The 55,998-nt window shown below is 68.4% G+C and carries 59 protein-coding genes and 1 tRNA gene (1 of these 60 only partly in view); 39 read left to right on the top strand and 21 right to left on the bottom strand.

The features are described from left to right. Positions 1-166 precede the first annotated feature (166 nt). Entirely contained in the window at positions 167-565 is a 399-nt protein-coding gene (locus C8258_RS26920; protein WP_106957555.1) for a VOC family protein, read from the bottom strand. 89 nt (positions 566-654) lie between these two features. On the opposite strand from C8258_RS26920, the gene C8258_RS26925 reads away from it, so the two are divergent. Then, positions 655-1,587, top strand: a complete 933-nt coding sequence (locus tag C8258_RS26925) for a YafY family protein (protein WP_106957556.1) — start codon at positions 655-657, stop codon at positions 1,585-1,587. Positions 1,588-1,596: 9 nt separating this feature from the next. Here the strand turns inward: C8258_RS26925 and C8258_RS26930 are convergent, their stop codons facing one another. Continuing rightward, positions 1,597-2,388, bottom strand: coding sequence for an SDR family NAD(P)-dependent oxidoreductase (locus C8258_RS26930; RefSeq protein ID WP_233225364.1), 792 nt, complete (start codon positions 2,386-2,388; stop codon positions 1,597-1,599). Between the two features lie 174 nt (positions 2,389-2,562). On the opposite strand from C8258_RS26930, the gene C8258_RS26935 reads away from it, so the two are divergent. Further along, positions 2,563-3,351: an HAD family hydrolase gene (locus tag C8258_RS26935; protein ID WP_233225365.1), complete on the top strand. Its 789-nt coding sequence runs from the start codon at positions 2,563-2,565 to the stop codon at positions 3,349-3,351. Between the two features lie 46 nt (positions 3,352-3,397). Here the strand turns inward: C8258_RS26935 and C8258_RS26940 are convergent, their stop codons facing one another. The 7 genes from C8258_RS26940 to C8258_RS26965 form a co-directional block, all read right to left on the bottom strand. After that, entirely contained in the window at positions 3,398-4,234 is an 837-nt protein-coding gene (locus C8258_RS26940; RefSeq protein WP_106957558.1) for a sirohydrochlorin chelatase, read from the bottom strand. Between the two features lies 1 nt (position 4,235). Then, entirely contained in the window at positions 4,236-5,525 is a 1,290-nt protein-coding gene (locus tag C8258_RS26945; protein WP_106957559.1) for a sulfate adenylyltransferase subunit 1, read from the bottom strand. After that, positions 5,525-6,457 (bottom strand): sulfate adenylyltransferase subunit CysD, encoded by a 933-nt coding sequence (gene cysD, locus C8258_RS26950; RefSeq protein WP_086007204.1) that lies wholly within the window; start codon positions 6,455-6,457, stop codon positions 5,525-5,527. The genes C8258_RS26945 and cysD overlap by 1 nt, the downstream gene beginning before the upstream one ends. After that, positions 6,436-7,152 (bottom strand): phosphoadenylyl-sulfate reductase, encoded by a 717-nt coding sequence (locus C8258_RS26955; RefSeq protein WP_106957560.1) that lies wholly within the window; start codon positions 7,150-7,152, stop codon positions 6,436-6,438. Before C8258_RS26955 ends, cysD begins: the two co-directional genes overlap by 22 nt. Before the next feature lie 13 nt (positions 7,153-7,165). Beyond that, the gene (locus C8258_RS26960; RefSeq protein WP_106957561.1) at positions 7,166-8,944 is read right to left on the bottom strand and encodes a nitrite/sulfite reductase; all 1,779 of its coding nucleotides are present in this window, start codon (positions 8,942-8,944) and stop codon (positions 7,166-7,168) included. 132 nt (positions 8,945-9,076) lie between these two features. After that, on the bottom strand, positions 9,077-9,169 hold the full coding sequence (locus tag C8258_RS33725; RefSeq protein ID WP_368854180.1) for an Ms4527A family Cys-rich leader peptide: 93 nt from the start codon (positions 9,167-9,169) through the stop codon (positions 9,077-9,079). Between the two features lie 174 nt (positions 9,170-9,343). Further along, the gene (locus C8258_RS26965; RefSeq protein ID WP_106957614.1) at positions 9,344-10,333 is read right to left on the bottom strand and encodes a zinc-binding dehydrogenase; all 990 of its coding nucleotides are present in this window, start codon (positions 10,331-10,333) and stop codon (positions 9,344-9,346) included. A 54-nt stretch (positions 10,334-10,387) separates the two neighbouring features. On the opposite strand from C8258_RS26965, the gene C8258_RS26970 reads away from it, so the two are divergent. The 10 genes from C8258_RS26970 to C8258_RS27015 all read left to right on the top strand — a co-directional run bounded on the left by C8258_RS26970 (position 10,388) and on the right by C8258_RS27015 (position 19,447). After that, positions 10,388-11,197: a helix-turn-helix domain-containing protein gene (locus tag C8258_RS26970; protein ID WP_106957562.1), complete on the top strand. Its 810-nt coding sequence runs from the start codon at positions 10,388-10,390 to the stop codon at positions 11,195-11,197. A gap of 45 nt (positions 11,198-11,242) precedes the next feature. Further along, a complete protein-coding gene (hemW, locus tag C8258_RS26975) occupies positions 11,243-12,445 on the top strand; it encodes a radical SAM family heme chaperone HemW (RefSeq protein WP_106957563.1) in 1,203 nt (400 codons plus the stop codon). 225 nt (positions 12,446-12,670) lie between these two features. After that, positions 12,671-13,240 (top strand): DUF3558 domain-containing protein, encoded by a 570-nt coding sequence (locus tag C8258_RS26980; protein ID WP_106957615.1) that lies wholly within the window; start codon positions 12,671-12,673, stop codon positions 13,238-13,240. Between the two features lie 49 nt (positions 13,241-13,289). Beyond that, positions 13,290-13,808: a hypothetical protein gene (locus C8258_RS26985; RefSeq protein ID WP_106957564.1), complete on the top strand. Its 519-nt coding sequence runs from the start codon at positions 13,290-13,292 to the stop codon at positions 13,806-13,808. Then, complete coding sequence (locus tag C8258_RS26990) at positions 13,808-14,980, top strand: WXG100 family type VII secretion target (RefSeq protein ID WP_106957565.1); 1,173 nt, start codon at positions 13,808-13,810, stop codon at positions 14,978-14,980. The genes C8258_RS26985 and C8258_RS26990 overlap by 1 nt, the downstream gene beginning before the upstream one ends. Positions 14,981-15,092: 112 nt before the next feature. Further along, positions 15,093-15,848, top strand: coding sequence for an ESX secretion-associated protein EspG (locus C8258_RS26995; RefSeq protein WP_106957566.1), 756 nt, complete (start codon positions 15,093-15,095; stop codon positions 15,846-15,848). 96 nt (positions 15,849-15,944) lie between these two features. After that, on the top strand, positions 15,945-16,154 hold the full coding sequence (locus C8258_RS27000) for a hypothetical protein (protein WP_036499694.1): 210 nt from the start codon (positions 15,945-15,947) through the stop codon (positions 16,152-16,154). A 233-nt stretch (positions 16,155-16,387) separates the two neighbouring features. Next, positions 16,388-17,419, top strand: a complete 1,032-nt coding sequence (gene hrcA / locus C8258_RS27005) for a heat-inducible transcriptional repressor HrcA (protein WP_036499751.1) — start codon at positions 16,388-16,390, stop codon at positions 17,417-17,419. Between the two features lie 131 nt (positions 17,420-17,550). Continuing rightward, positions 17,551-18,699, top strand: a complete 1,149-nt coding sequence (dnaJ, locus tag C8258_RS27010) for a molecular chaperone DnaJ (protein WP_036499695.1) — start codon at positions 17,551-17,553, stop codon at positions 18,697-18,699. A gap of 7 nt (positions 18,700-18,706) precedes the next feature. Then, positions 18,707-19,447, top strand: a complete 741-nt coding sequence (locus tag C8258_RS27015; RefSeq protein ID WP_106957567.1) for a 16S rRNA (uracil(1498)-N(3))-methyltransferase — start codon at positions 18,707-18,709, stop codon at positions 19,445-19,447. A gap of 39 nt (positions 19,448-19,486) precedes the next feature. Here the strand turns inward: C8258_RS27015 and C8258_RS27020 are convergent, their stop codons facing one another. Next, positions 19,487-20,761, bottom strand: coding sequence for an MFS transporter (locus tag C8258_RS27020; protein WP_106957568.1), 1,275 nt, complete (start codon positions 20,759-20,761; stop codon positions 19,487-19,489). Positions 20,762-20,862: 101 nt separating this feature from the next. Between C8258_RS27020 and C8258_RS27025 the strand changes: the two genes are divergently transcribed. The 8 genes from C8258_RS27025 to recO all read left to right on the top strand — a co-directional run bounded on the left by C8258_RS27025 (position 20,863) and on the right by recO (position 27,937). Next, a complete protein-coding gene (locus C8258_RS27025; RefSeq protein ID WP_106957569.1) occupies positions 20,863-21,759 on the top strand; it encodes a LysR family transcriptional regulator in 897 nt (298 codons plus the stop codon). Between the two features lie 194 nt (positions 21,760-21,953). After that, positions 21,954-23,030, top strand: a complete 1,077-nt coding sequence (locus C8258_RS27030; protein ID WP_036499755.1) for a PhoH family protein — start codon at positions 21,954-21,956, stop codon at positions 23,028-23,030. Positions 23,031-23,120: 90 nt separating this feature from the next. Next, on the top strand, positions 23,121-23,675 hold the full coding sequence (ybeY, locus tag C8258_RS27035) for an rRNA maturation RNase YbeY (RefSeq protein ID WP_030512859.1): 555 nt from the start codon (positions 23,121-23,123) through the stop codon (positions 23,673-23,675). 43 nt (positions 23,676-23,718) lie between these two features. Beyond that, complete coding sequence (locus C8258_RS27040; RefSeq protein ID WP_106957570.1) at positions 23,719-25,077, top strand: hemolysin family protein; 1,359 nt, start codon at positions 23,719-23,721, stop codon at positions 25,075-25,077. After that, complete coding sequence (locus C8258_RS27045; protein ID WP_106957571.1) at positions 25,058-25,444, top strand: cytidine deaminase; 387 nt, start codon at positions 25,058-25,060, stop codon at positions 25,442-25,444. The genes C8258_RS27040 and C8258_RS27045 overlap by 20 nt, the downstream gene beginning before the upstream one ends. Continuing rightward, a complete protein-coding gene (era, locus tag C8258_RS27050; RefSeq protein ID WP_036499702.1) occupies positions 25,441-26,361 on the top strand; it encodes a GTPase Era in 921 nt (306 codons plus the stop codon). Before C8258_RS27045 ends, era begins: the two co-directional genes overlap by 4 nt. A 253-nt stretch (positions 26,362-26,614) precedes the next feature. Beyond that, the gene (locus C8258_RS27055) at positions 26,615-27,028 is read left to right on the top strand and encodes a hypothetical protein (RefSeq protein WP_143859879.1); all 414 of its coding nucleotides are present in this window, start codon (positions 26,615-26,617) and stop codon (positions 27,026-27,028) included. 135 nt (positions 27,029-27,163) lie between these two features. Continuing rightward, on the top strand, positions 27,164-27,937 hold the full coding sequence (recO, locus tag C8258_RS27060; RefSeq protein ID WP_106957616.1) for a DNA repair protein RecO: 774 nt from the start codon (positions 27,164-27,166) through the stop codon (positions 27,935-27,937). Positions 27,938-27,948: 11 nt separating this feature from the next. Here recO and C8258_RS27065 read toward each other — a convergent pair whose 3' ends face one another. Continuing rightward, entirely contained in the window at positions 27,949-28,824 is an 876-nt protein-coding gene (locus C8258_RS27065; RefSeq protein WP_106957572.1) for an LLM class F420-dependent oxidoreductase, read from the bottom strand. A gap of 156 nt (positions 28,825-28,980) precedes the next feature. Between C8258_RS27065 and C8258_RS27070 the strand changes: the two genes are divergently transcribed. The 3 genes from C8258_RS27070 to C8258_RS27080 all read left to right on the top strand — a co-directional run bounded on the left by C8258_RS27070 (position 28,981) and on the right by C8258_RS27080 (position 31,075). After that, a complete protein-coding gene (locus C8258_RS27070) occupies positions 28,981-29,799 on the top strand; it encodes an SAM-dependent methyltransferase (RefSeq protein ID WP_106957573.1) in 819 nt (272 codons plus the stop codon). An 80-nt stretch (positions 29,800-29,879) separates the two neighbouring features. Then, positions 29,880-30,668 (top strand): isoprenyl transferase, encoded by a 789-nt coding sequence (locus tag C8258_RS27075; protein WP_036499713.1) that lies wholly within the window; start codon positions 29,880-29,882, stop codon positions 30,666-30,668. Positions 30,669-30,676: 8 nt separating this feature from the next. After that, on the top strand, positions 30,677-31,075 hold the full coding sequence (locus C8258_RS27080; RefSeq protein ID WP_369974820.1) for a hypothetical protein: 399 nt from the start codon (positions 30,677-30,679) through the stop codon (positions 31,073-31,075). Between the two features lie 25 nt (positions 31,076-31,100). Here C8258_RS27080 and C8258_RS27085 read toward each other — a convergent pair whose 3' ends face one another. Next, the gene (locus tag C8258_RS27085) at positions 31,101-31,532 is read right to left on the bottom strand and encodes a Fur family transcriptional regulator (protein WP_106957575.1); all 432 of its coding nucleotides are present in this window, start codon (positions 31,530-31,532) and stop codon (positions 31,101-31,103) included. Then, a complete protein-coding gene (locus C8258_RS27090) occupies positions 31,529-31,924 on the bottom strand; it encodes a helix-turn-helix transcriptional regulator (protein ID WP_233225366.1) in 396 nt (131 codons plus the stop codon). Before C8258_RS27090 ends, C8258_RS27085 begins: the two co-directional genes overlap by 4 nt. Positions 31,925-32,218: 294 nt before the next feature. Between C8258_RS27090 and C8258_RS27095 the strand changes: the two genes are divergently transcribed. The 7 genes from C8258_RS27095 (at position 32,219) to C8258_RS27125 (ending at position 39,078) form a co-directional block, all read left to right on the top strand. Next, positions 32,219-33,610, top strand: coding sequence for a glycine--tRNA ligase (locus tag C8258_RS27095; protein ID WP_063008048.1), 1,392 nt, complete (start codon positions 32,219-32,221; stop codon positions 33,608-33,610). 210 nt (positions 33,611-33,820) lie between these two features. Then, positions 33,821-34,741: an NADP-dependent oxidoreductase gene (locus C8258_RS27100; protein ID WP_036499768.1), complete on the top strand. Its 921-nt coding sequence runs from the start codon at positions 33,821-33,823 to the stop codon at positions 34,739-34,741. A 68-nt stretch (positions 34,742-34,809) separates the two neighbouring features. Beyond that, positions 34,810-35,745, top strand: a complete 936-nt coding sequence (locus C8258_RS27105) for an ABC transporter ATP-binding protein (RefSeq protein ID WP_036499718.1) — start codon at positions 34,810-34,812, stop codon at positions 35,743-35,745. Position 35,746: 1 nt separating this feature from the next. Further along, entirely contained in the window at positions 35,747-36,523 is a 777-nt protein-coding gene (locus C8258_RS27110; RefSeq protein WP_106957576.1) for an ABC transporter permease, read from the top strand. Positions 36,524-36,611: 88 nt separating this feature from the next. Beyond that, the gene (locus C8258_RS27115) at positions 36,612-37,805 is read left to right on the top strand and encodes a sensor histidine kinase (protein WP_146161347.1); all 1,194 of its coding nucleotides are present in this window, start codon (positions 36,612-36,614) and stop codon (positions 37,803-37,805) included. A gap of 173 nt (positions 37,806-37,978) precedes the next feature. Then, the gene (locus tag C8258_RS27120; protein ID WP_036499723.1) at positions 37,979-38,584 is read left to right on the top strand and encodes a response regulator transcription factor; all 606 of its coding nucleotides are present in this window, start codon (positions 37,979-37,981) and stop codon (positions 38,582-38,584) included. 35 nt (positions 38,585-38,619) lie between these two features. Next, complete coding sequence (locus C8258_RS27125) at positions 38,620-39,078, top strand: VOC family protein (RefSeq protein ID WP_106957578.1); 459 nt, start codon at positions 38,620-38,622, stop codon at positions 39,076-39,078. 10 nt (positions 39,079-39,088) lie between these two features. Here C8258_RS27125 and C8258_RS27130 read toward each other — a convergent pair whose 3' ends face one another. Further along, complete coding sequence (locus C8258_RS27130; protein WP_106957579.1) at positions 39,089-41,086, bottom strand: TPM domain-containing protein; 1,998 nt, start codon at positions 41,084-41,086, stop codon at positions 39,089-39,091. Positions 41,087-41,150: 64 nt separating this feature from the next. Between C8258_RS27130 and C8258_RS27135 the strand changes: the two genes are divergently transcribed. From C8258_RS27135 to C8258_RS27155, 5 genes are all read left to right on the top strand, one after another. Continuing rightward, the gene (locus tag C8258_RS27135; protein ID WP_106957618.1) at positions 41,151-41,846 is read left to right on the top strand and encodes an MBL fold metallo-hydrolase; all 696 of its coding nucleotides are present in this window, start codon (positions 41,151-41,153) and stop codon (positions 41,844-41,846) included. Positions 41,847-41,924: 78 nt separating this feature from the next. Continuing rightward, positions 41,925-42,617 carry a YdcF family protein gene (locus C8258_RS27140; protein WP_106957619.1) on the top strand — a complete coding sequence of 231 codons (693 nt, stop codon included), beginning with the start codon at positions 41,925-41,927 and terminating at the stop codon, positions 42,615-42,617. Between the two features lie 24 nt (positions 42,618-42,641). Then, positions 42,642-43,904, top strand: a complete 1,263-nt coding sequence (locus tag C8258_RS27145) for a deoxyguanosinetriphosphate triphosphohydrolase (RefSeq protein ID WP_255420466.1) — start codon at positions 42,642-42,644, stop codon at positions 43,902-43,904. A gap of 49 nt (positions 43,905-43,953) precedes the next feature. Further along, on the top strand, positions 43,954-45,864 hold the full coding sequence (gene dnaG, locus C8258_RS27150; RefSeq protein ID WP_106957580.1) for a DNA primase: 1,911 nt from the start codon (positions 43,954-43,956) through the stop codon (positions 45,862-45,864). 14 nt (positions 45,865-45,878) lie between these two features. After that, positions 45,879-46,706 (top strand): alpha/beta fold hydrolase, encoded by an 828-nt coding sequence (locus C8258_RS27155; protein WP_106957581.1) that lies wholly within the window; start codon positions 45,879-45,881, stop codon positions 46,704-46,706. Between the two features lie 54 nt (positions 46,707-46,760). Here the strand turns inward: C8258_RS27155 and C8258_RS27160 are convergent, their stop codons facing one another. The 3 genes from C8258_RS27160 to C8258_RS27170 form a co-directional block, all read right to left on the bottom strand. Then, entirely contained in the window at positions 46,761-47,006 is a 246-nt protein-coding gene (locus C8258_RS27160; RefSeq protein WP_036499775.1) for a hypothetical protein, read from the bottom strand. A gap of 226 nt (positions 47,007-47,232) precedes the next feature. Further along, a tRNA-Asn gene (locus C8258_RS27165) sits at positions 47,233-47,305 on the bottom strand. 203 nt (positions 47,306-47,508) lie between these two features. After that, positions 47,509-48,177 (bottom strand): hypothetical protein, encoded by a 669-nt coding sequence (locus C8258_RS27170; RefSeq protein ID WP_106957582.1) that lies wholly within the window; start codon positions 48,175-48,177, stop codon positions 47,509-47,511. 169 nt (positions 48,178-48,346) lie between these two features. Between C8258_RS27170 and C8258_RS27175 the strand changes: the two genes are divergently transcribed. From C8258_RS27175 to C8258_RS27190, 4 genes are all read left to right on the top strand, one after another. Further along, a complete protein-coding gene (locus C8258_RS27175; RefSeq protein ID WP_036508828.1) occupies positions 48,347-48,592 on the top strand; it encodes a hypothetical protein in 246 nt (81 codons plus the stop codon). 229 nt (positions 48,593-48,821) lie between these two features. After that, positions 48,822-50,891, top strand: a complete 2,070-nt coding sequence (locus C8258_RS27180; protein ID WP_106957583.1) for a catalase — start codon at positions 48,822-48,824, stop codon at positions 50,889-50,891. 370 nt (positions 50,892-51,261) lie between these two features. Beyond that, the gene (locus C8258_RS27185) at positions 51,262-52,473 is read left to right on the top strand and encodes a glycosyltransferase (RefSeq protein WP_106957584.1); all 1,212 of its coding nucleotides are present in this window, start codon (positions 51,262-51,264) and stop codon (positions 52,471-52,473) included. A 150-nt stretch (positions 52,474-52,623) separates the two neighbouring features. Beyond that, positions 52,624-52,812 carry a DUF2795 domain-containing protein gene (locus C8258_RS27190; protein ID WP_106957621.1) on the top strand — a complete coding sequence of 63 codons (189 nt, stop codon included), beginning with the start codon at positions 52,624-52,626 and terminating at the stop codon, positions 52,810-52,812. Between the two features lie 63 nt (positions 52,813-52,875). Here the strand turns inward: C8258_RS27190 and C8258_RS27195 are convergent, their stop codons facing one another. The 4 genes from C8258_RS27195 to modA form a co-directional block, all read right to left on the bottom strand. Further along, a complete protein-coding gene (locus C8258_RS27195) occupies positions 52,876-53,733 on the bottom strand; it encodes an MspA family porin (RefSeq protein WP_158271319.1) in 858 nt (285 codons plus the stop codon). A 237-nt stretch (positions 53,734-53,970) separates the two neighbouring features. Continuing rightward, positions 53,971-55,020 carry an ABC transporter ATP-binding protein gene (locus tag C8258_RS27200; protein WP_106957586.1) on the bottom strand — a complete coding sequence of 350 codons (1,050 nt, stop codon included), beginning with the start codon at positions 55,018-55,020 and terminating at the stop codon, positions 53,971-53,973. Further along, the gene (modB, locus tag C8258_RS27205) at positions 55,017-55,832 is read right to left on the bottom strand and encodes a molybdate ABC transporter permease subunit (RefSeq protein WP_106957587.1); all 816 of its coding nucleotides are present in this window, start codon (positions 55,830-55,832) and stop codon (positions 55,017-55,019) included. Before modB ends, C8258_RS27200 begins: the two co-directional genes overlap by 4 nt. Next, positions 55,829-55,998 carry the 3' end of a molybdate ABC transporter substrate-binding protein gene (gene modA, locus C8258_RS27210; RefSeq protein WP_106957588.1) on the bottom strand. The gene runs 616 nt beyond the window's last position, so 170 of the gene's 786 nt are visible here — the last part of the coding sequence; its start codon lies beyond the right edge, outside the window; it ends in the stop codon at positions 55,829-55,831. Before modA ends, modB begins: the two co-directional genes overlap by 4 nt.

Raw genomic sequence — 55,998 nt, forward strand, 5'->3', positions numbered from 1 at the left:
CCCGACCCGGCATCGTCGCGCCGAGCCACCCCGGCTTGGGCGCCACCCCCGGTGGTGGCTTCCACGGTGGTGGACTGGGCGGTGGGCTCGGCGGTGGTTTCCACGGCGGTTTCGGTCACTGACACCGCTCACCGAGCGGGTTCGGCCACCGATGCCGGGCCTGCGACTACGAGGCCGGGCGCTGATCGAGGACGTCGAGGTAATGCTGGTTGGACATGATGCCGAGCAGATTGCCGAACGGGTCGATCACCGAGGCGGTGACGAAGCCCGGACCGCGTTCGGTGACGGGCTGATGTTCGGCGGCGCCGAGTTCCCGGAGCCGCCGCAGGGACGCGTCCAGATCGTCGACATGCCAGTACAGCAGCGCGCCGCCGGTCCGGTGGGCGAGGTCCGGGCAGTAGCGGCGGTCGACGATGCCGAGTTCCTGCCGGTAGTCGCCGATGCGGAATTCGATATAGCCCGGAACCTCGAAATACGGTGCGGTATCCAGCAATTCGCTGTACCAGTGCTTGGCGGCGTCCAGGTCGTCGGCGTAGTAGGACACGGTCGTCATTCCTCGCAGCATGGGCTTCTCCTCGGTCGTTGCGGTGTCTCATACGATCTTCGCGCTCAAAGTGCTCACCGAATGAGCACTTTTCTGGGCAGAATTGCCGTATGCGCGCCGACCGTCTCATTGCCACGCTGCTCCTGATGCAGGCGAGGGGCCGGGTGACCGCCGCCGAGGTCGCCAGGGAGCTCGAGGTTTCCGTGGCGACCGCGCGCCGCGACCTCGAGGCGCTGTCGTCGGCCGGTGTTCCGGTCTATCCGCAGCCCGGTCGCGGCGGGGGCTGGGCGCTCGTCGGCGGCGCCCGGACCGATCTCAGCGGAATGAAAGCCGACGAGGCGCGGGCGCTGTTCCTGCTGCTCGGTCCGGCCGCCTCGGGCTCGCCGGCCACCCGCTCGGCGCTGCGAAAATTGTTGCGGGCCTTGCCGGAGACGTTTCGCGAGCAGGCGTTGGCCGCCTCGGCGGCGACGCTGATCGATCCGGCCGGCTGGGGCCGGCAGCCGCACGCCGAGCCGGCGGAGGTCGCGCTGTTGCAGCAGGCCGTCACCCGGCGGCGACCTGTCCGCTTCCGCTACGGTCCGGCCGGTCGCGAACGTGTCGTCGAGCCGTGGGGCGTCGTCGACAAGGACGCGGTGTGGTACCTGATAGCCGGAACCGACCGAGGGCGCCGGACCTATCGGGTCGATCGGATGAGCGAGGTGACCGTCGAAGACGGCGTCACCGTCGTCCCGGCGGATTTCGACCTGGCGCGGGCGTGGTCGGAAATCGTCGAACAGATGGAACGCCGCCGCGGCGACGTGTCGGCGATCGTGCACGCCGATGCCGGGATCGTGCCGGTCCTGCGTGATCGGCTGGGCCGGCACTGCGTCGAGGACGGTCCGGTCGACGACGGCCGGGTACGGCTGCGGATCAGCGCCCACCTGCCGCGCGCGATCGCCGAACAGCTCGCCGGATTCGGGGGACGCCTCGAAGTCGTCGCCCCCGAATCGATTCGGCGCGAGCTGGCCGCGCTGGCGGCCGAACTCACCGCGATCTATCGCTGATCCGAGGGCTCAGCGAGCGGTGAAACCACCGTCGACGGCGACCGCCGCGCCGGTGACGAAGCTCGCCTCGTCGGAGAGGAGGTAGGCGCACAGGGACGCGATCTCCTCCGCGCGGGCGATCCGGCCGAGGGGATGCAACGCCGCGACCGCTGCCTCGCCTTCGGGTGTCGCGCCCATCGACGAGCGGAAGGCGGGAGTATCCACCGCGCCCGAGACCAGGGCGTTGACCCGCACGCCCGCGGCGGCTGTCTCCAGCGCCACCGCGCGGGTCAGGCCGACCACGCCGTGTTTGGCCGCGACGTACGGAGCGACCGAGGCCATGCCGACCACGCCGAGGTTGGAGGCGTTGTTGAGAATCGCCCCGCCGCCGGACGCCAGCAGTGCCGGGACCTGGGATCGCAGGCCGAAGTACACGCCGGTGAGATTCAGTTCCAGATCCGCGCGCCAGCCGTTTTCGTCGATGTCCTGCACCGGGCCGAAGGAGTTGACCGCCCCGGCGTTGTTGAATGCCGCGTCCAGCCGCCCGAATTCGTCGATGGCGGTGCAGGTGAGCCGCTCCACGTCCTCGGCAACGGTGACGTCGGTCGGCACGAAGACCGCCCGTCCACCCTCGGAGCGAATGTCCGCGGCGATCCGGTCCCCGGCCTCCTTACCGCGGGAGCCCAGCACCACCGCGGCTCCCTCGGCCGCCACGCGCCGGGCCACGGCCGCACCGACCCCACTGCTTGCACCGGTGATCAGCACGACCTTCGATTCGAACCGGTTGTCCATTGTCGTCTCCATATCTGCTGTCGTCTCCATATCCGTTGTCCGCCACGTGATCTCGCGGCAGATGTCAGTCAAGTCGTGCGGAGCCGGCAAAGCTGGCGGGATTCGGACCTGTAGTTGATACGTCATGCAACGATCGGACCGGATACCGCCGGGTAACGGAGGCGTGGCTGTCAGTGCAGATGCACGATCGGTGACAATGACTCGGTGAACAGTCCTCGACTGATTGCCCTGGATGTGGACGGGACCATCCTGCAGGCGGGCGCCCCCATGAGTCCGCGGGTGCGTGCGGCGGTGCGCGCCGCGGTCGACGCGGGCGCCCACGTGGTGATCACCACCGGCCGCACCCTGCTGGCCACCCGTCTCGTGATGGAGGAGCTGGGACTCGAGGAGGGGCAGGCGCTGTGCTCGAACGGCGCTGTGCACGTCGACATTTCGAACTGGGAGCCGCTGGCTGTGCACACCTTCGATCCGGAACCGGCGGTCGCGACACTGCGTGCACTGCTGCCCGACATGGTGCTGTCGGTGGAGAAGGTGGGTGTGGGCACCTGGGCCACCGGCTACTACCCCGGCAGTTTCCGGCTCGGCGAATTCCGCTTCGTCGACGATGCGGAGTTGAGCCTGGAACCCACCACGCGGCTGAACGGCTGGTGGCCGGGCGGCAGCCTCGACGAAATGATCGACGCCGTCGGCGAACTCGATCTCCCCGGCGCCGGCTGGGTGCACGGCGAGGACGAACCGTGGCTGGTCGCGTCCAAACAGGGTGTGTCCAAAGGCTGGGCGCTGGAACAACTGCGCCTGGCCCTCGACATTCCGCTGGAGGAGACCCTTGCCATCGGCGACGGTTACAACGATATCGAAATGCTCACCTGGGCAGGGCATTCCGTCGCCATGGGGAATGCCGTAGCCCCGGTCCACGAGCTCGCCGACGAGACGACCGCCGATATCAGCGAGGACGGGGCGGCCCTGGTGCTGGAGCGCTGGTTCGGGGGATGAGCCCCGGCGCCCGAAGCCGCGCGACCGACGCGAGGCCGGCCCCGAATCAGGCCGAGAGTTCCAGGGACAGCCGCCCGGCGGCGTGATAACGGTCGAGCGCGACCTCCGTGAGAAGCCGGTGCGGCCCGATCGGGGGTGCGTGCACGAGGCCGGGTTCGGCGTCGGCCAGCCGATCGATGAGCAATCCGGGGGCGAGGAACCACGGGGCGACCATCACCCGGCGGGCTCCCCGGCTGCGCAGTTCCGACGCCGCTCGGGTCAGCGACGGCTGCGTGGTCGCGAAGCAGATAGCGGACCGCCATCCGGTGCCGTGTGTGAGCGCCGCCGCGACTTCGGCGGTGATCCGGTTGGCGGCAGCGGACGAGGAGCCGACGGCTGCGACCGCGACACCCAGGCCGGCGTCGTCGCGATCGGCGCCCGCGTCGAGCGCTCGATCCCGCAACGCCGCCACGAGTCGTGCGTCGGTTCCGAGCACATCGGCCTGCGTGATCCGCAGCAACGGATGCCGGTGGCGGGCGGCCGCCAGCATGCCGGGCAGGTCCACCCGGGCGTGAAACGCGCTGCCCAGCAGCAACGGAACGACGATGGCTTCGGTATGTCCCTGTGCCGCAACGGCATCGATGACCTGTTCCACCGAGGGGGTGTTCAGATCCAGGAATGCCAGTCGTACGTCGACATCCGGACGCTGTCGGGCGATCTCGGCGACCACGGCCGACATCGTCGCCGCGGACCGCGGATCACGGCTCCCGTGTGCGACCGCGATGAATGCCGGGGCGCGCCCGTTCCCGACTCCGGCAAGCCCGGTGCCGGAGGGCAACGCGGGCGCGGCGAACGGCCGCAGCGACCGCTCGCCGTTCCCGAATGCCGCACCGGCCGAACTCATCTCAGTTACCGACCTCGACCGAGGTCAGCACGTCGCCCACCAGGCCGGCGGCCAGGGTGTTACCGCCCGCCGGGTCGATGAGCAGGAAGCTGCCGGTGTAGCGGTTGACCCGGTAGTCGTCGGCCGCGATCGGCTCCGCGACGCGCACCGAGATGCGGCCGATATCGTTGAGCGCCAGCGATTCCGGATTCGGATCGGCGGCCAGGTTCTGCTCGTCGAACCGCTCGATCAGCGTGCCGACGATGGCCTGCGTGGTCCGGGTGCCGTGCTTGAGCAGCAGGCGGGCGCCGGGCCGCAGCGGCTTGTCGCCGAGCCAGCAGACGGTGGCGTCGAACGAATCGATCGGTTCGGGTGCGTCGGCGGCCGCGACGATGGTGTCGCCGCGCGAGATGTCGACCTCGTCGGTGAGCAGCAGGGTCACACTGCGGCCGGGCTGCGCGGAGGGCAGTTCGCCGTCGGCGGTATCGATGCGTTCGACCGTGGTCCGGATACCGGAGGGCAGCACCACGACCTCGTCGCCCTTGGACACCACGCCCGCGGCGACCTGCCCCGCATATCCGCGATAGTCCGGATACTCCGCCGTCCGCGGGCGGATCACGTACTGGACGGGGAAGCGCAGACCCACCTGATGGCGGCCGGTGCTGTCGGCATCGACCGGCACCGACTCCAGGTGCTCGATCAGCGAGGGACCGTCGTAGAACGGAGTTTTCTCCGACCGCGACGCGATGTTGTCGCCGTGCAGCGCCGACACCGGAATCTCCACCACGTCCTCGGCGGCCCAGCCGAGTTTGGCCGTCAGCTCGGTGAACTCGGCCACGATCTGCTCGAACACGGCCTCGGCATCGTCCACCAGATCGATCTTGTTCACCGCCAGCACCAGCTTCGGCACACCCAGCAGCGCCATCACCGCGGCGTGGCGCCGAGTCTGCTCGATGACACCCTTACGGGCGTCGACCAGCAGGATCACCAGCTGTGCCGTCGACGCGCCCGAGACGGTGTTGCGGGTGTACTGCACGTGGCCCGGGGTGTCGGCGAGCACGAAGGACCGCTTCGGCGTCGCGAAATACCGGTAGGCCACATCGATCGTGATGCCCTGTTCGCGTTCGGCGCGCAGCCCGTCGACCAGCAGCGAGAGATCGGGAGTGGCCAGACCCTTGTCGACCGAGGCCCGGGTGACGGCGTCGATCTGGTCGGCCAGCACCGATTTCGTGTCGTAGAGCAGACGTCCGACCAGTGTGGACTTGCCGTCGTCGACACTGCCGGCGGTGGCCAGTCTCAGTAGGTCGGACATCAGAAATAACCCTCTCGCTTGCGGTCTTCCATGGCGGCCTCGGAGACGCGGTCGTCGCCGCGGGTCGCGCCACGTTCGGTGAGTCGCGACGCGGCGACCTCGGCGAGGATGTCGTCGTTGGTCGCGGCATCGGAAAGTATTGCGCCGGTGGTGGATCCGTCACCGACGGTGCGGTAGCGCACCGACTTGACGACCAGTTCCTCACCCTCGCGCGGACCACCCCAGGAGCCGGGGGTCATCCACATGCCGTCGCGCTGGTACACCGGCCGCTCGTGCGCGTAGTAGATGGTCGCGAGTTCGACGTTCTCACGCGCGATGTAGCGCCAGATGTCGAGTTCGGTCCAGTTGCTCAGCGGGAACACCCGCACGTGCTCACCGGGCGCGTGCCGGCCGTTGTACAAGTTCCACAGTTCCGGGCGCTGCCGCTTCGGGTCCCAGCGGCCGAACGCGTCGCGCAGCGAGAAGATCCGCTCCTTGGCCCGCGAACGCTCCTCGTCGCGCCGGCCGCCGCCGAAGACCGCGTCGAAGCGATTCTCGGTGATGGCGTCCAGCAGCGGCACGGTCTGCAGCGGGTTGCGAATACCGTCGGGCCGTTCGGTGAGCCGGCCGTCGGCGAGGTACTCCTCGACGCTGGCGACGTGCAGCCGCAGCCCGTACTTCTCGACCACATGGTCGCGGAAGGCCAGCACCTCGTCGAGGTTGTGGCCGGTGTCCACGTGCAGCAGCGAGAACGGCAGCGGCGCGGGCCAGAAGGCTTTCAGCGCCAGGTGCAAAAGGACCGTGGAGTCCTTACCGCCGGAGAACAGGATCACCGGCCGCTCGAATTCGCCCGCCACCTCACGGAAAATGTGGATGGCTTCACTCTCGAGGGCGGCAAGGGTATCGAATTGTGTATCGGTCACCGTTGAAGTCATGAGGCGTGCAACCCGCATTCGGTCTTGGCGAGGCCGGCCCAACGGCCGCTTCGCGGATCGGATCCCGGTTCCGGCTTCCGTGTGCACGGAGCGCAACCGATGGACGGATATCCCTCCTCGACGAGAGGGTTGACGAGAATGCCGTGCTGGTCGATATACGCGGCCATCTCGTCGTCGGACCAGGCGGCGATCGGGTTGATCTTCACCAGGCCGAAGCCCTCGTCGAAGGAGATCAGGGGCGCGTTGGCCCGGGTCGGGGCCTCCACGCGCCGGATGCCGGTCACCCACGCGTTGTAGGGAGCCAGCGATTTCTTCAGCGGCACCACTTTGCGCAGCCGGCAGCATTCACCGGCGTCGCGGGCGAACAGATCCTTGCCGAGCAGCTGATCCTGTTCGGCGACAGTGTGTTCGGGCTGCACGTTCACGATGTTCACGCCGTACACGGTCTCGACCGCGTCCCGGGTGCCGATGGTCTCGGCGAAGTGGTAGCCGGTGTCGAGGAACAAAACGTCGACGCCGGGCCGTACCTGCGCGGCCAAGTGCACCAACACCGCGTCCTGCATATTCGAGGCGACGATGTAGCCGGAACCGAAGATGTCCTCGGTCCACTGCAGCAGTTCGGTCGCCGAGGCGTCCGGGCCCAGCTGCGCCGCGCCGTCCTCGGCGATCCTGCGCAGCTCGGCTTCGCTCAGCTTGTCCAAAGTGGTTGCCATACTGAATCTCCCGTTACCGAAGGTCGGCCTCGTCGGCGCGGACAGCCCATTGCGCGAACCGCTCGCCGTCGTTGCGGTTCTTGACGAAATTGCGGACCACACGCTCGATGTAGTCGCCGAGCTCCTCGCTGGTCACCTTGTGCTGACGCAGTTTGCGGCCGAAGGCGGCATCGAGCCCGAGAGTGCCGCCCAGATGAACCTGGTAGCCCTCGACCTGATTACCGTTGCCGTCGTCGACCAGCTGGCCCTTGAAGCCGATATCCGCGATCTGTGAGCGGCCGCAGGAGTTGGGGCAGCCGTTGATGTTGATCGTGACCGGCACATCGAGTTGCGCGTTGATGTCGGCCAGGCGCTGATCGAGTTCGGGCGCGAGCACCTGCGAACGCTTGCGGGTCTCCACGAACGACAGCTTGCAGAACTCGATACCGCTGCAGGCCAGCAGGTTTCGCCGCCAAGCGGACGGGCGGGCCTGAAGTCCGAGCGGCTCCAGCTCGCTGATCAGTTCCTCGACCTTGTCGTCGGGAACATCGAGCACCACGAGCTTCTGGTACGGGGTGAACCGGATCCGATCGGCGCCGATCCGCTCGACCGCGTCGGCGACCTTGGTCAGGATCGTGCCCGACACGCGGCCCGCGATGGGGGAGAAGCCGATCGCGTTGAGCCCGTTGCGCAGCTTCTGCACACCCACATGGTCGATGGGACGGGTGGGCTTCTCCGGCGCCGGGCCGTCGATGAGCTTGCGCTGCAGGTACTTGGTCTCGAGAACTTCTCGGAATTTCTCGACGCCCCAGTCCTTGATCAGGAACTTCAACCGCGCCTTCGTCCGCAGGCGGCGGTAGCCGTAATCGCGGAACAGCGAGACGACCGCCTCCCACACATCGGGCACCTCCTCGAGCGGCACCCAGGCGCCGACGCGCTGAGCGAGCATCGGGTTGGTGGACAGGCCGCCGCCGACCCACAGATCGAAACCGGGCCCGTGCTCGGGGTGTTCGACGCCGATGAAGGCCACGTCGTTGATCTCGTGGACCACATCCTGCTGGCCGGAGATCGCGGTCTTGAACTTGCGGGGAAGGTTCGAGTACTCCTTCTTACCGATGTAGCGGCGGGTGATCTCCTCGACCGCCCAACTGCCGTCGATGATCTCGTTCAGCGACTCACCGGCCAGCGGGGAGCCGAGCACCACGCGCGGGCAGTCGCCGCAGGCCTCGGTGGTCTGCAGGCCGACCGCCTCGATGCGCCGCCAGATCTCCGGGACGTTCTCGATCTCGATCCAGTGGTACTGGAGATTCTCGCGATCGGACAGGTCGGCGGTGTCGCGGCCGAACTCCGTGGAGATCTGACCGAGGGTGCGTACCTGCTCGACGTTCAGCGCGCCGCCGTCGCAGCGGATGCGCATCATGAAGTACTTGGCTTCGAGCAGATCGATGTTCTCGTCACCGGTCCAGGTGCCGTCGTAGCCCTGCTCGCGCTGGGTGTAGAGGCCCCACCAGCGGAAGCGGCCGCGCAGATCGCTCTTGTCGATCGAGTCGAATCCGCCCTTGGCGTAGATGTTCTCGATGCGCGCGCGGACGTTGAGCGGATTGTCGTCCTTCTTGCTCTGTTCGTTCGGGTTCAACGGCTCCCGGTAACCGAGGGCCCACTGGCCCTCGGACTTGCGGCGGACCGGCTTGCCGGTGCGTTCGCGCGGCCCGGAGGCCTCCGGACGGGGCCGGGCACGACGCTCACGGGCGAGGCGTTCACGATCGGCGCGAACGGACTCGGGGGTGGGACCGGCGTCGGTACTCGACGTCATAGGGTCGCTCCTGAAGAAGATGGATCAGGCCTTGCGGCAGGCGGGAGGGGCTGGCTCGCGCCTTCGGTGTTCAGCGAATCGGACCGATGGGCATCGCGACGGATGCCGGGAACCGGGAGAGGGGAGGCCGAGCTACCGGAGGCGATCCGGCAGACAACTGGCACTGCAGACACGCTTGAAGTCGACATGGCGGCGCGCCACGAGTCGTACTCCAAGTCCGGTCATGAAAGTTATTGTGCCATGTCAGATGGGTCTTTCCGACGGGTGGGTCATATTCTCCGCAAAAAAGCGGGAAATTCCCTGGACGGCCGTCCTAATTTGTGAGATGCGTCATAGATCAAGCGGATTCGCCGATTGCCGTACCGGTGGGTCCGTTCGGAGGGGTGCCGAGCGGGTCGGTCAGGGCAGCATCACGAGCTTTCCGGCCGCCTCGTCGTTCTCCATCCGGCGGTGGGCCGCGGCGATGTCGTCCAGCGCGACAACCTGGTCGATGTTCGGAGGCAGAACACCCGCTTCGACGCTGTCGACGATGCGCTGCAATACGGCCGTGCTGCCCACGCACTCGTCGCTGTGGAAGGCGGTGAGCACGGTTCCGGACGGGATCATCGCGATCGGCTCGAAGTCCGGGATCAGCCATCCACTGAGCGAGCCCGCCACACAGACCGTGCCGCCGCGGCGAACCAGACGAAGCGAATCCACCGCCGTGCGCGCCCCGACCAGATCCAGGACGTAGTCGGGGCCCCCGGGCCAGATCGCCTGCACCGCCTCGGCCAGGGATCCGCCGTCGTCGGCCAGGACATGATCGGCGCCGGCCGCGATCAGCGCCGACACCTTCGCGGGCCGGCGGGTCGTGGTCACGGTGTCGATACCCTCGGCGGCCGCGAGGGAGATCGCGGCCATGCCCACCGACGAGGTTCCGCCGCGAATCAGCAGCCGTGCTTGCCGCCCCGCGGACAGGACGCCCGAGGTCGCCAGCGCACCGTGCGCGGTCAGATAGGTTTCGGGCAGCGCGGCCAGTACGTGCCACGGCAATGTGGTCCGGATCGGCATCAGCAGCGTGTTCGGCAGCAACGCGAATTCCGCGTATCCGCCGTCGAATTCGCGTCCCATCCCGCCCATCACCGCCGCGACCGTCGTCCCCTCCGGCAGGCCGGGATCGGTCGAGGCCGCCACATCGCCCACGCATTCGATACCGAGTACGCGCGGGAACCTCACCGCCGGGGAATGGCCCTGCCGGGTTCGCAGTTCCGACCGATTCACCCCCGCCCCGCGCACCCGTACCAGACTCCATCCCGGCCGGACCCGGGGAATCGGGCGCTCTCCGATCTCCAGCACTTCCGGCCCGCCCGCCCGCACACAGACCGCCGCACGCATCGTCGTCTCGCTCATGCGTTCACAGTCGTGGACCATCGAGGCGGCCGACCACCGATAGAATGCCACGTTATGCCCGTTCGCCGCCACGCCGCCGAAACGGGTCCGACGTCGCGGCTGTGGCCGTCCGGGGGCGTTCACCAGTGGGCTTCCGGAGCGTCGAGTTCGGTCCACGCACATGCGCGCGGACATCTGGTGTACGCCGCCCGCGGTGTGCTGTCGGTGCACACCGAGCGCGGGACGTCGATCGTGCCGGCCAGCCGAATCGGCTGGACCCCAGCCGGATTCACGCATCAGCACCGCGCGCACGGACGCACCGACATGCGGATCGTCTTTCTCCCCGCGGCGCCGGCCCGGCTGCTACCGGATCGCCCCGCCGTCTTCGGGGCCACGGATCTGGCCCGCGAGGTCTTCCTCAGTCTCACCGGGCCCCGCGACCACGACCGCGGCGCGCGCGCCCGACTGCATCGCGTTCTCGTCGATGAGCTCCGGGAAGCCCATGAGCAGCCGCTGCAACTGCCGCAACCTCGCGACGACCGATTGCAGGCCGTCGCGCGGATCCTGTACGACAATCCCGCCGACACCACCCCGCTGGCCGAACTCGGGCGGGCGGTCGGTGCGGGTGCGCGCACGCTGAGCCGGCTGTTCCACGACGAGCTCGGCATGACCTTCTACGAATGGCGCACCCAGCTGCGCATCTCGCACGCTCTCGTGCTGCTCGCCGAAGGGCACGACGCCACATATGCCGCGCACGCCTGCGGGTGGGCGAACCCCAGCGGTTTCATCGCGGCGTTCACCGAGATCGTCGGCACCACTCCCGGCAGATATGCCCGCTCGCATCGGACCCATCATGGGCGACCGGCGCCGGAAGCGGTCGACTAACCGGTGTGCCGCCGGTCACTGCGGCGCAGCGGGCACACTGGTGGGGTGACCGCATCCGCTCCCGAACAGACCACCGCCGCGCCGACGCTGCGCGATTTCGGCGGCGGGCCGTTCGGGATCTACGTGCATGTTCCGTTCTGTGCGACGCGCTGCGGTTACTGCGATTTCAACACCTATACGGCGGGCGAGCTGGGTTCCAGCGCCTCGCCGGAGTCGTGGCTCGAGGCGCTGCGCGGAGAATTGTCCACGGCGGCAGCGGCTTTCGCGGAACTGCCGAGCGCGCAACCCCCGGTCTCGACGGTGTTCGTCGGCGGCGGCACCCCGTCGCTGCTGGGCGGTGAGGGCCTGGCCGACGTCCTCGCCGCCATTCGCGCCGAATTCTCCCTCGCCGCCGACGCGGAGGTGACCACGGAATCCAATCCGGAGTCCACCTCACCGCAGTTCTTCGAGCGCATCCGAACCGCCGGGTACACCCGCGTCTCGCTCGGCATGCAATCGGCCGCGAGCCACGTCCTGCGCATCCTGGACCGTACCCACACCCCCGGCCGCGCCGTGGCCGCCGCTCGCGAGGCGCGAGCCGCCGGTTTCGACCACGTCAACCTCGACCTGATCTACGGCACACCCGGTGAATCCGACGCCGACCTCGACGCCAGCCTCGACGCGGTCCTCTCCGCCGGGGTCGACCACGTCTCCGCCTACTCCCTGATCGTCGAGGACGGCACCGCCATGGCCCGCAAGGTCCGCCGCGGCGAACTCTCCGCACCCGACGAAGACACCCTCGCCGCCCGCTACGAACGCATAGACGCCCGCCTCGCCGCCGCCGGCTTCGACTGGTACGAGGTATCCAACTGGGCCACAACACCTTCCGCCCGCTGCCGGCACAACCTCGGCTACTGGGACGGCGGCGACTGGCTCGGCGCCGGCCCCGGCGCGCACAGCCACCTCGGCGGGGTGCGCTGGTGGAACGTCAAGCATCCGGGCCGCTACGCCGAACGCATCGCCTCCGGCGCCGGACTGCCCGCCGCCGGATGGGAGGCACTGACGGACGCGGAGCAGTACACCGAACGGGTGATGCTGCGCGTGCGCTTGCGTTCTGGACTACCGGTCGAGGAGTTGGACGCCGATGGGCGTGCGGCACTCGAGGGAGTGGTCGCCGAGGGGCTGGCCCGGGTGGCCGATGGTCGGCTCGTTTTGACCGATCGAGGGCGCCTGCTCGCCGATGGAGTCGTCCGCGATCTGCTGAGCTGACAGTCGCCGTCTCTCGGGCGATGTGACGGCAGGTACGCAGCGTTTCCGAATAATCCTGCGGCACAGACCCTATCGACGTACCCGATCTGCCAGACCTCATAGGTTCCGGCAAGTCGTTACCTTTGCGCACCACTGGTTCTGCCGGTACCGTCTAACGAGCTTGACGGGGGCGGGTGAGCCGGTCCGGCCCCGAGCGATGCGACACCGGCAGACGTGAGGGGCGAGATGGCCAGCTGGGGGAAGGCGGCGCGGGGGATTGCGCTCGGTGTGGGCGTCGTTGCGGTGGTAGCCGGGTGCAATTCGGGCGGGGGATCGAAGGGGAATGCCACGAGTGCCCCCGCATCTGCGACTGTCGCATCGGACGTGCCGGCGGGTTTCGATCCGTGTAAGGACCTTCCGCAGTCATTGCTCGTATCCGAAAAATTGATCAAGCCGGATCCCGACAAACAAGACGGCGCAGGCGGCATCAAATGGCGGGGTTGTGGATGGATTCAATCCGACGGCTACAGTGCGACAATTGACATGACCAACATCACTTTGCCGATGGTTCGCGCCAACAAAGACTTCACTGTCGACCAGGAGTTGAATGTTGGTGGACGGCCCGCGTTGACGTCACACGTCGGACAGCAGAATTCCCAGGCGGACTGTGCCATCAACGTGGAGCTCAAGGGCGGGAGTCTGGAGATCAGCATCGACAACCCCCCAGGGCGGAGGAAGTCGGCCGGGGAGGACGCGTGCGGCATCGCCCAACGCCTTGCCGAAGGCATCATTCCTGCGATTCCCGCGACGCTGTAACGCGAGACGCGCAGCGAGGCTGTATTGACGGGAAGGGGAGGAATCGCCGATGGCTGATAACGGCGCACCGCAACAAGGGCCGCTTGTTGGTCTGATCAATGAGGCGCAGAACGGAAACCTCACGACCAGATTCAGTGACAGCATTCGTGTAAATGCTGACGAATTTGTCTATATCGAGCGCGACTGTCAAGCATTCAAAGATGAAATCCAGCAGCTTCAGCGAATTGCGCAGAATATTTCTCGTCGTGAGCATTGGGGCTTGGGTGAGTCCACAGAAGATCTGCAGTCGGCCAGAGTCTTGGTCGGCTGGTTTCGTGGTAAGGCGATGATAACCGACCCTTCGCGAGATACCGCCAACAATGTTTATGACATTCTCCAGCAGCATTATCAAATCGTCGATGACATCCAGAATCTCCATCGCACGATTGCTCAAAAGTACATGGAGACCGACCAAGAGTTCGCTGCCGAATACAACGCGCTGATGGCCGAAGCCGCACCCAGTCCTATCGGCATCGTGCAAATTCAGCCCGGCATCGTTCCCCAGAGCCCCGCGGTGGGAGCCCCGTAATGGCCACGGGCAATGAAAACCCCAGGATTACCAACGGCGGTGAGAACCCCGACAGCTGGACCCATCAGAAGATCTACGACTCCTTCGTCGGCCTGAACACCACCGAGGCGAACCATGGGTGCGGTGAATACGAGGAGATCGCCCGGCGGTGGAATTCGGCGGCGGAGTTGTTCGCGGCCCGCATTCACAACTCCAGTTCGGCGGCGTGGGAGGGCCCGGCGGCGACGTCGACGCGTGACGCGATCAACAGGTATGCGCAACGGGCGCTGGATCTGGTGACTCCGTTGAATCAACTCGCGCAACGGGTTTCGTCGACGGTCGACGGTGTGGACAAGACGAGAACCATCGTGGACAAACCGCCGGCGCACGCGTCGGGGTGGAATCCGACGAGTTGGCAGATGCTCGGTATGCATGGTCCCAGTTCGCCGTCGGTCCGGGGCGATTGCGAGAACGCTGCCCGGGAGGCTATGCGGGACCATTATGTGAAGCAGTTCGTCGCCGCGGACGGGCAGATTCCGGTTCTGCCGGTACCGGACAATCCGGCCGACCCGTTGTACAAACCGCCGGGGACGGCTGTCGCTCCGCCTCCCGCAGGTCCGGGGCCCGGACCCGGCCCGGGACCCGCTAATTCCACTCCCGGTCCAGGGCAGCCCGGGAGCCCGACCGACAACACCCCGTCGACGAGTCCGTCGTCCACCGCTCCGTCGTCGACGACGCCCTCCGGTCTCGGTTCGCCGGCGAATTCTCCGACCACCCCCAGTGCCGTGGACCCGTCCGGATCGGGGGCCTCGACGATGCCCAGCGGCTTGTCGGGCGGAGCTGGCGGGCTGTCCGGCGGCGGTTACCCCGGCGGCGGTCTCGGCGGCCTGCCCGGCGGGTCGACACCCGGCGGTCCGGGGCGCAGCGTCCTGGGTGGCCCGGCCGGCACCGCGGCGAACGCGGCCGCCACCGGCGGCGCGCTCGGAGGCAGGACGGGGACCTCGGGTATGCCCGGTATGGGCGGCTTGGGTGGTGCCAAAGGGAAGTCCGAGGGCGAGGAGAAGACCCATGATCTGCCCGAGTGGCTGCGGAATATGGAGAACACCGAGGAGTTGCTCGGTCCCGCTCCACGAACCATTCCGGGCGGAGTGATCGGCGGCGACTATGCCGAGCCGCCGACCGGTTCCGGCTGATCGCACCGGTCTCCGGCTCGCCCCTGTCACCCGAATCCGTCTGATTCGCTGCCGTTCTCGTGATCATCGAGTCCGGCGGTGCTGTCTCGCATGATCGGAGCGTTTTCCCACGATGGCCGAATGGAGTTGGGACCCGGACGATTTCGCGGTCCTGTGGTACAGCGATGCCAACGACCGGATACCGGTGCCACTGCGCTACACCAGCAAGCTGGCCACCAACGACGAGGTCACCGCACACCGGGCCGCCGTGCGTGCCCGATACGGCACCGACGAGTTCGAGCAGCTGAATCTGGCGCTGCACACGCTCACCACATCCGAACTCCGCATCGAAATCCACGGCGAATCGGCGGTTCTCGGCAAGGGCAGGCCGCGCGAGTATCGCGTGATCGGCGCGCGCACCCCCTACCACGCGGTGATGCTCACCCAGACCGCCGACGGCGACGTCGACGGTCCCATCCGCTGCCGGCTGTTCCCCACCGACCAACTCGCCGGCCGCCTGGCCGCCATCGTGCCCGGATTCCCTCCGGGAAACGGGAAGCCGGACACCTTCCACATCGACGACCTGCGCGGCCCGGACGACGGCTATACCCGCAACTCCGCGCGCGACCGTTTCCACCGCCTCACCGCCCGCCCCCTCGACGGCACCGGTATGGCGGGCCTGCTGGCCGGTTATCTGCACAGCCGCCCCGACCCCTGGAACATTCTGGGATGGTTCGACGTCACCGGTGACGGGCGTTATCTGCGGGAGCAGTCCCGCGAGCACATCGCCATTCGCCCGGCGGCGAGCCGAGATCTGGCCGCGCACTTCGAGACCTGGATCGACCGAGCCGTGCGCCGCCTGCGCGAGGAGCAACCCGCCACCTGGTAGCGGTCCGGTGGATCGGCCGATTTCGCCCGGAATTCGGCGCTGCCGCCCGGGCGCGGGCCCGGACAGCGTAGGGTTCGAGGCAACTTGAGGAGATCCATGTCACAGGCACGCCACATCACACTTGTCCACGAGCAGAGCGAGTTCGCCGAAACGCGTGCCGCGGAGAAAGCCGAGGCCGCGCGGCGCGGCGCGCTCGCCGCGCGGGCGGTGGCCAGTCATTCGACTGGAGTCGACGACTGCCAGGCGCTGCTGACGATGCTCGGATTGGATGCGGCGGCAGGCAAACTCGTCGCCGAATCGGACTGAGTTCGCGCATCGGGCGACGATCGGACGTCGTCGCCCGCGCCTCCCGTGCTTCCACCCCGTTCCGCTGCGCGACCGGGCGCCCGGCGCCGGTCCGGTACCACTGTGCGACCTCACACGCGGGAACTTGTCCGCACAGGAACTAAACTGGTGTCGGATCAACCGGGAATCCGCGCGGTCGATGCTGCCCGTCTGTGGCCGTGTGGACCCCGAAGGCGAGCGAGGAGGTGGGGCCGATGTCGAGCACCGAGAAGCGGCGGCTGGAGGTCCTGCGCGCGATCGTCGCGGACTACATCGCGACCAAGGAGCCGATCGGTTCGAAAACGCTGGTGGACAAGCACAATCTGGGTGTCTCCAGCGCAACCGTGCGCAACGATATGGCGGTCCTCGAGGCTGAGGGCTACATCACTCAGCCGCACACGAGCTCCGGTCGCATCCCGACCGACAAGGGCTATCGCCAGTTCGTGGACAACATCGCCGAAGTCAAGCCGCTGTCGAATGCGGAGCGCCGCGCGATCATGGAGTTTCTCGAAAGCGGCGTGGACCTCGACGACGTCCTGCGCCGCGGGGTGCGGTTGCTGGCGCAGCTGACCCGGCAGGTCGCGATGGTGCAGTACCCGACGGTCTCGGCGTCGACCGTGCGCCACCTGGAGGTGGTGGCCCTCAATCCGGCCCGGCTGCTGCTGGTCGTGATCACCGACACCGGGCGGGTCGACCAGCGGCTCGTCGACCTGGGGGCGGTGATCGACGACGAGGATCTCGCCGCATTACGCGGCATGCTCGGCAAGGCGATGGACGGTAAGCGTCTGTCCGCTGCCTCGAGCGCCGTCGCGGCGTTGCCGGAGAACGCACCCGCCAGGCTGCGTGATGTCCTGGTCCGGGTGTCGACCGTGCTGGTCGAAACGCTGGTGGAACATCCGGAGGAGCGGTTGGTGCTGGGCGGCACGGCCAACCTGACCCGCAACGCCGGCGACTTCGGCTTCCCGGGTTCGCTGCGTGCCGTACTCGAGGCGCTCGAGGAGCAGGTGGTGGTGTTGAAGCTGCTGGCCGCCGCGCAGCAGCCCGGCACGGTGACGGTGCAGATCGGCGAGGAGACCCGGGTCGAGCAGATGCGCGGCACCTCGGTGGTATCCACCGGGTACGGTATGCCGGGTACCGTGCTGGGAGGTATGGGAGTGGTCGGCCCGACCCGGATGGACTACCCCGGCACGATCGCCTCGGTCGCCGCGGTCGCCCGTTATATCGGTGAGGTGCTCGCGGAACGATGAGCCCGCCCCGGTAACCGGGATCCGCGCCGGCCGGCAACCGAGTTCGCCGGTCGGCCACAGTGAACATGGCAGCATCGGCTGCGAGCAGGGATGCTGGACGACACCCATTCGGAACAGGACTAGAGACTCAAGTGGCACGGGACTACTACGGAATCCTCGGCGTCGGGCGCAATGCGTCCGACCAGGAGATCAAACGCGCCTACCGCAAGCTGGCCCGGGAACTGCACCCCGACGTCAACCCGGATCCGGACGCGCAGGAGCGGTTCCGCGAGGTATCCACCGCCTACGAGGTTCTCACCGACTCCGAGAAACGCCGCATCGTCGATATGGGCGGCGACCCGATGGAATCGGCGGGCGCGGGCGGTGGCTTCTCCGGCGCCGGCTTCGGCGGTCTGGGCGATGTGTTCGAGGCCTTCTTCGGCGGTATGAACGCGACCAGTTCGCGCAAACCGCGCGGCCGGGTGCAACCGGGCGCGGATTCGCTGCTGCGGACCAGGCTGTCGCTGGCCGAATGCGCGGTCGGCGTCACCAAGCACCTCACCGTCGACACCGCGGTGCTCTGTGATCTGTGCCAGGGTTCGGGCACCAACGGCAATTCCAAGCCGGTGCGCTGTGAGACCTGTGGCGGCGCGGGTGAGGTACAGACCGTGCAGCGGTCCTTCCTGGGGCAGGTCATGACGTCCCGGCCGTGTCCGACCTGCCGCGGTACCGGCGAGACCATCCCCGATCCCTGCCGCAAATGCGGTGGCGACGGCCGGGTGCGTGCGCGCCGCGAGATCGCCGCGCCGATTCCGGCCGGTGTGGCCAACGGCATGCGGGTGCGGCTGGCCGCACAGGGTGAGATCGGCCCCGGCGGCGGACCGGCCGGCGACCTCTACGTCGAGATCGTGGAGCAGCCGCACGACACCTTCGTCCGCGACGGCGACGATCTGCACTGCACGATCCGGGTTCCGATGGTCGACGCCGCACTCGGCACCACGGTGGTCATCGACACCATCCTGGACGGGCCCACCGAACTGACCATTCCGCCGGGCACCCAGCCGGGTGAGGTGTCGGTGCTGCGCGCCCACGGCATGCCGAAGCTGCGCTCCAGCTCGCGCGGCGATCTCGTCGCGCACCTGGACATCGTGATCCCGACCAAACTGGACAACAAGCAGTTCGATCTGCTGCGCAAGTATCAGGCGATGCGCAACGGCGAACACACCGAGGTGCTCTCGGCCCAGTCCGAACACAACAGCGGATTGTTCGCGCGGTTGCGCGCCTCGTTCAGCGGTCGCTGACAACGCCGTGGCCGCAACGGTTTTCTACCTCGACGACATTCCGCCGGTCGGCGCGGTCGCGGTGCTCGACGGCCCCGAGGGACGGCACGCCGCGACCGTGCGCCGCATCCGGGTCGGCGAGCCGATCACGCTCTCCGACGGTGCGGGACTGCTCGCCGAATCCGAGGTCGTCGCCACCGGCCGGGATCGACTGGACCTGAAGGTGCTCGACCGGGTGGTCGCCCCACCCGTGTCGCCCCCGGTGACGGTGGTGCAGGCACTGCCCAAATCGGATCGCTCCGAACTCGCGGTCGAATCGATGACCGAGGCGGGCGCCGACGTGATCGTGCCGTGGCAGGCCGCTCGGTGTGTCGCGAACTGGGAAACCAAGGCGCGCAAGGGCGTCGAGAAATGGCGTGCGGCGGCCCGGTCGGCGGCCCGGCAGTCGCGGCGGGCCTACATTCCCGAGGTCGCCGATCTGCACCGCACCGCGGATGTGGCCGAGCTGGTCCGGAAAGCCATCGCGGACAACGGCATCGCGATCGCGCTGCACGAATCCGCGGCGGCACGATTCGCCGAGCTGCCGTTCCCGCAGACCGCGCCGATCGTGTTGATCGTGGGCCCCGAAGGCGGCCTGGACGCGTCGGAGCTGGATGCGCTCACCGCGGCGGGTGCCACGGTCGCGCTGTTGGGACCGACCGTGCTGCGCACGTCCACCGCCGCGGCGGTCGCGCTCGGTGCGCTGGGGGCCTTGACTCCGCGCTGGTAGGTCGCGTCGTCGGGACGGTAGGTGCCATCGGCGGCGCGGTCATTCCACCGGGCGATCGCGCCGAGTGCCGGCGTACGTCCCGGCCGATCGCCGAGACGCGATGTCCGACCGCCGGCGAAATCCGAGGTTCGCGACCAAGCCGGCCGCGACGACGATGAGCACGCCCACGTACAGCACCACTCCGGCCCACCCGTGCCAGCTGTAGGCCAGACCCGCCAGCGCTCCGACGATCGAACTGCCCACGTAGTAGGCGAACAGGTACAGCGAGGAGGCGGCCGCGCGATTGCCGGTCGCGGTGGCGCCGACCCAGGCGCTGGCCACCGCGTGCGCGCCGAAGAAGCCCGCGGTGAACAGCAACAGCCCCGGCAGCAGGATCGCGAGATGGTCCGGAATGGTCAGCAGCAGACCGAGTCCCATCGTCACGATGGAGATCGCCACCACCGGGAATCGGCCGATCCGATCGGCGAACCGGCCCGCCGCGGTGGACGAGACCGTGCCGGACAGATACATCAGGAAGACCGCACCGGCGGTGGCCGCCGACAACCCGAACGGCGACTGGATGAGCCGGTAGCCGAGGAAGTTGTACACCGAGACGAATCCGCCCATCAGCAGGAAGGCCAACGCGAAGAGCGGTAGCAGCGCGCGATTGCGCAGATGTGCGGCGAGATCGCCCAGCAGCGCGCCGACGCCGAGGGGCCGTGCGACGAAGTAGCGCGAGGGCGGCAGCATCCGCACGAACCACACCGTGCACAGCGCGGCGCCCACCGCGAAAATCGTTGCGCCCCAACGCCAGGACGCCACTTCCAGGGTGAAGGCGGGAATCAGCCGACCGGCCAGACCGCCGATGGTGGTGCCCGAGACGTAGATGCCCATCGCCGCGCCCAATCCGGCCGAACCGATCTCCTCGGCGAGATAGGCCATCGCCACCGCGGGGACGCCGGCCACGGCGATGCCCTGAACAGCCCGGCCCGCCAGCAGAACGTCCAGGTTCGGGCTGAACGGCAGCAGCAGGCCGATGACGCTGGTCGCCACCGCGGACGCGATCATGACGCGGGTGCGGCCGAACCGCCCCGACAGCACGCTCACCGGCACGATCGCCACCGCCAGCAGACCCGTGGTCAGCGAGACCGCCAGTGCGGCGTGCGCGGGCGTCGCGCCGAAGGCCGTCGACAGGCTCGGCAGCAGCGCCTGCGCGCTGTACATCGACCCGAAGGTGGTGAGTCCGGCCGCGAAGAGTGCGAGGGTGATCCGGCGTTCGTGGCGCGCGTCCTCGGCCGTCCGGGTGGGAGCGGTGGTCACGGTCGCGCTGGTCATTCCTCCACCGTGGCTCGGTGCGGCTGGAAAAGGAAATGCATAATGATCGGTAAGTTGATGCAAATGCCGCATTAGGCGAGCTGAGCGCGGGGAGCCTTCCGATGGCGAGTGACGATTTGCACTGGTTTCTGACCCTCGCCGAACTCGAGCGCGTGGGCGCGGCGGCCGACCGGCTGCATCTGGCCCAGCCCACGCTGTCGCGCATGCTCGCTCGGCTCGAACAGCGGCTCGGCACGCAATTGTTCGACCGGCACGGTAAGCGGCTGACGCTCAACGAATCCGGGCGCATCTTCTACGAACACGCCCGCCGCGCCCAGGCCGAACTCGACGCCGCGGGCCGGGCGCTCGCGGATCTGGCGAATCCGGCGCGGGGGTCGGTGCGGCTGGCGTTCGTCCATTCCTTCGGCGGCCGGGTGGTGCCGGAGTTGATCGCCGGCTTCCGGCGGGTGTCGGGGCGGATCACGTTCCGGCTCGACCAGGGGCCCGCGAACGTGGTGGCCGCCGAGGTCCTCGACGGCACGGCGGATCTGGGCCTGACCTCGCCCGAACCCGCGCTGCCGGGACTGGGCTGGCGCACGCTGTTGCGGCAGCGCCTCGCCCTGGGCGTGCCGGTCGACCACCGGCTGGCGGGACGGCGGCAGATCCGGCTGGCGGAGGCCGCCGAGGCCGAATTCATCGCCATGCCGACCGGATACGGGATGCGCAGAATTCTCGACGAGCTGTGTGCCGCAGCGGATTTCCGCCCGCGAATCGCGCTGGAGTCCAGTGATCTGGTGACCGTTTCGGGTCTGGTGGCGGCGGGACTCGGCGTGGCGTTGCTGCCGCTGGAGGAGCCGGCGGTGCGGGGACCGCAGCCCGGGCCGGTGCTGGTTCCGCTGTCGGATCCGGGCGCCGCCCGCGCGGTCGGGCTGATCTGGTCGGCCGACGCGGTGCCCGGCGAGGCGGTACGCACCTTTCGTGACTTCGCCGTCGAATGGGCGCGCCGCAGTGGTCGGTGAACGGACGGTGACACCCTCATCTTCCGGGTGAGCGGCCTCTGAGCTGCGGCTGGAGATCAAATAAGTGGGCGGTGTCGGTGCCGCGCGATAGACTTTGAGAACAGGAGAGGATCCGTTCGAGACCGGAAAGCAGGCCATAGCTCCTTTTGCGAACATCAGGCGATATCGGCGACCCGACAACACCCACGACCGGCATCGGAGCCGGTGCCCCCGGCAATGGTAACGGTTCGGGTCCAGCGGCCCGGACGGTGCGTTCCAGCATCGAACTGGCCCCCGAGTCCGTGTTCGGATTCCTCGGTTCCGCCGACGCGAACCTGCGTGAACTCGAAGGTCTGCTCGACGCCGACATCCACGTACGCGGGAATTCGGTCACCCTCACCGGTAAGGCCGCCGATGTGGCGCTGGCCGAGCGGGTGGTCGAGCAGCTCGTGGCGCTGACCGCGCACAACCGCGTCGTCACCCCGGAAGCGGTCCGGCATACGGTCTCCATGCTGACCGAGGGATCCTCCGATTCCCCCGCCGAGGTGCTGAGTCTGGACATCATCGCCCGGCGCGGCAAGACCATCCGCCCGAAGACGCTGAACCAGAAGCGCTACGTCGACGCCATCGACGAGCACACCATCGTCTTCGGCATCGGCCCGGCCGGTACCGGTAAGACCTATCTGGCGGTCGCCAAGGCCGTGCAGGCGCTGCAGAGCAAGCAGGTCACCCGCATCATCCTCACCCGTCCGGCAGTGGAGGCCGGGGAGCGTCTGGGCTTCCTGCCGGGCACGCTGAACGAGAAGATCGACCCGTATCTGCGCCCGCTCTACGACGCCCTGCACGACATGATGGACCCCGAGGCGATTCCGAAGCTGATGGCCTCCGGCGTGATCGAGGTCGCGCCGCTGGCGTACATGCGCGGACGCAGCCTCAATGATTCGTTCATCATCCTGGACGAGGCGCAGAACACCACGCCGGAACAGATGAAGATGTTTTTGACCCGGCTCGGCTTCGGCTCGAAGATCGTCGTCACCGGCGACGTCACACAGGTCGACCTGCCCGGCGGGACCAGGTCCGGACTGCGGGTGGTCAGCGACATCCTCACCGATGTGGACGACATCCATTTCGCGGAGCTCACCTCCAGTGACGTGGTTCGCCATCGGCTGGTCTCGGACATCGTCGACGCCTACGAGCGCTACGAGTCCGATGCCCGCCCGCAGGTGGCGCGGCACTACCCGGGCGGTAACCGCGCCCAGCGCCGCGCGGCCGACAAGGCGGCTCGCCGCTGAGTTGCCGGAGCGGCTCGCCGCTGAGTAGCCGGAGCGGCTCGCCGCTGATGTGGTGGTGAGCCCTCGCACGGCCCCCATTAGGCTGGCAGGGTGAGTATCGAGATCGCCAACGAGTCGGGCATCGACGTATCGGAACCGGATCTGGTCAGCGTCGCGCGGTTCGCGATCGAACGGATGGACGTGCATCCGGCGGCCGAATTGTCGATGGTGCTCGTCGATCTCGATACCATGGCCGACCTGCACATGCGGTGGATGGATCTGCCGGGTCCCACCGATGTGATGTCGTTCCCGATGGACGAACTCGAACCCGGTGGCCGCCCCGACGGCGCCGAACCGGGCCCCTCGATGCTCGGCGACATCGTGCTCTGCCCGGAATTCGCCGCCGCTCAAGCCGGTAAGGCCGGCCATTCCCTCGACCACGAGCTGGCGCTGCTGACCGTCCACGGAGTGCTGCATCTGCTCGGCTACGACCACGCCGAGCCGGAAGAGGAGAAGGTGATGTTCGGCCTGCAGAACCGTCTGCTCGCCGAATGGTACGAAAGCCTGCGCGAGGCCGCCCGCCGTGCCGAACTGGCCGAGCGTGACCGCCGCCTGCTGGGCAAGACCGGATTCACCGCCCCCGGCGATCCCCTGGATCCCGCATGAGCGTCACCACCCGGGCCCGAGCTCGGGCGGCCGAGGGCAGAGCGTGAATGCGCTGATCCCGCTGCTGCTGGCGATTCTGCTGGTGCCCGTCGGCGGTGTCTTCGCGGCGATCGATTCCGCGTTGATGACGGTTTCGGCGGCGCGGGTGGAGGATCTGGTCCGCGCCGACCGGCCGGGCGCCCGCCGACTGGCCCGGATCACGATCGACCGGCCGCGCTATGTGAACCTCATGGTGTTGCTGCGGCTGACCTGTGAGATCGCGGCGACGGTCCTGCTGGTGGCCGCACTCGGCGAGGTGCTCAGCTGGGGGTGGGCGCTGGCCGTGACCGCGGTGATCATGGTCGTGATCGACTATGTCGTCATCGGTGTCGGCCCGCGCACGCTGGGCCGCCAGCACGCGTATTCGATCTCGCTGGCGGCCGCGCTGCCGGTGCAGGCGATCGGGGCGCTGCTCGGCCCGGTGAGCCGGTTGCTGATCATGATCGGTAACGCCATCACTCCGGGGCGCGGATTTCGCAACGGCCCCTTCGCTTCCGAAGTGGAACTGCGCGAGATCGTCGATATGGCGCAGCAGAGCGGTGTGGTCGACTCCGAGGAACGCCGCATGATCCAGTCGGTGTTCGAACTCGGCGACACCGCGGCGCGCGCGGTGATGGTGCCGCGCACCGAGATGGTGTGGATCGAGGCGGACAAGACGGTGGCGCAGGCGATGTCGCTGGCCGTGCGGTCCGGGCATTCGCGCATTCCCGTGGTCGGCGAGAACGTCGATGACATCCTCGGCGTGGTCTATCTGAAAGATCTTGTGCCGTATGCGGATCGGGGCCGCAGTGTGCAGGTGCGGGCGGTGATGCGGCCGGCCGTGTTCGTGCCCGACTCGAAACCGCTCGACGCTCTGCTCGACGAGATGCAGCGTCGCCGCAATCACATGGCGCTGCTGGTGGACGAATACGGCGGGATCGCCGGGCTGGTCACCATCGAGGACGTCCTCGAGGAGATCGTCGGCGAGATCGCCGACGAATACGACACCGACGAGATCGCGCCGGTGGAGGAACTGGGCGAGGGCGTCTACCGCGTCTCCACCCGGCTGCCGGTCGAGGATCTGGGCGAGCTGTTCGGCCTGGAGATCGAGGAGGAGGACGTCGACACCGTCGGCGGCATGCTGGCCCACACACTGGGCCGGGTGCCGCTGCCGGGATCGGAGGTCGTCGCGCACGGGCTGCTGCTGCAGGGCGAGGGCGGCGCCGATACCAGGGGGCGGGTGCGCGTGCACACCGTCGTCGCGCGCCGGGCGGGGGAGTCGGGCGAACTGTCGGGCGCGCTCGCGGATGCGGTGCGCGGCGACCGTCAGGGGCGGGAAGAGACGTCGAGATACGAGAACGGAGATGGCGATGACCGAGGGTGAAACCGCCGAATCGAACACCGGCGAATTGAGCGCCGAGGACGGCAAACTGCTGGTGCTGGCCCGCGGTGCGATGGGACGCACCGGCGGGGTGGCGGGCGCGGCGATCCGCGATACCGACGGCCGTACCTACGCCGCCGGCGCGGTGGACCTGAACGCGTTGTCGCTGTCGGCGCTGCAGGCGGCGGTCGCGGCCGCGATCTCCAGCGGTGCGGAGGGGTTCGAGGCGGCGGTGCTGGTCGGCGGGCAGGATGCCGATCCGGGTGTGGCCGCGGTGCGCGAGGTGAGCGCCTCGGCCGTGGTCATCGTCACCGATCGCAAGGGTGCGACCTACCGCACCGTCGACGCCGGAACCGAGACGGCACGATGAGCGTCGAGCAGCCCGGCGAGGGCGAATTCCGTTCCGGCTTCGTCTGTTTCGTCGGCCGGCCCAATACCGGCAAATCCACGCTGACCAACGCCATGGTCGGCCAGAAGATCGCGATCACGTCCTCGCGCCCGCAGACCACGCGCCACACCATCCGCGGCATCGTGCATCGCGACCACGCTCAGCTGATCCTGGTCGACACTCCGGGACTGCACCGGCCGCGCACGTTGCTGGGGCAGCGCCTCAACGATCTGGTGCGCGACACCTACTCCGAGGTCGACGTGATCGCGCTGTGCATTCCGGCCGACGAGAAGATCGGACCGGGTGACCGCTGGATCGTGCAGCAGGTCCGGCAGATGGCGCCGAAGACGACTCTGCTCGGCGTGGTCACCAAGATCGACAAGGTGGACAAGCCGCAGGTCGCCGAGCAACTGCTCGCGGTCTCGCAACTGCTGGGCCCCGAGGCCGAGGTGGTTCCGGTCTCCGCGGCCAAGGGTGAACAGGTCGAACTGCTCGTCGATGTGATCGCGTCCAAGATGCCGGAGGGCCCGGCGTTCTACCCCGACGGTGAGCTGACCGACGAGCCCGAGGAAACCCTCATGGCCGAGCTCATCCGCGAGGCGGCGCTGGAGGGTGTGCGCGATGAGCTGCCGCATTCGCTGGCGGTGGTGATCGAGGAGATCATGCCGCGCGAGGAACACGAGGACATGCTCGACGTGCATGCCCTGCTGTACGTGGAGCGGCCGAGTCAGAAGGCGATCATCATCGGCAAACGCGGCGCGCGGCTCAAAGAGGTCGGCACCGCGGCGCGCAAGCAGATCGAGCACATCCTGGGCACCCGCATCTATCTGCATCTGCACGTGAAGGTCGCCAAGGACTGGCAGCGCGATCCCAAGCAGCTGCGCAAGCTGGGCTTCTGATCGAGGCTCCCCCGGGGATCGGCCTCGAACCGGTGCGGTTACGGGGTTCGGCCTCAGGTCTCGCGTCGATGCCGTCGTCTTCTGTGATGTCCGTCTCGGGGCGCGCGCGAAACCCAGCGCGCGTCCGGCCAACCGCCCATATCGGATTCGCAGGTGGGCCGTAGTCGAATTGTGATGTGCGATTCCGGTATTTCCGCAGGAGCGGGCGAACTGTGTGCGCACGCACATTGTGAGACGGGCCTACGATCCTGGCGTGAAGTGGATGTCCCGGGCGTTCGGCTCGAAAGAGCTGCCGCCACAAGTGCGTTCGGATCTGGAATCGGAAGGGATCGTCGTATTCGGCCCGGTGAGTGGATCGCTGGCCAGACGCAATTATCGGACGCCACTGCACTACGGTTCCTCCAGTTGGGAGAACATCGTCGGCGGAACCATCGGGATGAGCAGAAAACGCCTTGTCATCTGGGGTAATCAGGAGGCGTTGGTCGACGTCTGGCTGGGTCATCCCGCCGTCACCATGGAACTGCAGGGGCCCGAGCGCATGCTCGTCGAGGCCGACCGCGGCGCGATCGACCCGATCCGCACCGGCTGGACCACGTTGATGCTGCGCACAATTCACGCACCCCGCATCGCGCAGCTGTATGCGGAGGGACTGCCGCGCAGCGTGTAGAGGCCACGAAGGCCCGGCGCACCCGAGGGGGCGGATGCTCGGCGACTCGGTGGCCGGGTCGGGTGCGTGTCTTCCGATCGGTGTCGAGTGGCGTGGGGGCGCGGGCGCGTCGGGGTGGCGTGGGAGACTGTGAACGTGTTGTTGTATCGGGACCAGGCGATTGTGCTGCGCCAGCACAAGCTGGGGGAGGCCGATCGCATCGTCACGCTGCTCACCCGTCAGCACGGGCTGGTGCGGGCGGTGGCGAAGGGGGTGCGCCGCACCCGGTCGAAATTCGGCGCGCGGCTGGAACCGTTCGCCTATATCGACGTGCAGCTGTATCCCGGACGCAACCTCGACACCGTGACGCAGGTGTCCACCGTGGAGGCGTTCGCCGCCGATATCGTCGCCGACTACGGTCGCTACACCACCGCGTGCGCGGTGCTGGAGACCGCCGAACGTCTCGCCGGTGAGGAGCGCGCCCCCGCGCCCCGCCTGCACACCCTGACCGCCGGCGCCTTGCGCGCGATCGCCGCCGGCCGGCGCCCGCACGAACTGATCCTCGACGCATTCCTGTTGCGCGCCATGGGTTTCGCGGGCTGGGCGCCCGCTCTCGACGAATGTGCCCGGTGTGCCACCCCCGGCCCGCACCGCGCCTTCCACGTGGCCGCCGGGGGAGCGGTCTGCGTGCACTGCCGTCCGCCCGGCTCGGCCACGCCCGCGGTCGGGGTCCTGGAATTGATGAGTGCGCTCAATCGCGGAGACTGGACCGGACTCGACGTGGTTGCCGAGTCCGTCCGCCGCCAGGCCAGCGGGCTCACCGCCGCCCATCTGCAATGGCATCTGGAACGGCAGTTGCGGACGTTGCCGTTGATCGAGCGCTCTCGTCCGCACGAGGCGGCGGAGCCGCCGGCGTCGCGGGTGGGATAGACCGGCGCCGCCTACCCGAGGTCGGCCAGCTGCGGGACTGCCGGCGCCATGGCCTCGATCCACGCGGCGGGTGAGCCCGTGGTCGGGGTGATCAGCACCGCGTCGATGCCCAGTTTCGCGTAATCGGCCATGCTGCGGACGAATTCGTCGCGAACGTCCGGATTCGGGCGCGGATTGTTGGCCATGATCGTGGTGCGGATGGTGTCGAAATCGCGACCGACGTCGTCGCAGTGGCGGCGCAGCACGTCCAGTTTGTGGGCGACGTCCTCCGGCGACGTGCCGAACAGATTGCAGGCGTCGCCGTACTGTGCGACCAGCCGCAGCGTCTTCTTCTCGCCGCCGCCGCCGATCAGGACGTTCGGGCGATGGATCGGCTGCGGTGAGCACAGCGTCTCGGCCAGCTGGTAGTACTTGCCCTCGAACGGCCCGTTGTTCTGCGGATCCCACATCTGCGCGCAGATCCGCAGCGTCTCCTCCAGCCGCTCGAACCGCTCGGCCAGCGGCGGGAACTCGACCCCGAGCCCGCGATGCTCCCGCTCGAACCACGCGGCCCCGATCCCCAGCGTGGCCCGTCCGCCCGACAGCACGTCCAGAGTGGTGACGATCTTGGCGAGCAGACCAGGATGCCGATAGGTCACGCCGGTGACCAGCAGCCCGAGATCGATCGAGGTGGTATGTGCCGCAAGGTATCCCAGCGTGGTGTATCCCTCCAGCATATTCGCCTCGGCCGGTAGCCCGGTCGGTTCGATCTGGAAATAGTGATCCATGAACGACAGCCAGGTGGCACCCGCCGCCTCCGCGGCCTGCCCCACGCGCGCCAGCTCTCCCGCGATCGCGGGGGTGCCGCCGTCGATATCGAAGATAGGAATGTGAAATCCGAGCTCCATGGAGTTCTCCCTCGTCAGTGACTGACTTCCCGTTGAGCACGCTATGCCCTGGAGCGCACTCCAGGTCAAGAGGTTTCCGGGAATGCGGGCCCTGCGTGCGGCTCGGACGGGGTAATTTCACTCGAAGGTCCCACCAACCCTACGGAGAAAGCTTCGATGTCTCACGAGCTTGTCGAGTTCGATACGGAGAAGGCGCATTCGGCGCGGATGTACGACTACTACCTCGGCGGCAAGGACAACTATCCGGCCGATCGCGAGGCCGCGTCGAAGGTGATGGAGGCGTTTCCGGAGACCGCGCAGGCCGCGCGGGCCAATCGCGAATTCGTCCATCGGGCAGCACGTTTCGCGGCGCGCAATGGTGTGCGGCAGTTTCTCGACATCGGCACCGGAATTCCGACCGAACCGAATCTGCACAACGCCGTGCAGGCCGTCGATCCGCGTTGCCGCGTGGTGTACGTCGACCACGACCCCCTGGTGCTGGCGCATGCCCGCGCGCTGATGATCGGCTCGGAGGAGGGGCGTACCGAATACATTCCCGCGGATGTGCGCGATCCGGACGTGATCCTCGGCTCGGAGCAGTTCCGAGCGGTGATCGATCTGTCCCGGCCGGTGGCGCTCAACCTGGCCGCGATCATGCATTTCGTCACCGACGAAGAGGGCGCCTACGACATCGTGCGCACCTATCTGGACGCGTTCGCGCCCGGGTCGTACTTCAGCATCACCCACGCCTCCAGCGATGTGAATCCGGAACGACTCGCGAAGGTGGCGGCGGTCTACGCCCAGGCCGGGATGAAGGTCGCCCTGCGCAACAAGGCCGAGGTCGCCCGCTTCTTCGACGGGCTGGAGCTCGTCGAGCCCGGCGTGGTCCCGATGCACCGCTGGCACCCGAATCCGGAGTTCTACATTCCGGAGGAGCGGCTCGCGTGGGCCGACGAGGCGTTCGGCATCTGGGCCGCGGTCGGCGTCAAGCCCTGAGCGGATGCGGAGGCGCAGGTCGGCGCGGAAATCCCACGGCACCGGTCACGGGCGGCGCGCGGTGATGCAGGATAGGTGGCGTGATCGGTAACCGCTCCCAGACCACCCGCACGATTCGTCCGCCGTCACCGCACCCGTCGGGCGCCACCCCGCCCGCGCTGCCGCCGGAGTTCGTGCCCAGGCATGTGGCGCTGGTGATGGACGGCAACGGCCGGTGGGCCCAGGATCGGGGGCTGCCGCGCACCGCCGGGCACGAGCGTGGCGAGGCGGTGCTGATGGACACCGTCGAGGGGTGTATCGAGATCGGCGTGAAATGGCTTTCCGCCTATGCCTTTTCGACCGAGAACTGGCGGCGCAGCCCCGACGAGGTCAAATTCCTGATGGGCTTCAACCGCGACGTGATCCGCCGCCGCCGCGACGAGATGCACGAGATGGGCGTGCGGGTGCGCTGGGCGGGCCGGCGACCGCGCCTGTGGCGCAGCGTGATCAAGGAATTGGAGATCGCCGAGGAGCTCACCAAGGACAACACCGTGATGACGCTGACGATGTGCGTCAACTACGGAGGCCGCGCCGAAATCGCCGACGCGGCACGGGAAATCGCGCGGAAGGTGGCGGCCGGACAGCTGGATCCGGAGAAAGTCACCGAATCGACCTTCGCGAAGTATCTCGACGAGCCGGATATGCCGGATGTGGATCTGTTCCTGCGCCCCTCCGGTGAGCTGCGCAGTTCGAACTTCCTGATCTGGCAGTCCGCCTATGCGGAGTTCGTCTTCCAGCACACCCTGTTCCCTGATTTCGACCGTCGCGACCTGTGGGAGGCCTGTGTGGAGTACGCCAAGCGCGATCGCCGGTTCGGTGGCGTGAAGTGAGCAACGATCTGACCGTCGCCCGGGAACTGCAGGCCCAAGCCGCCGCCTGCCTGCGTCGATGCGATGTGACCGTGCGGGAGGAGGAAGGTGACGCCCTCGGCTTCGAATACGAGGGCGCGCTGTGCTCGCTGCGCGGCGTCACGCTGGCGCCGGGCCTGGACGTCCTCACGCTGACCTGCGTGCTCGCCTGGGATCGCCCCTTGAAGCCGCAACTGCACAAGCGAGTCGCCGATCGCAACAACGCCCTGCAGTTCGGCTCGCTGACGATCATCGCCCACGAGAAGCTCGCCGACGTCCTGCTGCGCTACACCTTCCCGGCAGCCGGCCTCGACGACGACGCCCTGGCGACGATGCTGCTGCTCGTCCTGTCCGGCGCGGGCCGCGCCCGCCAAGGCCTGGTGCCCTGACCGGCCCGGTGTGCGGCTGATCGACTCAGCCGGCGATGTGGGCGCAGTCGCGGCAGGTGCCGAACACTTCCATGGTGTGGCTGATGTCGGTGAATCCGTGCTCGCCGGCGATCGCCGCGGCCCAGGCCTCGACGGTGGGGCCCTCCACCTCGACGGTGCGCCCGCACTGGCGGCAGACCAGGTGGTGATGGTGGCCCTTGGAGCACTGCCGGTACACGGATTCGCCTGTGTCCGTGCGCAGGACGTCGACCTTGCCGGCGTCGGCGAGGGACTGCAGGGTGCGGTAGACGGTGGTCAGGCCGATGCCCTCACCGCGGCGGCGTAGTTCGTCGTGCAGTTCCTGGGCCGAACGGAATTCCTCTATATCGCCCAGCAGTGCGGTGATCGCGCTGCGCTGGCGGGTGCTGCGAATTCCGACGGTCTTCTCGGCGGTGTCCGTCTTCTCCGGCACGGTCATCCTTCCTCGGCGTGTGCGACGGCGTCGACGACGATGCGTGCCAGATGGTCGTCGACCAATTCGTAGATCACCTCACGGCCGGTGCGTTCACCGCGCACCACGCCCGCGGACTTCAGAATGCGCAGATGCTGGCTGACCAGGGGCTGGGTGACGCCGAGCGTATCGACCAATTCGTGCACGCAGCGCGGCGATTCGCGCAGCTGCAGCACGATCGCGATCCGCACCGGCGCGGCCAGCGCGCGCAGCAGTTCGCCAGCGTTGTCGAGCGTGGTGCGGGCGGGGACCGCGGGGGGGGTCGGGGCGCGATAGGGATACGGGTCGTGCGGGATCGGCGTGGGCGCCTCGACGGCGACGCGGCTTCGACGCGCGGGGACACCGCTGTCGGCGGTCATCGAACCAACTCCTTATTGGAAACCGATGCCATTATTGATATGCACACGTGCGCATGTCAAGGAGGCTGTGCCGTCGGCCCGCCTCTCCGCGTCTTTTGCGTGTCGTGACTGCTCCAAGATTTTCGTGTCGGGCCGGCGGTGTGTGGTGGGCCGGTTCTGGGCGTCCCCGCCGAGTTACCCATGTGCTCCCGATATCAGTCGCCCGGTCGCGATACTGCTTCGCGGTGTGCCTCGACGTGTCGCTAGGCTGGGGCGAATCGATCGAACCCATCATCCAGAGGGAGAGCTCCAGCCGTGGCACCCAAGTCGAAGATCGACACCGTCGCGAATCTCGCCAAGCGCCGGGGTCTGGTATACCCCAGCGGCGAGATCTACGGAGGGACCCGGTCGGCGTGGGATTACGGTCCGCTGGGTGTGGAGCTCAAGGAGAACATCAAGAAGCAGTGGTGGCGGGCCATGGTCACCAGCCGCGACGATGTGGTCGGCCTGGATTCCGCGATCATCCTGCCGCGGCCGGTGTGGGTGGCCTCGGGGCACGTCAGCGTCTTCAACGACCCGCTGGTCGAATGCCTGAACTGCCACAAGCGGCACCGGCAGGACCACCTGCAGGAGGCGTACGCCGAGAAGCACAAGATCGACGATCCGGACAGCGTGTCCATGGAGCTGATCGGCTGCCCGGATTGCGGCACCGTCGGTAAGTGGACCGAACCGCGCGATTTCAACATGATGCTCAAGACCTACCTCGGGCCGATCGAGTCCGAGGAGGGCCTGCACTATCTGCGTCCGGAGACCGCGCAGGGCATCTTCGTGAACTTCGCGAACGTGATGACGACCGCGCGCAAGAAGCCGCCGTTCGGAATCGCGCAGATCGGCAAGAGCTTCCGCAACGAGATCACCCCCGGCAACTTCATCTTCCGCACCCGCGAATTCGAGCAGATGGAGATGGAATTCTTCGTCAAGCCGGGTGAGGACGAGCGGTGGCACCAGTACTGGATCGACACCCGCCTGGCCTGGTACACCGACCTCGGCATCGACCCGGAGAATTTGCGGCTCTACGAGCACCCGAAGGAGAAGCTCTCGCACTATTCGACCCGTACGGTCGATATCGAGTACCGCTTCCACTTCCAGGGCAGCGAATGGGGTGAGCTCGAGGGTGTCGCCAACCGCACCGATTTCGACCTGTCGACCCACTCCAAGCATTCCGGCACCGATCTGAGCTTCTTCGACCAGAACACCAACGAGCGCTACACGCCGTACGTGATCGAGCCCGCGGCCGGCCTGACCCGCTCGCTGATGGCCTTCCTGATCGACGCCTACACCGAGGACGAGGCGCCGAACGCCAAGGGCGTCATGGAGAAGCGGACCGTACTGCGCCTGGACCGCCGCCTCGCGCCGGTGAAGGCCGCCGTACTTCCGTTGTCGCGCAACGCCGATCTGTCGCCGAAGGCGAAAGACCTTGCCGCGCAACTGCGCAGGAACTGGAATGTCGACTTCGACGACGCCGGCGCGATCGGCCGCCGCTACCGCCGCCAGGACGAGATCGGCACCCCGTTCTGCATCACGGTCGACTTCGACACCCTCGAGGACCAGGCCGTCACCGTGCGCGAGCGGGACTCGATGGCGCAGGAGCGGATCGCGCTCGACCAGGTGGAGGGCTACCTGGCGCAGCGCCTTCTGGGCGCCTGAGTTCACCGCGGCGCGGACGGGTCTCTCGCATCCGGATTCGGACATAACCGAAGACCCGGGCGTTATCGGGGCGAATCGCACGCAGAAGTGGGATCGGCGGAAATATCGCCGTGGTCCGGGTCGTTCCGAGCACTGAGCAATCCGAGAGATCCGGCGCGCCCCTGGGGTGCTGCCGGGCCCGGCCCACAGGTGCGACGAAAGGTCCTGATCATGGCGCAGGCGGTCAAGTTCGATCGTTACGGCGATATCGATGTGCTCGAGGTTCGCGAGATACCGGATCCGCAGCCCGGGCCCGGACAGGTCGCGGTCGAGGTGGTGGCCGCGGGGATCAACCCGGGTGAGGCCAAGATCCGCAACGGCTCGCTGCACGAGCGCTGGCCCGCCACCTTCCCCGAGGGCGAGGGCACCGATTTCGCCGGGCGCATCGTCGCCCTGGGCGAGGGGGTGAGCGGGATCGCCGTCGGCGACGAGGTGCTCGGATTCAGCGATAAGCGCTCCAGCCACGCCACCCGGGTGGTGGTGCCGGCCCAGCAGGTCACCCCCAAGCCGGTGGGCCTGTCCTGGGAGGTCGCCGGATCGCTGTACGTCGCGGGCACCACCGCCTTCGCCGCCGTGCGGGCCGTGAGCCCGGAGGCCGGTGACACCATCGCGGTGTCCGGCGCGGCCGGTGGCGTGGGATCCATTGTGGTGCAACTGCTTCGGGCCCGGGAGGTGACGGTGATCGGCATCGCGGGGCCGGACAACCAGGACTATCTGCGCGAGCTGGGGGCGGTCGCGGTGGAGTACGGTGACGGTCTCGCCGAGCGCCTCCGGGAGGCGGCGCCCGCCGGTATCGACGCCTTCATCGATACGCACGGCAACGGCTACGTCGAACTCGCCCTCGATCTCGGCGTGAAGCCCGAACGCATCGATACGATCATCGATTTCGCCGCGGTGGAGAAGTACGGCGTCAAGGCGGAGGGAAATGCGGCCGCCGACACCATCGACGTGCTCGCCCAGCTGGCCGAACTGGCCGCCGCGGGGGCCGTCCGGATTCCGATCGCCGCCACCTATCCGCTCGCCGAGGTGCGCGCGGCGTTCACCGAACTCGAGCGCGGCCACACCCGGGGCAAGATCGTCCTGCTGCCATGACATCTGTCATGGCACAGTCGTGACGGTCGGGCCAGGTACGAGGCCCGGCTCCACGCGACAGTGGAACCATGACATCAGCAATGACATCCGGTTCGGCGGAACGGGTCGCCGCCGCACCGGTGATCGAGCTTCGCGGACTGACCAAAACCTTCCGCAGTTCCGCCGGGCCCGTCCGCGCGGTCGACGGACTCGATCTGACCGTCACCGCGGGTGAGGTGGTCGCCTTCCTGGGACCCAACGGTGCCGGGAAGTCCACCAGCATCGACATGATGCTGGGCCTGCTGCGCCCCGACGCGGGCACCGCCCGCATTCTGGGCGGAACACCGGCGGAAGCGGTTGCGGCGGGCCGAGTTTCGGCGGTTCTGCAATCGGGCGGCCTGCTTCCGGATCTCACCGTCGGCGAAACGGTGCGGGTCGTCGCGTCCCTGCACCGCCATCCGCGCCCCGCCCGGGAGGTGCTCGTCCGCGCCGGAATCGACGGCATCGCCGACCGCATGGTGGGTAAATGCTCCGGTGGTCAGCAGCAGCGCCTGCGCTTCGCTCTCGCGCTGCTGCCCGATCCGGACCTGCTGATCCTCGACGAGCCGACCACCGGCATGGACGTGGAGGGTCGCCGCGATTTCTGGAACGCCATCCGCGCCGACGCCGGTCTCGGACGCACCGTCGTCTTCGCCACCCACTACCTCGACGAGGCCGACGCCTACGCCGACCGCATCGTGCTGGTGCGGGGCGGCCGGGTCGTGGCCGACGGCAGTGCCGCATCGGTGAAGAATCTGGCCTCCGGTCGCACGGTCTCGGCGACGCTGCCCGACGCCGACCCGGCGAGCCTGCTCGCCCTCGCCGGCGTGGACCGGGTCGAGCAGCGTGGTGATCGAGTGCTGGTGCACGGCAACGACTCCGACGCGGTCGCCCGCTATCTGCTGACCAGGACACCGGCCGTCGACATCGAAATCACCGGCCGCAATCTCGAAGACGCCTTCCTCGCACTGACCGGAGACAACTGAGATGACCACATCGACCGTGCCCCGCGCCATCGGTCCGAGCGCCGGCGGATTCAGCTGGGGATTCCTGCTGCTCGAACTGCGCCGCATGCTGCGCAACCGCCGCACCGTCATCTTCGCGCTGGTGATGCCGGTGGTGTTCTTCGTGATTTTCGGCGCCCAGAACTCCTACCGCAACGAGACCTACGGCTCGGCGAATGTCACCGCCTACGTGATGGTGTCGATGGCCGTCTACGGGGCGATGCTGGCTACCACCAGCGGCGGCGCCATGGTGGCGGTGGAACGTGCCGCCGGTTGGGTGCGTCAGCTGCGTCTCACGCCGCTGAGCCCGGCCGCCTACGTCGCCACCAAAGTGGCCGGCGCGATGGTGCTCGGATTGTGTTCGGTCGTCGTCGTTTTCGTCGCCGGCGCGGTGACCGGCGCGCATCTGACCACCGGTGCGTGGGTGGGCTGCTTCCTGATCGCGTGGCTGACCTCCGTGGTCTTCGCGGCATTCGGACTGTTCATGGGATATGTGCTGCCCTCGGAGAACGTGATGCAGATCCTCGGCCCGGTGCTGGCACTGCTGTCGTTCGCCGGTGGATTGTTCATGCCGCTGCACGGCTGGTTGGAAACGGTGTCGAAGGTCTTCCCGACCAACGGCGTCGCGACGCTGGCCCGGTTGCCGCTCGGCGACACCACTGCCGGTTCCGCCGCACTGGCGGTGCTGAACATCGTGGTCTGGGCGTCGGTCTTCGCCCGCGGAGCCGCGGTTCTGTTCCGGCGTGACACCGCTCGCTGACCGACGCGCCGCACCGTCCGCCCCGGTGGACGGTGCGGTAGCGTCGAAATCCGGCGGCGCCGGCCGAGGCGGGAGACGGAGGGTGACGATGCGGGTACCTCCGGTCGATCGGCCGATTTCGGGAGCGCTGGACCGGATCGCCCGCAGAATGGACCACGAACCCGCCCCGCAGACCGCCATCCAGCATCGACGCCTGCTCTTCGGCGCGGTGCTGGCATTGGTCTGGTTGCTGTATCTGATCGCGCCGATCGTCTCGCAATGGCAGGACGGGCATCGCGGGCGGGCCGTCGCGGCGGCCGTCTGCCTCGCGGTCTTCTGGGTGCTGACGGCCTCGTGCTTCGGTCCGTTCCGGCAACCGGACTGGGAGGAGAAGCACGCGCACGCGGGGCTGCCGGTGTCCTACGAATGGCCGCGATGGCTGGTGGTGGGCGCGCTGGCGGCCCTCGCCGCGAGTTTGACGGTGCTGCTGGGCGTCACCGGCCTCGGCACCGCCATCTACGTCGCGGCCGGCGCCGTGTTCGTCCTGCCCCCGGCCAAATCCGGTGCGGTGGTGGCCGGGACAGCCGCGCTGTTGATCGGCCTGTCGCTGCATTACGGCAGTGCCCCGTTGTATTTCGCGTTCATTCCGGTGGTGATGTGGACCGGCCGCGAAGTCGGCCGGCGGCGCGGACAGCTGCGGGAACTGACTCGCCGCCAGCAGGGCGAGCTGGCGATCGTGGAGGAACGCAACCGGGTGGCCCGCGACGTGCACGACATCCTGGGCCACTCGCTGACCGTCATCACCGTCAAAACCGAACTGGCCCAACGGCTGCTCGACACCGATCCCGCCCGCGCCCGGCAGGAGCTGGCCGATGTGGAGCGCCTGGCCCGGGAGGCGCTGGCGGGGGTGCGCGACACCGTCGGCGGCCTGCGCGAGGTGTCGCTCGCGACCGAACTCGTCAACGCCCGGACGGCCCTGCGCGCGGCCGGTATCGAGGCGGAGCTCCCGGATCCCGCCGAGCTCCCCACGCGCCATGCGGTGATCTTCGGATGGGTCCTGCGCGAGGCGGTGACGAATGTGGTGCGCCACAGCGGCGCCGGCCACTGCCGGGTGTGGGTGAGCGAGTCGCGCATCGAGGTGCGCGATGACGGAAAAGGTCTGTCCGGCAATACCTTCGGTTCCGGGCTGACCGGTTTGCGCGACCGGGTGCGCGCCGGGGGCGGCAACCTGACGGTCGAGACACCGTCCGGCGGGGGAACGCTGATCGCCGCGGAGTTCCCGACGGCCGACAGGCGGAGTTGAGCAGGCGAGGGGATTCGGCAACTCGGACCGGCGAAGGTCACGCGGATGTGCGCCCGGGCGGGCGGACGAAGGTGCCTTCGCCGGTCGGGCGGCGGATACCCCGCCAGTCGCATTAGGGTCGCAACTGTGCGTGTGATGATGTCGAGCGGTGAACCGCGACGGGGGCGACGCCGGTGATCCGGTTGTTGCTCGCCGACGATCAGGCGCTGGTGCGGGGCGCGCTGGCGGCGCTGCTCGGGCTGGAGGCAGACCTCGAGGTGGTGGCCGAGGTGGGCCGGGGCGACGAGGTTCTGGACGCCGTGCGGCGCACCACGCCGGATGTGGTGCTGCTCGATGTGGAAATGCCCGGAATGGACGGAATTTCGGTGGCGGCGCAGCTGCATGCGGAATTCCCGCGTATCCGAATTCTGATGGTGACCACCTTCGGCCGGCCCGGCTACCTGCGTCGCGCCATCGACGCCGGAGCCGGCGGATTCGTCGTGAAGGACACGCCCGCACGGGAATTGGCGGATGCGGTGCGGCGCGTCCACATGGGCCTGCGAGTGGTGGATCCGGCGCTGGCCACCGAAACCCTCACCGCCGGAACCTCTCCGCTCACCGCACGCGAGCGCGAGGTGCTCGCCGCGGCGGCGGACGGGTCGACGGCGGGGGTCATCGCGAAGCGGCTGCATCTGTCCGAGGGAACCGTCCGCAACCATCTCTCGGCAGCGATCGGCAAGACCGGCACCCGCACTCGTGCCGAGGCCGTCCGCGCGGCCGAACGTCTCGGCTGGTTGTGAGCGGCCCCCGCCGCGGCGGGCGTAGATTCGCCGATGTGCATCTGACGCAGATCCGCCTGATCGTGTCCGAATTCGACCGCTGCGTAGCGTTCTATCGCGACGTTCTCGGACTCACACCGCAAACCGACGACCCGCGCCCGCCCTACGCGGCGTTCAAACCTGAGCTGGGCAGCACGCTCGCGCTGCACGAGCGCGCGAATCTGGCGGCGGCGCTGGGGGATACCTTGCGGTCCGGGGTCGACTCGCGCTCGTCGTCGGATGGCGACGTGGCGCCGGTCCAGCCCGCCGACGCGGCGATGGTGTCGTTGCGGGTCGACGACCTGGACGATTATCTCGCCGCGATCACCGCCCGCGGCGCCGAAATCTCGGGCGAGCCCGTCGAATACGACGGACGCCTGCGCTGCGCCTATCTGCGCGACCCCGAGGGCAATCTGATCGAACTGCAGCAGTGGCTCGCGCCGCGCACCGGCGAGGCCGTGCCACCGGCGCGGTGAGACGAGCAGATCAGAATCGCCCGCCGCGGCTGATCCGGCGGGAACTGTCGGAGCCGCCGAAAGAGGCCGGACCCCATCCGGATCCGCCCATCGAACGGCCGCGATAGCCGCTCCCCGCGCCGCGCAGCAGGCTGTCGATCAGAATTCCGCCCAGTACCGCACCGGCCTGTGACGTGCCGGAAGCCGGGCGACGGGTCTGCCACTCCCGCACATCGGCCTCGGCGGCGTGCAGTGCGCGGGTGGCCAGATCGGCGGCCTGTTGCGCACTGCTCAGCGCCGCCTGCGGGTCGGTGGCCGAAAGCTCCTGCGCCCGACCGAGATTGCGCTGCGCTTCGGCCAGGCGAGTACGGGGCGCGGCGTCGATACCGCCGCGGCGGGTGTCGATGAAATCGGCGGCCGCGCGGACCTGGCTCTGCGCGGCGATCACGGCCTGGTCCAGGCGGCGCCGCAGCTGCTCGGCGGCGAGTTTGCGCTCACCGGCCGCGGCGACCGCGCGATCCAGTGCGGTATCGGCCGCGACCGCGCGGTGGAACGTGCCGAGCGGATCGCGGTCCCCGGTGGTCCGGGCCGCTTCCCATGCGGTGCGAGCGCCCGACATCGCCGCCGCCAGTTCCGGGCCGCCGTGTTCGGTCAGGCCCTGCGCGGTCTCGAGGTCGCGGCCCAGTTCGTCGATCGCCGCCGGCAGGCCGGCCCGTGCCTGGGTGATATCGGTTTCGGCGGTGTCCACCGCGTCGAGCAGGGTGCGGGCGGCGGTCACCGCGGCCTCCGCGCCGCGAATCGCCGCGACCACCCCGCCCTGACGACCGACCGGCTCGGCCGCGGCCTGGCGGCCCTGCTCGATCGTGTTCTCGGCGAACCCGATTCGCTCCCGTGCCATCGCCACGTTGTCGCGCACCGGCGCGGTGACCGATTCCGGTTGTGCGGCCAGCAGTCGGCGCAGGGTCTCCTCCGAGCGCGGCAGCCGCACGGTGAGATCGACCACATCGCGAGTCAGTGTGTCCAGCCGTTGTGGCGCGTCGATCAGCAGATTGCGCATCGCGTCGAATTCGGCCACCTTGTCGTCGAGTTCGGCATCGGCCCGCCCGCAGGTGGCGATCAGCTCGACCAGCAGATCGCGGCGCTGATCAGGGGTTTCGGGGATGTCGTCGTCGAGCCGCTGACGGATCGAAAAAGCATGTGCCATCGCCCGTTTCGCCGACTCGAGCGCGGCGGCGAACGGAGCGGTCGCGGTGGCACCGAATTCGTCGGTGGCCAGCCGCAGTTCCTCGGCACTGGCCCGGATCGCGTTGTCGGTGTCGACCAGCACCTGCGCCGAGCGGGACTCGAGCAGGTCCGGGCGCAGCTGAGCCAGCGCGGCGGTGTCGGTCGGGTCGACCGCGCGGGCGGCGTCGGTCTCGGCGCGGCCCCGGGCCCGCCGGCGCAACTGCGAATAACCCAGCACCACACCGATCACACCCAGCACGATCAGGGTGATCACGATCAGCGGCCAGATCCCGACACCACCGGAATCGCCCATGGCCGTGGACAATCCGTCCGCCGCGGCCACCGCGGCCTCGGCCCACTGACCGTTGTGCAGTCTCGGCTCGACCTGATCGGTGAGCAGCGAGTTCAGTTCCGCGTCGCTCACCGAGGGCGGGAGCGCGCCGGTGAAGGAATAGGAGCGGTCGCTGGTCGCGATCGACAGCAGCACATCACGGTCGCCGAAACCGGACGCGGTCGCGGTGCGCTGACCCCAGGTCTGCGGGTCCAGGCCGCCGAAATCGCGGACGTAGACCACCCACAGCCGCTCCCGATGCGCGGTGTAGAGCGCATCCACCGAGGCGCGCACGGTGTCGCGCTGCGGACCGTCGAGAACCTGGGCGGAATCGGTGACGTATTCGTTGAGCCGCATCGGTTCGTCGGCGACGGCCGGGCCGCAGCAGCCGAGCACGAACCCGAACACGATCGACAGCAGCAACGCGAGCAGCGTCGGCGGCTGTGATCGTCGAGGACGCGAGTGCGGCGGCATAGCACGAATGTATCCGCCGACACGGCGCGAGGGGCGTTGATCCGGCCGACCCGTGTCGGAACCGATGATTACGATCGGCAGGGTGATCACGCTGGATATCCCCTATACGGGCCACGTCGCGCCGGGCACGAATCCGCAGCAGCGCGACGTGCCGGGCGCCCGGATCGTCAAGATGTCGGTCGGCGGTATGGACAACAACGTCTATCTGGTGCAGGACGCCGCCACCGGCGACGCGGTGCTGATCGACGCCGCCAACGAATCCGAACGCATCCAGGCCCTGCTGGACCAGGAGGTGCCGGGGCGGCTGCGGCTGATCGTCACCACGCATCAGCATTTCGACCACTGGCAGGCCCTGAGTGCCGTGGTCGCCGACACCGGCGTACCGACCGCCGCGCACGCCCTGGACGCCGAACCGCTTCCGGTACGGCCGGATCGGCTGCTCGCCGACGGTGACACCGTCTCGATCGGCGACCTGCGGTTCGACGTCATCCACCTGCGCGGACACACCCCGGGATCCGTCGCGCTGGCGCTTACCGACGGCTCCGGCCGCACCCATCTGTTCACCGGCGACTGCCTGTTTCCGGGTGGTGTCGGCCGCACCACCTCCCCGGAAGATTTCGATTCCCTCTACAGCGACGTCACCAGCAAGGTGTTCGACCGCTTCGGCGACGATACGGTCGTCTACCCGGGCCACGGCGACGACACCACCCTGGGTGCCGAGCGGCCGCAGCTCGAGCAGTGGCGGCAACGCGGTTGGTGAGCGGTTCCGGTGCCCGGCGACCGTGACGATCCGGCGCTCCGCAATCGTGGCGTGACCGAGCACTGGCACACTCGGGGAATGCCCTCGGCCCTCACCCATCCCGCACCGACCCGCCCGCCCGTCGCGCCGCGCCGTCCGCGCGGATCGGCGGTCGTGCGCTGGCTGCGTCGGGTGATCGCCGGCACCGTCCTCATCGGGATCGTCCTCGTCGGCGGCACCGCCTTCCGGGTCTGGCAGGTGGCGCGGATCGACGACTACAGCCGTGCCGACGCGATCGTGGTGCTGGGCGCCGCGCAATACGACGGCACGCCGTCCTCGGTGTTCGAGGCCCGGCTCGGCCAGGCCTACCACCTGTACACCAAAGGTGTTGCGCCGCTGGTTATCACGGTCGGCGGCAAACAGGTGGGCGACAACTACACCGAGGCCGCCTCCGGTAAGAACTATCTGAAGAATCGAGGCGTGCCCGCCGACCGGGTGCTGGCCGTGGAGACCGGATCGGACACGCTGCAGAGTATCGAGGCGGTCGCCTCCGCGATGCGGGCCCGCGATCTGTCGTCGGCGGTGCTGGTCAGCGATCCGTGGCATTCGCTGCGCACCCGCACCATGGCCCGCGACGCCGGCCTGGACGCGTGGACCGCGCCGACCCGCACCGGCCCGGCGGTCTACACCCGGGAGTCCCAGGTCCACGGCATCGCCCGCGAAACCGGCGCCCTGCTGTGGTATCAGCTCACCCACTTCTCCGCGGATTTCAAATACACCGCGGAGCAGTGAGAAACGTATCAGGCGGTATCCCTCATGAGTTTCGACGCGATGCCCGAATGCCCGTATGTCGACGGCGATCACGAGCGCATGGTGTCCGAGACCTCGCCCACGGCGGGGTTGCGGTGGTCGCCGTCACCCGCCCGCCGCAGTGACTTCGCGCGGGACCGGGCCCGGGTGCTGCATTCGGCGGCACTGCGGCGACTTGCCGACAAAACCCAGGTGATGGGGCCGCGCGACGGTGACACGCCACGCACCCGGCTCACCCATTCGCTGGAGGTCGCCCAGATCGGGCGCAGCATCGCCGAGGGGCTGGGCTGTGACGCGGATCTGGTCGATCTGGCCGGGCTGGCCCACGACATCGGCCATCCGCCGTACGGCCACAACGGCGAACGCGCCCTCGACGAATTCGCCGACGCCTACGGCGGGTTCGAGGGCAACGCACAGAACCTGCGGATTCTGACCCGCTTGGAGCCGAAGGTCTTCGATACGGCGGGGGAGAGCTACGGCCTCAACCTGACCCGCGCCGCCCTCGACGCCACCGTCAAATACCCTTGGGGCAGAACGGCTTCCGGTGCGAAGTTCGGCGCCTACGATGCCGATCTGGACCGGCTGGACTGGGTCCGCAAGGGGGCGCCCGAGCGTCGGCAGTCGCTGGAATCGCAGGTCATGGACTGGTCCGATGACGTGGCGTATTCGGTGCACGACGTGGAGGACGGGGTGATCGCGGGCCGGATCGATCTGCGAGCGCTCGCCGATCCGGCCGAACAGGCCGCTCTCGCCGAACTGGGCCAGCGTCGGCACCGCGACCTGTCCGCCGACGACCTGATCGCGGCCGGCCGGCGGCTGTCGCAATTGCCGGTGATCGCCGAGGCCGCCGGCTATGACGGCACCCTGCGCGCCTCGGTCGCCCTCAAGCGGCTGACCAGCGATCTGGTCGGCCGGTTCGCGACCGCGGCGGTGGAGGCGACCCGCGCGGCGTGGACCGGGCAGTCACTGTGCCGCTACGCGGCCGATCTGGAGGTGCCGGCCGTGGTGGCCGCGGAGGTCGCGCTGTTGAAAACGGTCGCGCTGCGATACGTGATGTCCGACCCCCGACACCACGAACGCCAGGCCGAACAGCGCGAGCGCATCCGATACGTGGCCGACCGCCTGCTGGCCGGCGCCCCCCAGGGTCTCGACCCGATCCTGCTGCCGTGGTGGGAGGCGGCCACCGACGACACCGCCCGGGTACGCGTGATCGTCGACCAGATCGCCTCCTACACCGAGAGCAGATTGGAGCGGATCGCGGCCCGATGACCCCGGTCGTCGGCGTGGGCCGACCGGCACGCGGCTAGACTCGGATTTCGTGGCAGGTCGACTTCCGGATCGCGATATCGCGGCAATACGTGAACGCGTACGCATCGAGGATGTCGTCGGTGAATATGTGTCGCTCAAGCGTGCCGGTGCGGATTCGCTGAAGGGGCTGTGCCCGTTCCACGACGAGAAGTCGCCGTCGTTCCATGTGCGGCCGAATCACAGCCATTTCCACTGCTTCGGCTGCGGTGAGAGCGGCGACGTGTTCGCCTTCCTGCAGAAGATCGACCACGTCGGATTCGTCGAGGCGGTCGAGCAGCTGGCCGACCGGATCGGCTACACGATCAACTACGAGGGTGGCGGGACCTCGGTGCAGCGCGACCGTGGCACCCGCTCCCGGCTGGTCGCCGCCAATGCGGCCGCGCACAAGTTCTATCAGGCGCAACTGCGGGAACCGGGTGCGGAGGTGGCGCGCACGTATCTCACCGACCGCAATTTCGACGCCAACGCGGCGCGGCAGTTCGGCTGCGGTTACGCCCCGGCAGGCTGGGACACGCTGACGAAATACCTGCTGCGCAAGGGTTTCGACATCAAGGAGCTGGAGGCGGCGGGGCTGTCCAAGCCCGGCCGGCACGGTCCCATCGACCGGTTCCACCGGCGGCTGCTGTGGCCGATCCGGAATCTGAGCGGCGATGTCATAGGTTTCGGCGCGCGGCGCCTGTTCGACGACGACCAGATGACCGCCAAGTACATCAACACGCCGGAAACGGTGCTGTACAAGAAGTCCCAGGTGCTGTTCGGTCTCGACCACGCCAAGCGGGAGATCGCCAAGAGCCATCAGGCGGTGGTGGTCGAGGGCTACACCGATGTGATGGCCATGCACCTGGCGGGTGTGACGACCGCGGTCGCCTCGTGTGGCACCGCGTTCGGTGACGAGCATCTGTCGATGTTGCGCCGGTTGCTGATGGACGACAATTTCTGGCGCGGCGAGATCATCTACACCTTCGACGGCGATGCCGCCGGTCAGGCCGCGGCGCTGAAGGCCTTCTCCGGTGACCAGAAACTGGCCGGGCAGACGTATATCGCGGTCGCGCCCGACGGGCAGGACCCGTGTGAACTGCGGCAGCGTTCCGGCGACGGAGCGGTCCGCGATCTGGTGGCCCGACGAGTCCCATTGTACGAGTTCGTGATTCGCGGTCTGCTCGCCGACCACAACCTCGACACCCCCGAGGGGCAGGTGGAGGCGCTGCGGCGGGCGGTGCCCGTGGTGGCGCAGATCAAGGACAACGCGCTGCGCAAGGCATATGCCACCAAGCTCGCCGGATGGGTCGGCTGGGACGACATCCAGCTGGTGGTGCGCCGGGTCGGCGATCACGCCCGCCGCGGCAAGCCGGTGAAGGGTGTGCCCGGCCGGCAAGCGGCCACCGAGACAGTGGTCGCGGAGTCGGCCGCCGCCCGGCCGAACCCGAATGACCCGGTCCTACTGCCGCAGCGGCAGGTGCTGGCCGCCGCCCTGCAGTATCCGGCGACCGCGGGCCCGATCTTCGACAGCCTCGAGCCCGAGGCGTTCACCCACCCGGCCTACACCGCCGTGCGCGCCGCCCTCGCCGCCGCCGGTGGCACCGCGGCGGGACTCGGTGGTGCGGAATGGGTTTCGCGTGTCGCCGACCACACCGACGACCTGATGCTGCGCGCGCTGGTCTCCGAACTGGCCGCCGAGCCGCTTCCGGTGAAGTCGATGGACGACATCCCCCGATTCATCTCCGGCGTGCTGGCGCGGGTGCAGGAGGCATGGGTCGGCCGTCAGGTCGCCGCGCTCAAGTCGAAATTGCAGCGGGTCTCGTCGACCGAACAGCCGGACGACTACATGGCCCTGTTCGGCGATCTGGTCGCCCTCGAGCAGTACCGCAAGAGCCTGCTCACCCAGGCCATGGGCAACTCGGATGATTTCAACGTGGCCTGATCGTTCCAACTGGAATGAGATCGACGTCTTTCCATCGTTCCGGGACCGTACTGACCGCCGAGATCGTCGACGGTGACGGTCCGCCGCTGGTGATCGTTCCGGGGGTCATGTCCGATGCGGCCGCCTGGCGGCCCGTGGTGGAGCGGCTCGGACTGCCCAATCCGGTCGTGACGATCAATCGTCGCGGGCGGGAGCCGAGCGGTCCGCTGGGGCAGGACTACTCGGTGCGAACCGAAGTCGACGATCTGCACCACATCCTCGACACTCTCGGCGGTGCGGTGGAGCTGTTCGGATGGAGCTACGGCGGGCTGATCGCCCTGGAGGCGGCATGTGAGCGGTCGGATCTGCGCTCGCTGATCGCCTACGAACCGGTATCGGCGCCCTTCGCCCCCGCCGCGATCCCCGCGCTGCGCGCCGCCGTCGATCGCGGGGATCTGGATGCCGCCGTCCGGTTGGTCAACACCGATGTGTCGGGCTTCTCCGCGGAATATGTTGCCGCGCTGCGGGAATCGCCGGCATGGGCGGTGCTGCGGCCGCTGGCCGCGCCGCTGCCGACCGAACTCGCGGCCGTCAACGCATATCCGGCGGACCTGCAGCGGTATCGTGCCCTGACCGTTCCGGTCATCCTGCTGCTGGGCGAACTCAACGCGAACGCCGAACCCTACGGCACCGCCTTCGGCCGCATCGCCGAGGCACTGCCGCAGGCCCGCATCGACCTTCTGCCGGGGCAGGGACATCTCGCCCATGCACAGGCACCGCACCTGCTCGCCCGGCACATCGCCGACGCGGTGGGCGCGAGGGCCGGGGAAGAGCCCGGGAAGATCGGCTCGGCCGGTAGGTAGGCACGTTCGGTGGCACGCGGTCCGGCAGGGGCCGGCCGCGAGTCACTCGGCGGCTCAGCGCCGGAGCTGGTCCTGGGGGACGAGGACGGTGGTGCGCTCGTCGATCGGTTCCATGGGTTCGAGCCGCGGCTGGGTATTGAGTCGATCCGACAGTTTCTGGCGGCTGGCCTGGACCAGCTTGCGGGTGACCGGGCTGGCGGCGACAGCACGGGTGGTCTTGCTGATCTGCTCGTAGCGAGCCCGCCCCGCCTTGGCCCCCAGCACGTAACCGGCTGCGACGCCGATGATCAACCGCAGCATTCTTTCGGGCTCCTCCCAGTAGCTGTCCGCGCCGTACATCCTGCCCGACACCGAGCCGGACTGTCGATCCGGCACCACCTTGCCAGACCCCACCGACAATTTCCGTCGAGCGCCCCGCGGTGAATATCGCGAACGCGCGGTAGACGGCGTTCGTCCGGACCGGGCCGTAGAACGAGTTCAGCCCCTGGCCCGTGATACGTTCTCACAGGCCAAGGGCTGTTTTCTGCTCCCCCATCTGGACTCGAACCAGAAACCTGCCGATTAACAGTCGGCTGCTCTGCCAATTGAGCTATAGGGGATTGCTCCGGCCGACCCGTGCGGGCTGGCCGAGCACAAACTTTAGCTCATGTCCGGTCCGCTCCCCAAATCGGCCCTGGAGCTGGGGAAATGCGGAACGCAGCGGCGTGTCGGCCGCAGCCGACAACCGGCTGTGCGGGTGGGGAATTCGCACGCCCGTCGCGACCGGCCGGCAGACGTTGATCTGCCTGAGTGGCACATCGGATCAGCCGAGTCGGAAACCGTAGCCGACGATCCCGGGCCGGGAGTTGATCTCGGCCAGCACGCCCTCGATGCCGGAGAACCAGAACGGGCCGTCCGGTGTCGTGGGGTTGATCTGCGAGTCGATACCCACCAGACCCGTGCCCTGGTACGCGGGGCCGCCGCTGTCGCCGTTGAGGCTCGGGACGGAGCTGTGGATCACATTGTCGGTCACCGAATCGACCCGGCCGCCGGTGGTGCGGGTGGTGCTGCCGTATTTGTCGATGCGGCTGCCGGGGGCGGGCGCCGCGCCGAAGTGGTCGATCACGGCGCCGTTCGGGGCCACCGTAGAGATGCCGAGGCCGGGGCGGAGCGCGATGACGGCCCAGTCCCTGGTCGAATCCGATTGCAGCAGAGCCCACTTGGATGTCCAGCTGGCGTAGTGGCCGATTCTGCCGATGCCGGGCGCGACCACGCTCTGTCCGGGGCTGAACATGCAGTGGCCGGCGGTGAGGGCGACCGCGTTGCCCGCCGCGTCGTGTCCGGCCGCGGTGATCGTGCAGAGGCCGAGCGAGGTGCCGGGCCTCACCACCCGGGCGGGGGAATCGGCGGGAGCCACCGCCGGTGCCACCAGGACGGCGGCCCCGGCCAGCAGCGCGGTGGCGATGATCGATCTCTTCGTCTGCTCGGTCATGGGGCTCGGCCTCACTCCTCCGTGCAGCCTGCGATGTCGCTGCAGCCTTGTCTACCGGCCGGGTGTCCGCCGTCGGTAGGGACTTCGGTCACCTGCCGAGGAATAGTCGCGATCGACTCGGGTAGTGCGCGTGATGGGGAGGGAAATGCGTCCGACGAGGAGGTTCACGATGGGTAAGGAACAGGAAACCGGGCAGTTCACGGGCACCTTGGACAAAGACTACAACCTGGTCTGGTTCACCGAACAGTGTATGAGCAACGCGCTGCGGATGGAGGTATACAGCCGCGATGCCGAGCGTGCCGGCGACGCCGAACTCGCCGACTTCTTCCGGCGGGCGCAGGCCGACAGCCGCAAGGGGGCGGATATGGGGAAGGAACTCCTGGCGCAGCGGCTTGCCGGAGCGGGTGCGCACTGAGGTGCCGACGGCGTCGTGCCGGTAGCGGGGCGGGGAGACCGGCCGACGGAAAGGTTTCAGAAAAGTAAGGGGCGCAACAGGTTTCGCTCTACTTCGCGAGTTGGACTGCTCGATCGCCGATGTTCGGCTCGCGCCCCCTTCTGTAGTGGTACGAACGTTTGCCGCCGTGGCGGGCGGGTATCGGCTCGGTGACCGAACGGTTCGGCGTACAGCGGCAGGAGGTCGGGAGATGACGGACAACGTGGCAGGTCGGCCGGGCAACGGCGGCGAAACCCACCAGGAGGCATCCGGAGACGACGTGCGGCTGACCACCCAGCAGGGTGTGGTGGTCGGAGACGATCAGAACACCTTGCGGGCGGGGGAGCGCGGGCCCGCGCTGCTGGAGGACTTCCACTTTCGCGAGAAGATCTTCCACTTCGACCACGAGCGGATCCCGGAGCGCGTGGTCCATGCCCGTGGTTTCGGCGTGCACGGCTACTTCGAGAACTACGATTCGCTGTCCGATCTGACCCGGGCCGACCCCTTCCAGGAGGCCGGTCGCCGGACCGAGGCATTCGTCCGGTTCTCCACGGTGGCCGGGAACAAGGGATCGTTCGATCTCGCCCGCGACGTTCGCGGTTTCGCGGTGAAACTGTATACGCGAGAAGGCAACTGGGATCTGGTCGGAAACAATATTCCGGTCTTCTTCATCCAGGACCCCATCAAGTTCCCGGATATAATCCACGCCGCCAAACAGGAGCCCGACCGCGGTTTTCCGCAGGCCCAGACGGCGCACGACAATTTCTGGGATTTCGTCTCGCTCACCCCCGAATCGACCCACATGTTGCTGTGGATCATGTCCGACCGGGCCATCCCGCGCTCGTTCCGGTTCATGGAGGGATTCGGTGTCCACACTTTCCGGCTGGTGAATGCCGAGGGCCGCTCGACCTTCGTGAAATTCCACTGGAAGCCGAAGCAGGGCTTGCAGTCGGTGGTGTGGAACGAGGCGCTGAAGATCAACGGCGCCGATCCCGATTTCCATCGCCGCGACCTGTGGGATGCCATCCAGTCCGGTGACTATCCGGAATGGGAACTGGGCATGCAGCTGTTCGACGACGACTTCGCCGATCGCTTCGCCTTCGACATCCTGGATCCGACGAAGATCATTCCGGAAGAGGAAGTGCCGGTGCGCCCGGTCGGCAAGCTGGTGCTGAACCGGGTCGTCGATAATTTCTTCGCCGAAACCGAGCAGGTGGCCTTCTGCACGCAGAACATCGTCCCGGGCATCGATTTCACGAACGATCCACTGCTGCAGGGCCGGAACTTCTCGTATCTCGACACCCAACTCAAGCGGCTCGGCAGCCCCAACTTCACGCACCTGCCCGTGAACGCGCCCAAATGCCCGTTCGCGACGTTCCAGCAGGACGGCCATATGGCCATGGTCAATCCGAAGGGCCGCGTCAATTACGAGCCGAATTCCTGGCCCGACGACATCAAAGGTCCGCGCGAGGATCCCGAACGCGGCTTCACGACCTATCCGGAGACGATCTCGGGTCCCAAGCGCCGGCTGCGGGCGGAGAGTTTCGCCGACCATTACAGCCAGGCCCGTCAGTTCTTCGTGAGCCAGACGAGTATCGAGCAGCAGCACATCATCGAGGCGTTCGTCTTCGAGCTGAGTAAATGCGATCGGGTCGAGATCCGCGCCCGGGTCGTCGGCGCGCTGCGCAACGTCCACGAGGATCTGGCCACGGCGGTCGCCGACGGCCTCGGCCTCGCGGAGCTGCCCGAACCGGCCCGCTGCGCGCGCGAGCCGATCACCGATCTGCCGCCCTCGCCGGCCCTGAGTATCGTGCGCAACGGCCCGGACAGCGTCGCGGGACGCAAGATCGGCGTGCTGGTCACCGACGGCGTCGACGCGAAGGCATTCGCCGAGGTGCGCGACGCGGTACAGGCGGAGCAGGCGATTCTCGAGGTCGTCGCGCCGAAGGTCGGGGGTGTCACCACCGACGACGGCGGACGTATCGAAGCGGACCAGAAGATCGACGGCGGACCGTCGGTGCTCTACGACGCGGTCGTGATCCTCGCGACCGAGGCCGGAGCCGCCGAACTCGCCACGGTGCCGCCGGCGCGCGACTTCGTCAGCGACGCCTACGCACACGGCAAGTTCATCGCCCACCGCAACGCCGGCGCGCTGTTCGCGGCCGCGGGACTGACCGGTGAACTCGATGCCGGTGTCATGGATCTCGCGGCGGGCGCGTCGGTGGCCGACTTCCTCGGCCGGTGCCGGGAAGTCCGGTACTGGGCCCGGTTCGAGAGCTGACGATGACGAGCGCGTCGCGGTTTCGCCGGGCGGCCGTCACCGGATGTGCCGGATTCATCGGCACCCAGGATCGAGCCGGTGCCGCCCGGCCGTCGTGGTCGGGGCTGTCGTCGTCTCGGACATTCCGCAGCCCTACCTGGGCAGGCGCGACTCAGTTCTGGCGGCTCGGCGGCGCGCCCGGTCGTCGCACGGTTCTGCTCCGGACAGTTTGCATCCGGGCTACGCGGGCATGACCAGCACGAACCGGTTCGGAAGTCGAACGGTGGGCCGGTCGCAGCGAGTCGCACTACATCCATGGCACGGTTTCCGCCGGCTATGGCGCAGTTCGAGAGCGCGAGATCCACCGGCGGCGGCGCGGATCGGAGGAAGCGTGAAGATCGCGATGGTGTCCGAGCACGCGAGCCCCTTGGCCCCGTTGGGCGGCGTGGACGCGGGCGGGCAGAACGTGCATGTGGCCGAGCTCGCCGCGGGACTGGCCCGATTGGGGCACGACGTGCGGGTCTACACCCGCCGGGACGACCCCGCAATCCCGACCGAAGTGCTGATGGGGGCGGGATATCGCGTGGTCCACGTTCCGGCCGGCCCGCCGCGGTACATTCCGAAGGACGACATCCTGCCGTTCCTCACCGAGTTCGCCGCCTTCCTGCGCGGGCAGTGGAGTGCCGATACCCCCGATGTCGTGCACGCCCATTTCTGGATGTCGGGTATCGCCGCCGAACGCGCCGCCCACGGCCTCGCCGTCCCCGTCGTGCTGACCTTCCACGCCCTGGGCACCGTGAAGCGGCGCTATCAGGGGCTGGCCGACACGAGCCCGCGGTCCCGCATCCAGTCCGAGCGCAGGGTGGCGGCCGGGGCGACGCATATCGTCGCGACCTGTTCCGACGAGGTCCGGGAGCTGGGCAGGATGGGTGTGCCGCGCGAGCGTACGTCGGTGGTGCCGTGCGGTGTCGACCTGTCGCTGTTCACTCCCGACGGCCCCGCCGAGGAACCGGATCTGCCGCGGCGGATCGTCTCGGTCGGCCGCATGGTGCGGCGCAAGGGGTTCGACTCCGCGATCGCGGCACTGTCGGAGGTGCCCGATACCGAACTGGTGATCGCGGGCGGTTCGCAGAGCGCCGAGGACGAGGCCGAGCAGGCGCGGTTGCGTGCCGTGGCCGCGGAATACGGTGTGTCGCAACGGGTTCGGTTGCGTGGGCCGGTACTTCGGGCGGAGATGCCGATGCTGTTGCGCTCGGCCGACGCCGTGGTGTGCACGCCGTGGTACGAGCCGTTCGGCATCGTTGCGCTCGAGGCGATGTCGTGTGCGAAGCCCGTGGTCGCCACCGCGGTCGGCGGAATGCTCGACACCGTCCTCGACGGGGTGACCGGGCGCCTGGTCCCCTCGGGTGACCCCGCGGTTCTGGCCGAGGTCATGTGCGGCCTGCTCGACACCCGGCAGGCGCGGCAGGCGATGGGGGAGGCGGGTCGGCAACGTGCCCGCGGACGCTATTCGTGGGATCGGATCTCTAGGGATACCTCGGCGGCCTATCGACGGGCCGCCGCCACGGCCGCTGCGGGCGACATCGCGTCGTCCGCTCGCTGACCTCACCGCTGGGATGCGGCCGACCTGGTGATCGAGACCGCCGAGATTCTCGTGGCGGCGATTCGGCAACTGCGATGTTTCGGCTCCGATTCCGGTGGTATCGCCCCGTCGTTCCAATCCCGAACGGACAGTACCGAGAGAGGAGAAACGATGAGCCAGAAGGTGAATCCCATTCAGGTGCAGAAGTATCTCTCCGGCGTGGACTATCCGTGTGACCGCCGCGATATCGTGCGCGCGGCGCGGAACAACGGCGCCGGCGCGGAGATCGTCGACGCGCTCGAGAGCATGCCCGATCGGATGTTCGACGGGCCGAATGCGGTGAGCGAGGCCGTATCCTGACCTGAGTGCACCTGGGCCGCCCGCGATGCGGGCGGCCCAGGCTGCGTGATGGGGTAGTGCGCGTCAGAACGTGAACTGATCGCCGTACGCGGTGGTCTGAACCAGGCCCGTGGGCGTCGACACGGTGGCGGAGACGAACGGGACCGCCGCAACCGGGGACGCGCATTGGGAGACGTTCAACGCGGCGTTGTTGAATGCGATGTGGTACGGGAAAGCGGTCGTGTTGTCCAGGGTGGCCGTCGCGGTGGTGGCGGTGGTGACCTGGCCGGGACCGATGTTGGCGTCCAGGTTCTCGGACAGTCCGAGGGAGCCTCCGACGCTCGGCCCGAGGTCGAAACCGGGCGGCGATACCCCGGGCAGCCCCGCGCTGCCGGACGTGGTGGGCAGGCTCGGAGTGGTGATCGTGGGAGTGTCCGTGGTGGGCAGGACAGTCGTCGGGGGCGTGACAGTGGTCGGGGATGTGACGGTCGTCGGGGATGCGGCAGTCGTCGTGGGAGTGGAACTCGTGGTGGGAGCGACACTCGTACGGACAGCCCTCGTGGGAGTGGTAGTCGTACGGGCGGTTGTGGGGGAGGTGCTGGTACCGCTGGTGGTCGGAGTGGCGCTACCGGTGGTGGCGATGGGCGCGGCGGCAGTGGTCAGAGACGGCGGCGTGAAGGTCGGGGAGATACTGAGTTGCAGTCCTTGGTTGGGCGAGATGCCCACGTCGAAACCGCCGGCCACGCTGATCCCGCACCCGAGCAGGAATCCCGCGACCGCCTGACCCGAAGTGATCGGGTCACCTTCGACGCTGACCGAGAAGTTCCCGGACAACTGCGACGCATGGGAGAACGTCATGAGGTAGTTCGGTGTCCGGTCACCGGGTGGGTTCACGCCGATGTTGTCCACCGACGCGGTGAGATGAACTCCCGAACCGGTCACGTCCGTGCCGGGTGGCTGGGCGTGACTTGTTTCGCTCCCGCCGGTCCATAAGATCGACGCGACGGCGGTCACCGCGGCGATGCCTGTCGCGGCGGCGATGAGGGGACGTCGCATGGCTGGATCCTGTTCCTCGATGTCACGGCAGCAGATCGCGAACAGCTATCGACCGGCAAGCATAATGCTCGAACTCGCGCGGACCGGGAAATCGGTACGCGCCACGCCGTCGACCTCGAGATATCAAGCGGGGTAGACGTGGATCTCGGCGGCCTTGACCGCCGCCCATACCCGCATATCCGGTTGAATGCGCAGGTCGGCCACCGCTGCGGAGGTGATGTCCGCGAGCACCGGCGGAGCTCCGTCGAGTCGGACGCGGGTGAGGTGGGCGTGGTGTTCCAGGCCGCCGACGGTCACCGGCCAGGAGTTGCGCGGGCTGCCAGTGGGTTGCTGTGGATGCAGGCTCACCGCGGTGGGCGGGAAGGCGAGGAAGACCCGGCCGGTGGCCGGCGTGGCGACGGTGAGGTGTCCGCCGTTGTCGATCTCGACACCGGTGCCGTCGGCGGTGCCGCGAAACAGGTTGAGCCCCATCAGATCCGCGACATAATCCGAGCGTGGCCGCCGCGCGATCTCGGCGGGTGCGCCCTGCTGGACGACCGTGCCCTGTTCGAGGATGACGAGCCGGTCCGCCAGCACCATCGCATCGAGCGGATCGTGGGTGACCACCACGGTATGTCCGCGATAGTCACGCAGGTGCCGGGCGAGGTCGGCGCGCACCTGCATCCGGGTCCCGGCGTCGAGGGCGGCCAGTGGTTCGTCGAGCAGCAGCAGCTGCGGGTCCGTGGCCAGGGCACGCGCGAGTGCCACCCGCTGCGCCTGCCCGCCGGACAGGGTGCGGGGCGTGGCGTGCGCGTATTCGGCGAGGCCGACCCGCTCGAGCCGGTCGGCGGCGCAGGCCCGAGCTCGGGCGCGTCGCATACCGCGCGCCCGCAAGCCGAACGCGACGTTCTCCAGCGCCGAAAGATGCTGGAAGAGAGAGTAATCCTGGAACACGACGCCGACCTGTCGCCGTTCCGGCGGGACGAAGACGCCCGGCGGCTCGTCCCAGACCGCGTCGGCGACGGTGAGGCGCCCGCCGGTGAGCGGGACCAGTCCGGCCAGCGCGCGCAGTGCCGTGGTCTTCCCGGCGCCGTTGGGGCCCAGCAGCGCCACCACCTCACCGGGTGCGACGGACAGTGCGAGGTCGAGGCGGAAGCGCTCGCGCCGCACCTCGAGTTCGGCCCGCAGTGTCATACCGCTCCTCGAATCCAGCGCTCGCGCAACGCCACCAGCACCGTGACCGAGACCAGCAGCAGCACCAGGCTGAGCACGATCGCGGCATCGGGATCGGTTTCCAGCGCGAGATACACCGCGAGCGGCATGGTGGTGGTGCGGCCGGGGAAATTCCCGGCGAAGGTGATGGTCGCGCCGAATTCGCCCAGCGCCCGCGCCCAGCACAGTACGCCGCCGGCGATCACGCCCGGTGCGATCGCGGGCAGGGTGACGCGGCGGAAGGTGTACCAGGGGCTCGCGCCGAGGGTGGCGGCGGCTTCCTCGTAGCGGGTGTCGGTACCGCGCAGCGCGCCCTCCACCGAGATGACCAGAAACGGCATGGCGACGAACGCCTCGGCCGCCACCACCCCCGGCGTCGTGAACGGCAGCGAGATGCCGAACCAGTCGTACAGATACTGGCCGAGCAGCCCGCGCCGGCCGAAGACCAGCAGCAGCGCCACCCCTCCGACCACCGGCGGCAATACCAGCGGCACCGTCACCAGCGCGCGGATCAGTCCCCGGCCCGGAATTTGTGCCCGCGCCAGCAGCCAGGCCAGCGGGATGCCCAGCACCAGGCAGATCGCGGTCGCGCAGGTGGCGCAGATCAGCGAAAGCCGCAGGGCGGTACCGACTTCCGCGCTGAACAGCCGATCGGACAGACTCGCCCACGGGGTGCGCACCAGCAGGCCGATCAGCGGGATCACCAGGAACGCCAGCGCGCAGAGCGCGGGCAGCACCAGTACGACCGGCCGCCGTCCCGATGCCGCCCGCCGCCGCGTTCCCGGCCTGCTCACGGGGTGTCGAATCCCGCGGCGGCGAACACCTTCTTCGCCGGATCGGAGTGGATGTAGTCGACGAAGGCGGCGGCCGCGGCGGCGTTGGGCGCCTTCCCGAGCGGCGCGATCGGATAGGTGTTGATCACCTTCCCCGATTCCGGGAAGTCGATGCCCCGCACCTTGT

It is taken from the genome of Nocardia sp. MDA0666, from assembly GCF_003023875.1.
Lineage (GTDB): Bacteria > Actinomycetota > Actinomycetes > Mycobacteriales > Mycobacteriaceae > Nocardia > Nocardia aobensis.

Excerpts from the sequence above, each read along its gene's own strand:
- C8258_RS26920 (WP_106957555.1), bottom strand. The coding sequence starts at position 565 with ATGCTGCGAGGAATGACGACCGTGTCCTACTACGCCGACGACCTGGAC.
- C8258_RS26925 (WP_106957556.1), top strand. The coding sequence starts at position 655 with ATGCGCGCCGACCGTCTCATTGCCACGCTGCTCCTGATGCAGGCGAGG.
- C8258_RS26930 (WP_233225364.1), bottom strand. The coding sequence starts at position 2,388 with ATGGAGACGACAGCAGATATGGAGACGACAATGGACAACCGGTTCGAA.
- C8258_RS26940 (WP_106957558.1), bottom strand. The coding sequence starts at position 4,234 with ATGAGTTCGGCCGGTGCGGCATTCGGGAACGGCGAGCGGTCGCTGCGG.
- C8258_RS26945 (WP_106957559.1), bottom strand. The coding sequence starts at position 5,525 with ATGTCCGACCTACTGAGACTGGCCACCGCCGGCAGTGTCGACGACGGC.
- cysD (WP_086007204.1), bottom strand. The coding sequence starts at position 6,457 with ATGCGGGTTGCACGCCTCATGACTTCAACGGTGACCGATACACAATTC.
- C8258_RS26955 (WP_106957560.1), bottom strand. The coding sequence starts at position 7,152 with ATGGCAACCACTTTGGACAAGCTGAGCGAAGCCGAGCTGCGCAGGATC.
- C8258_RS26960 (WP_106957561.1), bottom strand. The coding sequence starts at position 8,944 with ATGACGTCGAGTACCGACGCCGGTCCCACCCCCGAGTCCGTTCGCGCC.
- C8258_RS33725 (WP_368854180.1), bottom strand. The coding sequence starts at position 9,169 with ATGACCGGACTTGGAGTACGACTCGTGGCGCGCCGCCATGTCGACTTC.
- C8258_RS26965 (WP_106957614.1), bottom strand. The coding sequence starts at position 10,333 with ATGAGCGAGACGACGATGCGTGCGGCGGTCTGTGTGCGGGCGGGCGGG.
- C8258_RS26970 (WP_106957562.1), top strand. The coding sequence starts at position 10,388 with ATGCCCGTTCGCCGCCACGCCGCCGAAACGGGTCCGACGTCGCGGCTG.
- C8258_RS26980 (WP_106957615.1), top strand. The coding sequence starts at position 12,671 with ATGGCCAGCTGGGGGAAGGCGGCGCGGGGGATTGCGCTCGGTGTGGGC.
- C8258_RS26985 (WP_106957564.1), top strand. The coding sequence starts at position 13,290 with ATGGCTGATAACGGCGCACCGCAACAAGGGCCGCTTGTTGGTCTGATC.
- C8258_RS26990 (WP_106957565.1), top strand. The coding sequence starts at position 13,808 with ATGGCCACGGGCAATGAAAACCCCAGGATTACCAACGGCGGTGAGAAC.
- C8258_RS26995 (WP_106957566.1), top strand. The coding sequence starts at position 15,093 with ATGGCCGAATGGAGTTGGGACCCGGACGATTTCGCGGTCCTGTGGTAC.
- C8258_RS27000 (WP_036499694.1), top strand. The coding sequence starts at position 15,945 with ATGTCACAGGCACGCCACATCACACTTGTCCACGAGCAGAGCGAGTTC.
- hrcA (WP_036499751.1), top strand. The coding sequence starts at position 16,388 with ATGTCGAGCACCGAGAAGCGGCGGCTGGAGGTCCTGCGCGCGATCGTC.
- C8258_RS27020 (WP_106957568.1), bottom strand. The coding sequence starts at position 20,761 with ATGACCAGCGCGACCGTGACCACCGCTCCCACCCGGACGGCCGAGGAC.
- C8258_RS27025 (WP_106957569.1), top strand. The coding sequence starts at position 20,863 with ATGGCGAGTGACGATTTGCACTGGTTTCTGACCCTCGCCGAACTCGAG.
- C8258_RS27045 (WP_106957571.1), top strand. The coding sequence starts at position 25,058 with ATGGCGATGACCGAGGGTGAAACCGCCGAATCGAACACCGGCGAATTG.
- era (WP_036499702.1), top strand. The coding sequence starts at position 25,441 with ATGAGCGTCGAGCAGCCCGGCGAGGGCGAATTCCGTTCCGGCTTCGTC.
- C8258_RS27065 (WP_106957572.1), bottom strand. The coding sequence starts at position 28,824 with ATGGAGCTCGGATTTCACATTCCTATCTTCGATATCGACGGCGGCACC.
- C8258_RS27070 (WP_106957573.1), top strand. The coding sequence starts at position 28,981 with ATGTCTCACGAGCTTGTCGAGTTCGATACGGAGAAGGCGCATTCGGCG.
- C8258_RS27085 (WP_106957575.1), bottom strand. The coding sequence starts at position 31,532 with ATGACCGTGCCGGAGAAGACGGACACCGCCGAGAAGACCGTCGGAATT.
- C8258_RS27090 (WP_233225366.1), bottom strand. The coding sequence starts at position 31,924 with ATGACCGCCGACAGCGGTGTCCCCGCGCGTCGAAGCCGCGTCGCCGTC.
- C8258_RS27100 (WP_036499768.1), top strand. The coding sequence starts at position 33,821 with ATGGCGCAGGCGGTCAAGTTCGATCGTTACGGCGATATCGATGTGCTC.
- C8258_RS27105 (WP_036499718.1), top strand. The coding sequence starts at position 34,810 with ATGACATCAGCAATGACATCCGGTTCGGCGGAACGGGTCGCCGCCGCA.
- C8258_RS27110 (WP_106957576.1), top strand. The coding sequence starts at position 35,747 with ATGACCACATCGACCGTGCCCCGCGCCATCGGTCCGAGCGCCGGCGGA.
- C8258_RS27115 (WP_146161347.1), top strand. The coding sequence starts at position 36,612 with ATGCGGGTACCTCCGGTCGATCGGCCGATTTCGGGAGCGCTGGACCGG.
- C8258_RS27130 (WP_106957579.1), bottom strand. The coding sequence starts at position 41,086 with ATGCCGCCGCACTCGCGTCCTCGACGATCACAGCCGCCGACGCTGCTC.
- C8258_RS27135 (WP_106957618.1), top strand. The coding sequence starts at position 41,151 with ATGATTACGATCGGCAGGGTGATCACGCTGGATATCCCCTATACGGGC.
- C8258_RS27140 (WP_106957619.1), top strand. The coding sequence starts at position 41,925 with ATGCCCTCGGCCCTCACCCATCCCGCACCGACCCGCCCGCCCGTCGCG.
- C8258_RS27145 (WP_255420466.1), top strand. The coding sequence starts at position 42,642 with ATGAGTTTCGACGCGATGCCCGAATGCCCGTATGTCGACGGCGATCAC.
- C8258_RS27155 (WP_106957581.1), top strand. The coding sequence starts at position 45,879 with ATGAGATCGACGTCTTTCCATCGTTCCGGGACCGTACTGACCGCCGAG.
- C8258_RS27160 (WP_036499775.1), bottom strand. The coding sequence starts at position 47,006 with ATGCTGCGGTTGATCATCGGCGTCGCAGCCGGTTACGTGCTGGGGGCC.
- C8258_RS27170 (WP_106957582.1), bottom strand. The coding sequence starts at position 48,177 with ATGACCGAGCAGACGAAGAGATCGATCATCGCCACCGCGCTGCTGGCC.
- C8258_RS27175 (WP_036508828.1), top strand. The coding sequence starts at position 48,347 with ATGGGTAAGGAACAGGAAACCGGGCAGTTCACGGGCACCTTGGACAAA.
- C8258_RS27180 (WP_106957583.1), top strand. The coding sequence starts at position 48,822 with ATGACGGACAACGTGGCAGGTCGGCCGGGCAACGGCGGCGAAACCCAC.
- C8258_RS27190 (WP_106957621.1), top strand. The coding sequence starts at position 52,624 with ATGAGCCAGAAGGTGAATCCCATTCAGGTGCAGAAGTATCTCTCCGGC.
- C8258_RS27200 (WP_106957586.1), bottom strand. The coding sequence starts at position 55,020 with ATGACACTGCGGGCCGAACTCGAGGTGCGGCGCGAGCGCTTCCGCCTC.